Below are 57,671 nucleotides of genomic sequence, written 5' to 3'. Positions count from 1 at the left end.
CGTCTCAGCTTCAAACCCAACAAATTTAACAGTCGGCTGAGTATTTTTATTGCCGAAACCTGCTCTTTCTCCCCGACTAAATTAATACCAAGCGCTCTTTTAATATGTTTACTATGCTGAAAAGCAACATTTTTTAGCAATATCAAATCTGTATCGTTTTCATGAAATTCGCGTTTCTCTTCGAGAAATTGAAGCATTCCTAAAGCTCTCATAGCTTCAACTTTGAGCGTATAAGTTTTTAAATCTGGGAGAAAAACTTTCCCTTCACCCCAAGATAATTGTTGATGCCATTCTTGCTCATCTCTAACGTGAAAATACTCGCTTTCATGAGTTAAATAATAGTGGATTAACAACTGACGATAATATCCTTGTTCATCCTGTAATTTCAGCCAAGGACTAATTTCTACACCATATCTTTGTTTAAGAACATATTTATTAATTTGGTTGCGTTCTCCATCCGTTAGAGAATGCTTAACTAACAATTGCTCATACTCCACATAATCGATATCTTTAGCACTGGCAACAGCAGATGCTACTGATAGTTGATTTTGCTGCTTAATATCTTTAATTTTACGTTTAATTTCTTTAGCTTTTTGACGACTTTGTGCCCAATCTTTTTGAACTTTAACAATTTCTAAAATTAACCTTTTGCGGGTAGTTAAATCATCGGCATCAGTTGCCAAAAATGCCAGACGTAAATCTCGAATAATATTATTGTGAACCGCATTACTCCGCACCTGAATTTGATGCCCATCAGCAATTAAACCATCTTGCATCGATTGTCGGTAAAGGCGAATAGAAGCATTTACCCTTGCAGATAACTTCGCCCAAGTTCGCAAATGAATCGGGTCATAAACTAAGGGTAAATCTACATCTATTTTATGTAGGGGACTCAGCAAAGCTAAGTTTTCTTTTTGATTTTCCTGATACCAATCAGATAGCAAGCGATAATTTGTACTCCCACTACCAATTAGACCAATACCTCGTTTAGCACACCAGACAACACGCGGTACATCATCCCTGACTCTTGCTAACGCTTGTCTTGCTTCCGAGTCAGGAATTACCCCTTGAAAAATGCCATAAACCCGGTCAAAATGTTGGACATCAATACTAATTCCTGTACCAAGACTAGGGGTAACAAAAACTCCGTCATATTCAGATATTTTTTGATTAATCGCTGCAATAAAATCAACTGCTGCGTGACCAGGTGTATTTGTTGTGTGACTACTAACCACCAGCGTTTTAGGAAATTGTCGCCGTAATTTTTGTAGCCGTTCTTTTAAATAACGTTCAATTGTTTCACAACTATAACGCCCCGCGCGACTATCAGTAGTAACATAACATTTACGTCCAGCAAGTAAATCCAATTCTAGTTGGTGAATTAGCGGTGTTGGATTCGGTGAATCATAAAAAGTTACATCCCAACCTTGTTGAGGCTTCCACTGATTGAGAACTACCCAAGGTGTTAATTTAATTCCTGCTAATCCTTGTAAATATTCAAGTGAAACATCAGATAAATCAGCATCTTGAGCAATTACTAATCCTCCACTTGTTAAAACTGTCGCAATGAGTTGCTGGAATAACTTTAATATTTTTACCCGCTTATGTTTACAAGTATTACTATTTAATAGATGCCATAAAGATTGCTCTACTTCATCTAAAATTACTATTGCTCCCCGCCAATTTTCTGGGTTAAGTTTCCAAATTGAATCAACACACAACCCGAGGGATTGCTGAGGAAAGAGAGAGCGCAGTATGGGAGGAGCGGGGGTAAGTGTTTTATTAATCCTTTTTTCCCCATCGTCTTTATGTGTTCCCCATTGAATACCAATTTTTTCACACAAAAATCTTCCAAGTAGGATTCTGTGAGTAATTAACAAAACGGGTTGGTTTCGACTTTTTGCTTGTTGAACAACGCCTTGCAATGCCGTAGTTTTCCCCGTTCCTTTCGCTGATTTGACTCCTACTAATCCAGAGGTGGGAAAAGGTATTTCACCTATATAAGGACGGTTAAAGGTAAGTGCAGCAGGAATACTTAACTCGGTGTGGGGTTTGGTTTGAGCAAGATAAATTTCTAAATCAACACTTTGGCGATAAACTTTATCGAAACTACTTGCACCTTTAGCAACAATAAATTCATCAACCCCTTTTTCTATTCCTGGAAGTTCGATGACTTTAACAGGGCAATTTTTTTGCTGAAATAAACAACCAAGTTGAGAAATAGCATTATTTACAGCAGCAATTGTCTTAGGTTGAGTTTCAAAATCAAAACAAATATAAAAGCTGCGCTTTGTAATCGCAAACGCGGCTAAATCAGGAATTAGCTGACGACGGGTAACTTTGCCAAATTCATCTTTTACAACCCGATAACCACTGGTAATTCCGGGAATCGCAATAGCTACATATCCTTGCGTCAACAACGTGGCTGCTTTCTTTACACCCTCGCAGATGATGAGGGGAATATTCTGTTGCATCACCCATTGCCAAAAGCCTCCAGCCTCGCCATCAGGAGTAATGGTGATATTTTCAGGCATGACCAGATTGTAACGCCCAGCGACTTGCTGCCACACTTGCAACGTTACCCGCAAACAAAACACCCGCGTTGGTGTGCTGGGGGGATGCTCGTACTTGATAGATTTGCCATTGTGGTTTTGTCGGGGTTGGTTTGGCTTAAAGCATCCCCATTCCATCATTTGCCAATTATTCAAAGGGTCTAGTCCCGAACACCACCAACCCCCTTCTGTGATGTGAGCATAACGCTGTAACCATCCGGCTTTCACCATTCCGGTATTGGTGCGGGGGAGTAGCTCAGAAATCAACAGGTACTCATAAGCTGTTACACCTTGGAGCGACCTAAAATTGAGATGCACTAAGTGTAAGTCTATACCACTACTCTTGACTAATTCTTCAAGGTGTTGGGGGTGTAAATAGTGCAGATGCATAGGGAAAGGCGCGAAGGTAAGACAATGAGATTAAAACAGTAACATGCATCTGCTTTTTTTTAATACGCGAGATTGCGAGGCTTTGATGATGCTTTTTTTACTTCGTTGCCGGAGACACATCGGTTAGAACTGTAGTGGGTTATTCTGCCTATTAGATCCCCAAAGTAATAATTTTGTATTGTGATATTTGTTCGCTTTTAATTTTTATTTATCAGTAAATTTCTGCGTTAAGGAATGCGATCGCAGTATAACATCGCTATAAGGTAATATCTTCATATACTCCAGCAAAGGCTTTACACTGAGCATCCACTTTGTACCACGCCTGTAACCTCTCTGAATGAATAAAGACAAAAACGCTCACTGCTCCAAAGGTTTGAGATAGTCTTGAGTGTTAATTTTTCTTTGCGATCGCAGCTAATACAGATAACTTGACGTAAAACTTTTACCTCAGTAGCACGGTAACTTCTCAAGCTGATTGGAGGTAAAATAAACAACAACTTTTAAAATAAGTTCAATCTGCTTTATAAACCCTTTGCTTTTAGTTGCGAATGTAGGAAATATGGCTTTGTACTTTTTCATTTTTCCGTGTGTTTGTTTCATCACTGGCTATTTTTTATTCAAAAATAGAAATAATGAAATCTCACATTTAGTGACTGTATTTGCAGCTATCAGTCTGATTTTGGGTTTAATGTTAGCTCCTTGGCAGATTTTAGTTCTACTATTAACTCTTATTCTTATCAGTACGAGCTACGAGTATTATACAAGCAAAGTAGTCAACAGGGAAACACAATATACACAACAGCCAGTTCCCAAATCGGAACCAGATTATCACTTAATCTACCGTGGGGCTTGCTATCGTCATGACCTCAACCCCAAATTACATGGAGAAACTACACCATCAGTAACCCATAAGTTGAGCTTTCGGGGATGTACTTATTTTGTTGGTGCCGATCCTAATACCCAATCGACTGAAATCATTACACCACAAGCAACTCATAAGTTGAGCTTTCGGGGAAGCACCTATTCTATAAATAGAACTACACACAGATAAATTAAAGAGCAAGGCAGTTAGAAACTTGGTGCAAGTCTCTGAAAGTTTACATTTTATTAGCTCATACCTTCCAAATCCAAGAGGCGATGTCTACAATGGACTATGAGGTACTAGTGCTATTTATGCCAAATTCTGCTGTAGCACCTGCAATTTAATGTAATTATAGACTTGATGCCCAGCAATATGCGATACCAGTGTAGAGCCTAGCAGCGATCGCTATAAATCATAACCATTTTAAGAAATACCTAATATATCTACTTTAAGAAATGGTATTAATATATGGCTTTGTCAAGATTCCTAAACGCACAAATAATGTTAAAAAATAAGAACATATTCTGGAAACTACTGTTGACAAAGCTTATTTTTTATATGGGTGGAGTGGAACTTCCTTGGTAAAAGAGATATCTAGTTAGTTTGATTCTTAACTATTCACTCCTTGGGGAGGCGGTTAGTCTCCAGAAATAGACAACATATTTTTAACCTGTAAAATTATGTGGAAATCAAAGTTAATATTTAGACTTATACTGTCGGCTGCGGCGATCGCTACTAGCGTACAGCTAAGTTCAGCGAATGACTATGCTATTGCTCAAAGTGCATCTTCAAATCCAACTGTTGAATCTGGGCAACAAAATCAAGCTTTAGAAGATGGCAAGGTTGCTATGGCAGGAGTTGGCATAGGAGCGATTGCAGGCTTACTCATTTCTGGTTTATGGTATCAGAAACGTCGTTACCACAAAATCCAGTCACGTGCCAAAATAAACCGCTTTCGTGAAGAGTTTCTCTGCGGTTCTTTAGCAGATTATTACTTATCTAATTCCAAAGCAAATTCTTCACCTACAAATTCTCGGAAAACTTTACCAGCACCCACTAAAGAAGAATCCCCTACTTCTGAGGAAACTGTCGTAACGCCAACTAAAGAAGAAATATCCGATCCCTCTACTTCTGAAACAAATAATCTTGCAGCAGAATCTACGCCAGCTACAGCATCTAATTTCTTATCTGACTCCTACCACAAGTTAATCGAGGAAATTGTTAATACCGCTCTCAACGATAAAATCAGTTCTAAAGAGTATATATATCGCCAATTAGTAGAAAATGTGAGCAGTGGTGATAGTGAAATCTTTGAACGCTGTTTGAGCGATCGCTTGCATTCCACCCAATCTGAACTACATAAAGTAATAAATTCTCCGAGTTTATTTCAAAAAGAGACTCCTGAGTTAAAGAAAGCTCGTTTAAATAGCACCTTGAAGGCATTACAAAGTATTCAAGGGGAATGGGAACAAATCCAAAAACAAAAACTAAATTAAGCTTCAGTTAACCCAACTGTGCAACAAATTCTCACGGACTGAAAAGCAAGAAGCTTTTCAGTCTTGTTGCAAAACCGAACTAACATTATTAAATTTATTGGTGTGGATGGTTATGATTACTTGCCGCAATTACTAGAAAAATACAGGCGATCGCACTAAGCTTTTACAATAGATAGACATCAAATTTAGGTAGTTATTAACCAAATTCTGGATGAAATACAGCATCTCAAAGTTTATTTTTTCGGGTTAGGTTTCATCCTTCTTCGTCAATTCCCAACTCCTGACTTAGTTCGTTAATATTTTGAGGTTTTAAAGTTCTAGCTTTAGCTCTTTCCAAAGCAGTTAATAGACGAACTGCATTTTTAGGTGAACGAAGTAAATGAGATGTTTCTAGTAAACTCTCTAGTTCATCAACAGCAATTAGGGCGACGCTTTCGCCTTCTTGTCGGTTAATAATTACCACTCCTCTATCTGCAACCACTTGAGCGCAGAGTTCGGTTAGATTGTTACGAGCATCAGTCAAGTTTGTCTGATTAGACATGGTGGGAGATTTCCTAATGCTGTAGGCTTTACATAACATAATAGCTTGACTATTTGGAGGTGCGATCGTTCATTTACCAATGTAATAAAAGTAACTAAAATTAGAATCCCTGGCTTAAGTTCGCCATATATTGCTTTATTTAGAGCGGTTTATATGCTTCAGTTTGAATCAAGATTAGTTTATAATATCACATCTCAGAAATTTAATAAATTCTTCTAATCCTTTAAAAATATCAGGATAATTGCTTTCCACTTGTATTTCTTCTTCTAGCTCTGGAAAAGCATCTAATATGTCTTCATTTGCAATATTCAAATAAAATATAATGGGAAGAATGACTTTTTTAAAATCATCTATTGAAATAGAGTTTGAAGGTTGAGAAATGGAATAGGGACTTATATGGACAAAATTGGATAAATACTTATACAAAAACCTGTATCTTTTATTAATCTTTTCTTTATCTTGTTCACGTACAGAATTAAATTTTACTAATCTGCTTAAAAGCACATCATAATGTTCTACGAAGCATCCTTTAGTATGATAAACAGCATTCTCAAAATCCTTGGAAAATAAATTTTTACATTTACCATTCTTCTTAAGAAGATTTTTATATTTTTCGTTTTTTTTATTTTGTAATTCTATTTGTTTATAATATTCATTTTTATTAATTTGATTTTTTAATTCATCTAATTGTTCTCCTAGTTCTTTCAAATCTGTTTGTTCTCCTAGCTGTTCCAAGTCGAGCGCTTTTAATTGGCTAACCATTTTTTGCCTTTCCAAAATATCATATATTTCAAACATGAGGGATCTAAATTTAAACTCAGACTCATTAATGTCAGGATATGTTAAATAATAAAACGTTTTGTAAGATTCAATTATGCTTCTTGTTAAAATTGCTGCTGATGAAAAATCAACAAAATTTGGGTTGTCAAGATTTTGAGTTAAGATGTGAAAAATAGTTATGCTAGTAGACTTCATTCTATATAAAATATGATGCCTTAGTTTATTTTTATCATCTAATTTTTCATAAGTTGTATTCAAGAAATTAAAAACTTGATTAGTTAGAATGAGAGATGACTTAAAAATATCTAATAGTTCTGAGTAATTCATACTTATTGCTTTGGTAAATTTTCGTTAGTTCAATTGAAGCTTTCTCATATTTCATAATTAAAATAAAAAAGATGAGGGTAAAGAGCATACATGACTCCTTACCCCTAAATCTTCTCGATTAATCCCGAAACTACACCCCGACGGCTTCCTTGGCGGTCTATAGCACCTTACCATTGATTTCCTTTAACCGTGATCGCAATTAAATTTATTGGTGCTGTACTAAATTTATATTATGTTAGGTGAAATCATTGCTGAATAGCAGGTAAAACTTCTAATTCAGTAGGATAAATTAAAACCTTGCCTAATAGCTCACTAAAATAAACAACTTGATAATTAGGTGCAAGCTCTGTTTGCAATTGCTTCCACAGGATGATTCCTTCTTCCTCAAAAGCCGCTTCAGCTTCTTCACTTAGGAAACCTGATGAGTTAGCAGGATCTTCCCAGTTCAACTTTGCATTATAAATTTCTTCCCATTTTTCCAGACGTTTAATAGTTTCTAGACTTAATGGCAATGTCTCTGGGTCAATGTTGCCAATTTTATCAGAACTCACCCACCATAGAGGATAGCATCCATAGTCAGCCATGAGTTTGATTTTTTTCTGCTTTAAACTGTCTGTCTTGTATCATGTTCAATACTTCCCCAGGTTTCAGGTAGAGGATTGACCCAGGAAATAGGCACAGAAACAACATCTAGAGTTTCACGGTCTTTAAAGATTTCTAAAATATATCCTGGCTCTTGCTGAGTTTTAGTAGGACGCAGATGATCTAACACAACCCCTCTATCGCCAGCTTTTACAGGACTATTAGGAACATTGTGCTTCAGTTCTACCCACTGAAATAAACTAGCTATTGTCATCGTTTAAGTCTCCTGTGATTTATCAGGATATAGTGTTATAAATCTAACAAATTCTGTTTCTTCATCTTGTTGCCAGATAGTAATTACCTTAATTAATTGACCATTAGTCCCAGTCCACTCGCTTTTAACCTCAAACTGAGTCCCCCAATCACTAGGGGTAACTTTTGCAATTTCAGAACCTTCTACAGCATTTATTATATCGTTCTTAAGAAGTTCCCAGTTATCAAGATTATATCCTGCTAAAGCTAGATATCTTGATTTATCACTTTTAGGTTGATAAACAAGTAGGTATTTAGTTATTTTTTCATCTTGAATGATTAAACCCGATGGCATTTTCATTATGTTATTTATAATCAATACACCATAAAAACAGGGAGTCAAGATTGTTCTTAACTCCCCACTAATTTTTATTTGTCGGCTAAAAAACTAAGCCCCCACAGCTTCCTTGGCAGCGTACAACACCTCAGCGTTGATTTCTTTGAAACCGCGATCGCGCGCAAATTTCTCAGTATTACGCTTCACTTTGCCGCGAACAAATCCCGGAATCTTATTCAATTCTGCTTGTCCATCTTTTGTCCAATTCAAATCAGAATCAGCGGAAATTCCTCTAGTAATAACTTCTTTGGTATCATGACCGCCAAAGATTTCTAATAGGTGATCTTCCATTCCCAAAGTGAAGGAATTGTAGATCAAATCTGTAATCTGATTCGTGCCTTCGTAACCCATAAATGGTTTGTAACCAATGGGGAAGTTTTGGACGTGGATTGGTGCAGCAATTACGCCACAAGGAATATCTAAGCGCTTACCAACATGGCGTTCCATTTGGGTGCCGAAAATGGCAGAGGGTTCGACACGAGCGATCGCATCCCCAATTGCACCATGATCTTCGGAAATTAGCACTTCATCGCAATACTCGCTCACCTGTTCGCGGAACCAATCTGCATCATATTTACAGTAGGTTCCAGCCCAAACAACATGAATCCCCATTTCTCGCGCCAGAATCTTGGTAATGGCTGCGGCGTGGGTATTGTCACCAAAAACCACAGCTTTTTTGCCAGTCAAGTTTTGACAGTCAATCGAACGGGAGAACCAAGCAGCCTGAGAAACATGGAGGGTTTGCTCATTGATGAAGTTTTCATAGTCAACTTCTGCACCTTGAGCGTTAATTACCTGCTGAATCTTACGAATACAACGGGCAGTTTCCACTACACCCATTGGAGTAATGTCTATATAAGGTGTGCCAAATTGTTCTTCCAGGTAACGAGCTGTAGTCAAACCGAGTTCGCGGTAAGGCACCAAGTTAAACCAGGCTTGGGACATCTTTTTCAAGTCATTTACCGAAGCACCTTCAGGAATTAAGGTATTTACCTCAATTCCCAAATCAGCCATCAGCCGTTTTAGTTCGGTGCAATCGTGATTGTTGTGGAAACCGAGGGTAGTAGTACCTATAATGTTCACCGAGGGCTTTGCTGTTTTGCCCTCAGCCAATTCGCCCCGCTTCCGAGCTTTTTCAATGTAGTATTGGACAATTTGATCCAAAGTGCGATCGGCGGCTTGCAGTTCGTTGTAGCGGTAGTGGTTCACATCCGCCAGCATTACATCTCCTTTCGCTTCCAACTGCGCCCGTTCGACAAAGTTGTGCAGATCCTCTTGCAAAATGCTAGAGGTGCAGGTGGGAGTTAACACAATCAAATCTGGGTGTTCCTCGGCATCCTTGCGGACGATGTTATCTACTACCTTCTCTTGGGAGCCGCGTGCCAAAACGTTGCGATCGACGACACTGGTTGTCACCGGGGTAAAATCCCTCTCCCGCGATAGCATAGAGCGCATGACGTTAAAGTAGTCATCGCCAATGGGGGCGTGCATAATCGCATGAACATTTTTAAAAGAGCTAGCGATTCGCAGAGTGCCGATGTGGGCTGGGCCAGCATACATCCAGTAAGCCAATTTCATGTTTGTGTCTCCCTTTTAAACTCAAAATAACTAAGTAAGTGGGCGTAAAAAATATAAGATAGAGCTTACCACCAACCCCTTCGGTGCCTAGTTTACCGCCGTAGGCATCGCCCAGCGTGTCGTTGGTAGAGAAGGGGAGAGGTTTGGAGAGAGGTATTATCTTTAATTCATCCCATTTACTTATAAGTGCTTGATTATTAAATCGTTTCTGATTTTCTCAAACCTGCTGGCTGAAAAAAAATAAGGTTTGTTGCGGGTTTTAAGGGAGGCTATATGCCTGAAACCTATTTACTGCTTGGGATACAGCTATCAATTTCAACAACATTGCTGGTGATTTTGTAAAAAAATCTTAATGTTTAAACAGAATTCAGGAGTCAGGAGTCAGAATTCAGAATGAATCCTGTACTCTCTCCGCTATCGGTGGCAAGTCTGAATCCCCGCAAAGAGTGATTCTGATTCCTGAATTCTGACTTCTGAATTCTTCTTCAATAATCTCTCATTCCCTAGTCGGTTGCGTTTTTACCTAATTCGCTAAGATGTACACAAGCTCAGTTTCACAAAAATTATGGTGAAAACACCCTCCCAGCCTTGGACAATTCCTCCTTTGGAAAATGGCGACAAACTCACCCGCTACGAATTTGAGCGTCGCTATAATGCCACCCCTAACCTGAAAAAAGCTGAATTAACCGAAGGAATTGTCTATATTATGCCTGCTGCCCTGCGTTTCCGAAGTCACGGTCAACCGCATGGTTGGATTTTGACATGGCTTGGTACTTACGAAGCTGCGACTTCTGGTGTAGCGTTGGGAGTTGAACCTACTGTCCGCTTAGACTTAGATAACGAACCTCAACCCGATGCTGTTCTGTTGATTCTACCGGAAGCAGGTGGTCAAACGCGACTGAGTGAAGATGATTATATTGAAGGTGCGCCAGAGTTAGTTGTGGAAATTGCTGCTAGTAGTGCGGCTATCGATCTTCATGGCAAAAAACAGGCTTATCGTCGCAACGGTGTCAAAGAATATATTGTTTGGCAAGTTTTAGACCAAAAATTGACTTGGTTTTCTCTGGAACAGGGTGAATATCTGGAATTAGTACCTGACAATGAAGGCGTTTTGCGAAGTCGGGTATTTCCAGGGTTGTGGTTAGCGGCGACGGAGTTATTAGCAGGTAATATGCAGGGTGTGTTGAAGGTTTTACAAGCAGGTTTGCAGTCTGCTGAACATGGGGATTTTATCCAGAAATTGGGTAGTGATTAACCCCTTCTAAGAGTGTTCCAAAAAATAAATGATCCAAAACCCGTCATTGCGTTCGCCCTTGGCGTTCCCGAATGGTACGAAGCGAAGCAATCGCAAAGACTGGGATTGCTTCGCTTCGCTCGCAATGACAATTGGACATTTTTTTACTTGGAGTACTTTAAATACGGAAAATATCTTAACCAATTATGTTTGCACACCAAATTTTTCTACTTTAGTATGTATAGTTAATTCAGCAGATATTTTAGGATTTTTAGCAACCATCATAAATAATAATTAGTGGCTTTCGTTGCTACATCTAGTGTGATAGCAAGACTTCAGTCCTGATTTTGTTTGCGTAGCATCTCGTCAGAGAGGACTAAAGTCCTCACTAGAAACCATGAGGATTTTGACGGTAATTATATTATTTGAATCATCCACTTTTTCAAGAGAAAAAATGCTGCTTCACCACATCTAAGCGTGAACAGTTCCAATAATCGATATGGGAAATAATCAAACCATCAGAGTTCAGACCTAATTCACTCCAACCAGGAATAGAGATCCGTGGTTTCCAGGGTAGAGGAGTATTCCAACTGAGTGTCCACTCAGTTTTTATTGTGTCTCCTAAACGTTGAATATTATGTAAGTCCATCTTGGGATTTAAAAACCAAGTTTGGATAAAATTAATCATTTCTTTGTAACGTTTAACACCACGAAACTTATTCAGCGGGTCTTGAAAATAAACCTCTGGGGCATAAATGCTATAAGTTTGATTGACTGGGAATCTTTGATAGTCTTGTTTGAGGATTTCAATAATATCCATGATAGATAAATATATCTGTAATTTGGTTTAATATGAAAACTTAAAAATGGAAATTAACCCTCATTCCATAAACGTTCTAACTGACGCCGCCAAGCAGTGAGGACTTCTTCTCGCCCTTGTGAAGTTTGATTTATTTCGCCCATCATTCCTTCGGCGTAAAAGCGTTCTAAGGTTTGCATAGTAGCTTGCAGAGATTGTCCTTGCTGTTTTGCTGCCTGAATAATTTGCCGGATGCGGCTTTCAATTAGTCGATTAAAGACATTATCTAATCCAGCCTGATGGAGAGATGCAAGTCGGTTGATTGCATTGGATAAATCTGCACTTACTAAAGTATCAATGTTATGTTGAAATACCCCCCAAATCACCCCTTCATACAAAGCGTAACGTACTTCTTGAGTATCATCGAAGTTGGCTTCTAGGAACTGTTCTAAAAATGGTTGGGCTTGTTGTATAGGCAGAATAGGCAGTAAAACTCGCAGCCAAGTATTATCTTCGGAAAGCAGCACCAACAGCCGAAAAGTAGAAGTATCTATTTGCCACGATCCAGGAGCAATCGTAGCAACAGCCGATGTGCCAAATAATTCTGTTAGCGTACCCGCAATTTCTTCAGGTGTCATAACCTTATATTTAGATATAGCCTCTAGATTAGCGCAGAGGTGCATCAACTTATTCACTAGAATGCTTGCTTGTCCAGTCTGAAAACGCAGTGGGGGCGCACAGCTAGGTGTACGCCCCCACGAATGAATGTATTCCACTGAATTGAAATATCTGATTTAAATAAGCGAATTGCTCAAAAACACGATACCGATCGCACACAAGGCAAAACCAGCAAGGCTGATTTTCCAGGGTAAAATTCGGTTTATTTCTCCCATACTCATCCCAACACCAATTTCTCTAGCACTCATGGCAACGGCAAACAGAGTTAAGGCAATACCTAGTATATAGGCAACTACTGATATTGTTCCTGCACTAACAATAGATTCAGCATTAGCGTAACCTTGAAATAAACCAGCACTGATGCCCACTAGAGTAAGCACCAGAAAGTTTAGTTGATTTGGCATCATCAGCATAGTACCAAAAACAATGGTAGAAATGGCGATGGCTGCGCCCGCCGAAGGCATCGCTATTTCTGTGCCTGGTAAATCTAACTGAAATATATGAATTACAATGCCCAAAACTGTTGCGAAGACAAAACATCCAGCGATCGCAGCGCCACGAACAAACACAGATGAGAGTAAGCCAATTGCAACAATACCAACTAAACAATTTAAACTAATTACTGGATCTGCTAATCCCCAGACAAAGGCTTCCCAGGCGTTAGAGATGGTATGTTCAAATGGTGTTCCACTCAATGAACTCAGTAAGCTAATTAAAATTAAAGCTGCGATCGCCCCAATATGGCGATCCATGAACTTTGAGGGATTAAGTTCCCCCGAAGTACGGGATTCTGATAATTTAGTCTTGAACATCGCTATATACCAAATTAGTTTTTAGGTAATTTATACTACCCACCTACCCCAAAAAACTAACGTGGTAATTACGCTAAATCTTACTAACTTCATAAAGTTATGTAAAGCCGCAGTGGTAGAAAAAGTTCTCTCATAAGCAAGTAGGATCGGGTTATTGAGATTGAAGATGCGATCGCTAATCAAGAATCAGCCCAAAACTGCTGACAATACAATTAAATTATAAAAATGAATCTAAAGTACCGTCAATTCCATATATTGGAGCGATAACTAGAAGCTCTTCCACCTATGCATAAAGTGGCGTTTGCAGCAAATTGTTGAATCATTTGGGCATCTGTTTCACTTAAACTTTCCAACTCAATTCTGTTGTTTTCTTGTGGCGTACTAGTATTACTACTATATATACGACGACTCAAGCCTACAGGACTATTCTCATAAAATGTTGTATAGAATACACACGCTGCTACATACGAGCCAATCGGACTAGGGTGGCTTCGATCCGAATTGTAAAGGTTTAATTTTAGATTCGCTTCCTGAATTTTTTGCCAAGCAGTTCCCACAGGTGCAACTTTAGCTTTTAGTTCTTGAGCAATGCTCATGTAAGCATCAGTCAATATCTGTTGCGTTTCTGGTTGATTTTGCTTTGCCCAAGTTAAGTAAAACACTGTTTGGGAATTCACTCGCTTAATCTCGGCATCAAACAGAGTAGCGTACTTGTACATTTCCTGGGGATTGGTAATTGGTAAAGTACTTTGCTCTTGCAGTACTACATAATCCCAGCGTTTCGCTTTCAAAAGTCTGAGTGCTTTACCACGTTTCCAGTGGTTTTGAAGTGTAGCTCCACCAACCACAACCATTTCAGTTTCTAACTTTTTAGGTTCTTTCGCTGAAGCAGCCAACTGTTGTGTCAACCAAGGAAGATCGTTGAAATATGTATAGCTGTTACCAATAAATAAAACTCTGATTACCTGTTGTTCAGCTACGGGGAAATAATTTCTCTGAATCTGCCTTGCTAGCATATTAAACAAGACAATTATCAGAAAGAGGAATAAACATACATATACTATCTTGGTATTGCTCATCTTCCCTGAAATCTTTGAAGTATAACTTATTCTTGGACAGGATTTTTTTGGAAATGGTTAAAGGCTCCTACTTTCACGACTTTTCAGTATATTGGCGCAGCGATAGACGAGATGAGTTCACCTACAGATGAGCAAATAGCACTGATTCGACTAACGCTCGAAGATAGGAAAATGAGTTACCCCGATAGATTTGAACAAGAAAAGCTGTTGAATTTGTACAAAGCTAAGATGCTTGTTGAGCCAGTAAACAGCCTCGATCGCAATTTTTAGGTAATTAAACCATAATGCAGGGTAGCACAACTGTGCTGCCCTACGGGGGATTGAAACAAAATCCCTCAATACTTTAGAGTTAATAATAAACTCAACTCCAAAGCGCGATCGCAATGACTGATAAAGAACTCAAACATCTAATTGAGAGTAATGCTAAAACAGTCCAAGCTATGTTAGATGAAATGGCGGAAGCACGTCAGGAACGCCAAGAACTCCGAGAAGGAATGCTCCAAATCCAGAATGCGGTAGCACAATTAACGAATATACAAGAGAGAATAACCAATCTACTAATTTCTATTGATGGCGATCGCCCCACAATTCTTAAAAAACTTTCAGCCCTGGAAACTAAGCTTGACCAGTTATTGCAGCAAAACCCAACGGATGAGTTAGGGTAAATACTCATAATAATGCCTAGACGTGTTGAAACAACATTTATTTTCGTCAAACAGTCGATAATGTAAATAAATGTAAAAAAATCTCAGGCAGGATAAAAGCATCTATGCGTGTAATTTTAATGACTGGTAAAGGCGGCGTGGGCAAAACTTCTGTCGCTGCTGCAACTGGGCTGCGTTGTGCGGAACTAGGCTATCAGACGTTGGTTTTAAGTACAGATCCCGCCCACTCCCTCGCAGACAGTTTTGATATGGAACTGGGACACGCACCCCAAAAAATTCGCCCAAATCTCTGGGGTGCTGAACTGGATGCGTTGCAAGAACTGGAGGGAAACTGGGGTGCTGTGAAACGTTATATTACCCAAGTTTTACAGGCAAGGGGTTTAGACGGCATACAGGCAGAAGAATTGGCAATTTTACCAGGGATGGATGAGATTTTTGGCTTGGTAAGGATGAAACGCCATTACGATGAAGGTGAGTTTGATGTCTTAATTATCGACTCAGCCCCCACCGGCACCGCACTGCGCTTGCTGAGTTTACCTGAAGTCGGTGGCTGGTATATGCGCCGTTTTTACAAACCATTTCAAAACATCTCGGTGGCGCTTAGACCCTTGGTTGAACCTTTTTTTAGACCAATTGCTGGTTTTTCGCTACCCGATAAAGAAGTGATGGATGCACCTTATGAGTTTTATGAACAAATTGAAGCTCTGGAAAAAGTATTAACAGATAATACTCAAACCTCAGTGCGTCTAGTCACAAATCCCGAAAAAATGGTGATTAAAGAGTCTCTCCGTGCCCATGCTTATCTGAGTTTGTATAATGTTGCAACAGATTTAGTAGTGGCTAATCGGATTATACCAAGTGAAGTCCAAGACCCATTTTTCCAACGTTGGAAGGAAAGTCAGGAGCAATATCGCCGGGAAATTCATGATAATTTTCACCCTCTGCCTGTGAAAGAAGTTCCTCTATTTTCTGAGGAAATGTGTGGATTGGCTTCATTAGAACGCCTGAAAGAAACTCTTTATAAAGATGAAGATCCTACTCAGGTTTATTACAAAGAAACAACTCTTAGAGTAGTGCAAGAGGAAAACCAATACAGCTTAGAACTTTACTTACCGGGTATTCCTAAAGACCAAGTTCAACTCAGTAAAACTGGAGACGAATTAAACATTACTATTGGCAACCATCGTCGTAACTTAGTTTTGCCACAAGCCTTAGCAGCACTACAACCAGCCGGAGCAAAGATGGAAAATGACTATCTAAAAATCCGCTTTGCTGACAACACAAAAGTTTAATTTTGTTGAACATTAGTCTGTCAACAAAAAGTTAAAACTAAAAAGCAAGAAATTTCTCTTGTAGCTAGTACAGACGCAATCTTTTTAGCGTCTGTTTTTATGATGTTTTGGTGAATTTTAATAAAAGCCAAAAAAATATTTTTATTAATGATTTGACCGTAGTTTTACTGAAGACAAAATGATGAAATAAATTTGAGAATGTCTTTAGATTTAATTATGTCAGTTTTCAAATTATTAATTTATTTTGCTATAACAATGACCTCTAATCCCGAACAAGATTTTCCCTTATGTCGCGATGAAGAAAGTTTTCTACGCCGCATTACAAACCGTATCCGACGCAGCTTAGAGTTAGAAGAAATTATCACAGTGACAACGGCAGAGGTGCGATCGCTATTAAAAACCGATCGAGTGATGATTTACAAATTTCATCCCGATGGTAGTGGTCAAGTGATTGCTGAATCGATTAATAAAAATTGTTTGCCGTCGCTACTGGGGTTAAATTTTCCCTACGATGACATCCCATCCTATGCCCGTGAACTATTTATCAAATCACGGGTGCGTTCTGTTGTGAATGTTGATACTAAAGAGATTGGTCAAATTCACCTGCGTGACTTGGATAATGGAGAAACTATCTCAGAGGAGATCCGTTACCGCCCTGTAGACCCCTGCCATATTGAATATTTGACGGCAATGGGGGTAAAATCTTCTGTAGTAGCGCCTATTCTCTATCAAGATCGACTTTGGGGGCTGCTGGTTTCTCATAATTCTGAAGCGCGTTTGATTTCAGAATATGAGCTAGAAGCAATACAAATGGTAGTCGAGCAACTTTCAGTGGCGATCGCTCAAAGTACCCTTCACACTCAAGTTCGCAAAACAGCCGAACGAGAAGCGATCGTTAACCGCATTGCTACCCTCCTACATTCCCTGCCGACGATTGTCTTACAGCCAGCCCTAGAAGCGGCTGTTGCTGCCTTTAATGGCGTTGGTGGCAGGCTTTGCATTAGAAATGAAGCTTTTGATTTCCACAATGGCAACGTCACCAGCTTAACAGAATGCTTAATACCAGGAAATACTTGTATCAAGCTTTATATCTGTGGACAGCAGCCTGTAATGCCAGAACAAACTATATATCCACTAATCGAGCAATATAGTATCTGGCACGAACACTACAAGTCCACTAACTACGATGTTTGGGCGATTTCAGATATATATAACACTCCTGGCTTGCGAAGTTTGCAAGTTGCTTTTCAACCAACTAAAATTCGCAGCATATTGATGATCCCACTCCAGTATCGTCAGCAGTTGCTGGGCTACTTAAGTATTTTCCGCAATGAAGTAGATACAGAAACTTTATGGGCGGGGCAGCATGATGGCGATCAAAGGCAGCAGTACCCCCGGCGATCCTTTGAGGTTTGGCGCGAATCTAAAACAGCACAAGCTCAAAAATGGACAATTGAAGAGATTGAACTGGCTAGAAACCTCAGTAAACACTTTGCTTCCGCAGTTCAGCAGTATGAACTACACCAACAACTACAAGTCTTCAATGAAAATTTAGAAAAACAAGTTAGAAGACGCACCGTTGAGTTACAACGCACAGCTGAACAAGAACAAGCTGTGTTTAAAGTTATTGCTGAGATTCGAGAATCTTTGGACACAAATACGATTTTTCAGACGACAACTAAAGAAGTTTGTCAATTAATTAAAGCCGATCGCGTTTCTGTTTATCGTTTTGATTCTAGTTGGGGTGGTGAATTTGTCGGGGATTTCGAGGCTGCTAGTCCATACTGGTCGAATGAGTCAGAACTAGGTATTAATACAATTTGGAATGACACCTACTTACAAGACACACAAGGAGGACGCTACCGCCACAATGAAACATTTGCAGTCGATGACATTTACAAGATGGCGTTTACTCAGTGTCATATCGACAATCTAGAGCAGTTTCAAATTCATGCTTTTGTGCTTGCGCCGATTTTTGTTGGACAAAAACTTTGGGGTTTGTTGGCAACTTATCAACATACTGGCCCTCGGCAATGGAAAACTTCTGAAGTTAACTTCCTCAGTCAGATTGCCGCCCAAATGGGCGTAGCACTCCAGCAAGCTGATTTACTCTCTCAGACACAACAACAGACATTAGATTTGCAACAAGCAGCAGAACAACAACGGGTATTGTTTGAAGTTGTGGCCAAAGTTAGAGAATCTCTCGATCTAGATGCGATTTTTCAGACAACTACCCAAGAAATCTGTAAATCACTACAAGCAGATCGAGTTGCAGTCTACCGCTTCCAGGCTGATTGGAGTGGTGAATATATCGCCGAGTTTGTGGGTGATAACTGGGTAAAGTTAGTCGGTTCAGATACCAAGACAGTTTGGCAAGATAGCTATTTACAGGAAACCCAAGGTGGGCGATATCGTCACAATGAAAGCTTTGCAGTTGATGATATCTATGAAGTTGGCCACTCTCAATGCCACGTTGCAGTTTTAGAGCAAATTCAAGCAAGAGCTTATGCGATCGCACCTATATTTATTGGACAACAGCTATGGGGCCTATTAGCAGCTTACCAGAATTCTGCACCCCGGCATTGGGAAGCTTCAGAAATTAAGTTTATTACTCAAATTGCCAATCAACTTGGGGTTGCACTCCAACAAGCCCAATTACATAATCAAACCAAAGAGCAGACTCAAAAGCTGGCTCAAGCTTTGCATGATTTACAGCAAACTCAAACCCAACTGATCCAAACTGAGAAAATGTCCTCACTAGGTCAATTGGTAGCTGGTGTGGCTCACGAAATTAATAACCCCGTGAACTTCATTTATGGCAACATCAATCATGTCAACGATTACACTAAAGATTTACTTGGTATATTAGACCTCTATTTGCAAAATGCTCCCAATCCTAATCCAGAAATTCGCGATCGCGCCCTCGATATCGACTTAGAATTTATCATTGAGGATTTGCCCAAAACTCTATCTTCCATGAAAATTGGGGTCGATCGCATCCGGCAGATTGTCTTGGGTTTACGGAATTTCTCTCGCCTTGACGAAGCAGAAAAAAAACCAGTTGATATTCATGAGGGCATTGATAGCACCTTGCTAATTTTGCAGCATCGCTTGAAAGCAAAACCAGAAAGTCCAGCGATTCAATTAGTCAAAGAATATACTAACCTTCCTTTAGTGGAGTGCTATGCCGGGCCACTAAATCAGGTATTTATGAATGTTTTAAGCAATGCGATTGATGCTTTAGAAGATTACACCCAATCTAAATCAAAATCTCATAGCAGTCAAATTACTATCTATACTGCTCTTGGAGAACTTGAAGGCAATATCAAGAGTGTAGTAATTCGCATTGCAGACAATGGGCCAGGAATACCCGAAGCTATGAAGGCAAGAATTTGCGATCCATTTTTCACAACTAAGCCAGTGGGAAAAGGCACTGGTTTAGGTTTATCAATTAGTTACCAGATTATTGTAGAAAAACATGGTGGTGTGTTTAGATGTGATTCTCAGCCGGGCTTAGGTACAGAATTTTGGATTGAAATTCCGATTAAACAAATTCGTCATTAGTCATTAGTCATTGGTCATTTGTCATTGGCAAAGACTTTTACCTTTAGCTAAACCGTATTGCTCGATCTCTGACTTTTTGAAAAAGTTGGGGATCTAAATCAGACTTAAAAGACATTTCATTCTACAGTAATATCATGTCCGCATAATTAGTTATGCTAACCACAGTCATTGCACCCCACACGCCAGCCGCTCATGGATTGCCCTTGGCGTCTCGTAGAAAAGACCGCGCTAGCTCCCCTTAATCCCCTCCCGAAGAGCGGGGCTACGGTGTACACACATCTCTAAAAACCCTACCCACACAATATTTCTGTTCAAGTGAAAATCGCACACTGAGCAAATATCACGCCCGAAACTTTAGTTCCGGGCTGATAGCTAAAGTCCACTAAGCGTGGACTGAACTAAATTTCTTGTTTAGTCCTCCAAAAGATGACTTTCGCTATGAGACTCGGAATTTATTCCGAGGCTAAATTTCCGGGCTGATAGCTAAAGTCCACGCTTAGTGGACTGAACTAAATTTCTTGTTTAGTCATCTTTTAGATGACTTTCGCTATGAGATTCGGAATTTATTCCGAGGCGTGATAGATACACTGCACTAACACTTGTGTGTACACCGTAGGCAAGCGGGGAGGGGAGACAAAGCGTAGCTTTGGCGGGGGTGGGGTTCTTCGGGTTTGATAAGCAATCAAGCGGACATGATACAATTAGATTTTTACTTGATAAATAACTTCTAACTTCTAAGTTGCACAGGCATAGCTAAATAGGTCATTTTTAAACCACCCAATGGTGTAAAAATCACTGGAGTTAGGCTTTGATTTAAATGCATTTGAATTTCAGAAGATGGTAACTCTTTCAAGCCTTCCATCAAATATTTAATGTTAAAGGCAATCTCAATATTTTCCCCAGAAATTTGTGCTGGCATTGACTCTCTACCACTGCCCACATCTTGAGCTTCACAAGATAAGGTAATTTCTTGGGCTTCGCTGTCAATACTGACTTTGACAATATTATTTTTCTGATCGGCTAACACAGCAATCCGTTCCAATGTGCTGACGAATTGTCGCCGTTCAATTGTCACTTGTCGCTCAAATTGGCGCGGAATTAATTGTCGATAAGCAGGATATTGCCCTTCTAATGTGCGACTAGTCAAGCGTTGATTTTGCCATGCAAACACAACTTGACCTTGATCGAAATATAAAGCTACGGGTTCATCTGATGAAGCGCTATGAGCTAACATTCGTTGAAGTTCGCGTAATGCCCTAGCTGGTACTGTTACTTCTAGTTGAGTCGTTCCACCTAGAGGACGCTCGTTGCTAGTTTCTACGACTGCTAGGCGATGTCCGTCGGTAGCTGCAAATTCTAGGGTGTCTTGTTTAACTGTTAAATGCACACCAGTGAGTACTTGCTTGGTTTCATCAGCACTGGTAGCAAACAATGAACCGCGTAATCCTTCAATTAATGCAGTGGTGGTGAGATGGATTACTTCTGTATTTTCAATTACAGGAAGTTCGGGAAATTCTTCCGGCCCCATTGCTCGGACTTGGTAATGTCCGCTCTTGGGTGTGAGTGTGACAATTAAACCTTCTCCACCGGATGTTGCACCTGTCAAGGCTGATTCATCATCGAGAGTGATTTCGCCTTCTGGAAGACGAGAGGTGATGTCTACAAGTAACTTAGCAGGAAGTGCGATCGCACCACTTTGCCATACCTCTGCGTTAAAACTGGTGCGGATTCCTAAGCTGAGATCGAAGGCTGTTAAGCTTACTTGGTTAGTTTCAGCATCCGCTTGTAACAGCACATTGGCAAGTACCGGATGAGTTGGCCGTGAAGGTACTGCACGACTAACAAGTGAGAGGTTTGTACTGAGATCGCTTTGGGAGCAAACTAATTTCATAAGTCAGATGCAGCTAGTGAAAGATATCCTAACATCCTTATGTTTATAGGCGATCGCTATTTGTTTGATTAGCGTGTAGGCGTAGTTCGCCACAAGCATCGCTTCTACGCTTCAGGCTGTAATAATTTAAACGTTTGCAACAAATGCTCTTCCATATATAAGAAAGGCTTAAGCATTTCCAAGAAATGTATAAGTAGTTGCTGCAAAGGCTTAATACTTTGCAACACACGCTCTTCCATATATAAGAAAGGCTTAAGTATTTCCAAGAAATGTATAAGTAGTTGCTGCAAACGTTTAATACTTTGCAACACACGCTCTTCCATATATAAGAAACGTTTAAATCATTGCAGCATTTGTTGTAATGAGCCTATGAATTAATTTACTACCTGAAATCTAAAAATAATTTAAGTGAAATTAACTAAGGTTTTGGAGATGTGATGTCTGTTATTAGCTATGCCTACACAACTTATTTGTAGTATTTCCCCATGACATTAAATATATTTTTGTATAAAACAGTACTATCAACCTAGTAGCAGAGATGCATTATGGCACGTCGTAAAAGAAATTCCAGCGTTTTAGAACGAGCCGATCGCCGAATTGAAAGTTTACAATCTATCAGCGTTCAACTTGACTTTGGGGAAGGACTGACTATACAAGCTTATAATACGACAATTAACGATCTCCGGTCTAAGCTTGCTGCCTACAACACTGCGCTATCTACCATTGACAAACTCACAGATGATGTGAAGAACGCAGAACAGACTGTTATAACAATGTCAGAAAAAATGTTACTAGGAGTTGCCAGCCGTTACGGTAAAATCAGCCAGGAATACGAGATGGCGGGTGGTGCTAGACGAGGTAATACTAAGAAGAAACGAAGCGTACTAGGTAATTCCAAAGTCACCAATCCTTTAGCAACCGATTCTGTTCAGCCTTCTTCTGTAAATGGCTCTATGAATGGGGCTTCGGCTGCGATCGTCAGTTAGCTAAAATCCAATAGGGAACGGTACTAAGTTAAGCTGAACCAACACAAAATAACTGGTTCCCAGCCTGGAGGCTGGGAACCCATTCTGGGAGGCTCCGCCTCCAGTAGGCTTGACGAGAGGTAGAACCTCTCGGAATACATTCCCAGCCTCTAGGCTGGGAACGAGACAACGAGACAAATAAAGTTGCTGGGACTGTTGATACTCCCCGTTTTAAGAAATATTAGGCTGCTTAGTTTTGGCTGCGGGTGCTATTTTGGTGCTTTACGCCAACCATTGGCGATCGCTTCTGATTCGGTGCAAAACCATCTTTCTCCACGCGCTGGATCAATTACTGTTGATTCATAATCCTCGGCTCCTGGAACATGGTAAACCTTAGCTCCCCTATCAATAGAGATGTTACCTTTAATTTCACATCCTGGTTTAGTGACAAGTTTAATTAGAGAAGGAGAGCGACTACGACTAAATTCTTGTGAAAGAATCGCAATCATAACCATAATCCCAATGCCGATAAATTTTGGCAGTAATCTGCGTTTATTGATATTTGGTTTCTTTGGCAAAATTTTAGCTAAAACCCCTTCAATTGAAGCATTAGAAGCGCTAAGTTTTCCATTTGCTTGAGTTGTTAGCTGGTAAAGAATCGTATCTCCCACTTTTGGACGGCGAGATGCTCCCTTCAATGCACTGATATGAAGAAAAATTTCTTTACTTCCCTGAGCAGGTTTTATGAAGCCAAAACCCCTATCATCCTTCCATGTTGTTAATTGACCTTTTTGGAAAACAGGTTTCATGAACAACTCTCCTTCTATCTGCCTCTTTTGTAGTGTTCCCATACAAAGGCTAGATGAATCAAAATAAACTGTTTCAGCAAACCCGCCTGCGTTTAGCGCTGTGGTATGCACTCGTCATGGCTTTGATTTTAAGCCTGTGCGGATTCGGCATTTACAGAGCAATTTCTCATGCTCATTGGATGACATTAGACCGTGAACTAAAACTACTTTACATCTGTGGAAAACTTGTGGAAAAACTATCCTACTTTTCCACAAGGTAATTATACTCAATTAAATTTTCCCTGTAGAATATCAAGTTTTCCCTAGTTTTTTGCACAATCTAAGTTAAATTTAATCAATTTTTATACATTACTTAATATTCTCGACTAATTCTTCAACCGTCACAGCTCATAATTCAGACAGCTGCTTGTGGAAAACTTAAAATAAATCTTCAAGATGGTTTTTGAGAACGGCTAGTCATATTGATGCGATCGCTCAGTTGGCGGATTGTTTGTGCTAAAGTGCGATCGCTCTCTTGAAGTTGGGTAATTTTATCGCAACTATAGATTACCGTTGTATGGTCTTTACCACCAAACTCCTCGCCAATTCTCGGCAAACTCAAAGCCGTGTGTTGGCGCATCAGATACATCCCTAATTGACGCGCCCAGCTAATCTCTCTTCGTCGTGAGTTACTTTTAAGGTCATCTATTGAAACATCAAAATTATCCGCCACAACCTTTAAAATTGCTTCTGGGGTAGCTGCCATTTTTTCATTAGGCGGTTCTAACACTGGTGTGATATTTTCCACCGTCATCGGTAAACCCCAAATAGAAATATAAGCCACCGCCCGAATTAAAGCTCCTTCTAATTCTCGAATATTAGAAGTATAGTTAGAAGCAATATACTCAATCACGTCGCGGGGAAGACTAATATTTTCATCTTCGGCCTTTTTCTGCAAAATTGCCATTCTCGTTTCTAAATCCGGCTTTTGGATATCGGCAATTAAGCCCATAGAAAACCGAGAACAAAGACGTTCTTGCAAACTAGGAATCTGGTTAGGTGGGCGGTCGGAAGCAATGACAACTTGTTTACCAGCTTCATGTAGAGTATTAAAAGTATAAAAGAATTCTTCTTGGGTATATTCCTTCCCTTCAAGAAACTGAATATCATCAACTAATAAAACATCAGCCGCCCGGTAATGCTCTCGAAAACTTTGCATACTATCCTTACGGATAGCTGTAATTAAATCATTAGTAAACTGCTCAGTAGAAACATAAAATATTTTACAATTAGGAAAAATTGCATAGCGATAATGACCAATAGCTTGCATCAGATGAGTTTTACCCAAGCCGACACCACCGCATAAAAACAAAGGATTAAACTCTTTACCTGGAGATTCTGCAACTGCCAAAGAAGCAGCATGAGCCATGCGATTGTTAGCACCAACTACAAATCGCGAAAAGACATATTTAGAGTTTAAGTCAGTAGTTTTATGATTGTGATTAGCAACAGGTTCAGAAATACTGCTGGAATTTGGTGATTCCCAAGCAACCTCTCGTTCACTAAAATGAGAAACTTCATCACCTTGAGCAACAGTAATGTAAATTCCCACGGGATGACCGAGAATATCTTGGACTACATGAGCAATGGTATTGATGTAATACTTCTGTAACCAATTACGAGCAAATGGATTAGGAGTGCGGATAACCAAACAATTATTTTCTAATCGCTCTGCACTAGCAGTTTTTATCCAAGTTTCAAAGGTAGGTCGGGATAGTTCAAGCTTTAGGCGCTCTAGTACCTGACTCCACAGACTTTCTATGGGAATTTCCATTATCCACCACCTTTGCTGCTAATCGTCACAATAGAAGAGAAAGCACTAATTTAGCATTGAGACACGCTAGACCTAAAATAAGCTTTTAAGTTGTAACCATTTTGGGACATACCCAGTAGGCAAGATCCTAACACCCACTGACCAAATTGAGTGCTGAGTGCTGAGTACTGAGTGCTGAGTAAAGCAAAAATTTATCAGAGCTTTAGTACTCAGTATATGCCTCGTCCCTTATTATGAGCGGTCTTTTAACTCAGCACTCGGCACTTTTAACTCAGCACTCTCATTGACACGGAGAAGCAACGACACATGAAGATAACAAACCATCACTCAGCGCCCAAAAAAATTAAAACTAGGGGCTTACCCCATCGGTTGTGGATGCTCTCATACGGGGTAGCAGTGATGTTCCTGGGGAGCTGCTCTCTTGTACCTGCTAGGACTGTTGATAATCAGCAAAGCGATACTCTAGCCCAAAACACAACAGTACCTAATCCGGTAATTGTCCCCCCGCCGATTTTCTCTTCGTCTGGAGATCCTAATTTTGTAGTGAAAGTAGTGCAACAGGTGGGGCCTGCGGTAGTTCGTATTGATTCTTCCCGAACAATCACTTCTCGCGTACCAGACGAATTTAACAACGATCCATTTTTCCGGCGGTTTTTTGGAGAGGGAAGCCCACAGCCGAGACAACGGGTAGAGCGCGGTAGTGGCTCTGGATTTATTATTAATTCTTCTGGTCAAATCGTTACCAACGCCCATGTGGTAGATGGTGCTGATAGAGTGACTGTTATACTCAAAGATGGCCGGACTTTTGATGGGAAAGTTTTGGGTGAAGACCCGGTAACAGATGTGGCAACGATTAAAATTAATGCGAATAATCTGCCAACTCTAGCTGTGGGTAACTCCGATGCCTTGCAACCAGGAGAGGCTGTGATTGCCATTGGTAATCCCTTAGGCTTGAATAATACCGTTACTTCTGGAATTATTAGTGCTACAGGTCGTTCTAGTAGCGATATCGGTGCAAGTGACAAGCGGGTTGATTACATCCAAACGGATGCTGCAATTAACCCTGGTAATTCCGGTGGCCCATTGCTTAATGCTCGTGGTCAAGTAATTGCAATGAATACAGCGATTATCCGAGGCGCGCAAGGCTTGGGATTTGCTATACCCATTAACACCGTCCAAAGGATTGCCCAAGAATTAATCGCTAAAGGCAAGGTGGATCATCCTTATTTGGGTGTGCAGATGGTGACATTGACACCAGAAAATAAAGAAAGAATCAAAAATGTCGCAGGCGATCGCTTAAATCTTACAGCAGATGAAGGCGTTTTGTTGGTTGAGATTGTGCCGCGATCGCCTGCATCTGTAGCTGGACTACGAGTCGGTGATGTGATTAAAACCATTAACAGCCAGCCTGTTACTAAAATTGAAGAAGTACAAAAGCTAGTAGAAAAGAGCAAAATCGGTACTAAATTACCCATAGAAGTGGAACGCAATGGGCAAATCGTCCAAGTAGGAGTTCAACCTGCTCCTTTGCCTGTTAGACGTGAAGGATAATACTTGTCATTTGTCATTTGTCATTTGTCATTTGTCATTTGTAAATAGTTCTTCTTCCCCTGCTCCCCTGCTCCCCTGCTCCCCTGCTTCCCTGCTTCCCACTCCCTACTCTCCATTACTTAAAGGAGTTTTATCATGACTGAATTAACGCCAATAATTCAATTAGGCAATCCAACATTGCGCCAAAAAGCTGCTTGGGTTGAGAATATTCAAGATGAACAGATCCAAAAATTAATTGAGGACTTAATCGCCACTGTTGCTAAGGCTAACGGCGTGGGAATTGCTGCGCCTCAAGTAGCACAATCCTATCGTTTATTTATTGTGGCTTCCCGTCCTAATGCCAGGTATCCCAACGCCCCGGAAATGGAACCTACTGCTATGATTAATCCTAAAATCATTGCTCATTCAACTGAAGTTGTCAAAGATTGGGAAGGTTGTTTAAGTGTTCCTGGAATTAGGGGGTTAGTTCCTCGCTATAAATCTATTGAAGTCGAATACACTGACTTTGAAGGCAACTTACAAAAGCAAGAATTAACCGATTTTATCGCTCGGATTTTTCAACACGAGTACGATCATCTCGACGGGATCGTATTTGTCGATCGTCTAGAGAACACTCTCGATATGATTACTGAGCAAGAATATCAACAACGAGTAGTTAACAAATAAATGGGAGTGGGAACAATACGGTTCAGTTAAGGTTTTTTGATAAAAATTTTAGATCGCTAAAGATACGATAAATCATCACAAAGACGCGATAAATCGCCGTCTCTACAAAAGACTGGTTATTGTAGAGACGGCGATTCATCGCGTCTCTTGCATGAACCGAACAGTATTGGGAATGGGGAGTGGGAAGTAGTATATTAATTACGAATTATTTAAGCGTGTGATTCGCAAACTTGCTCGCCCCGCCATAATTGATATAGCCGCGTCGCTGGCATAGTCATATATAAAACATCACCAGCACTGAGGTTGGTTTCTAGTAAATCCCAACCATGAAGAGTTTGGTGATTTGTTTCTACGTATAAAGGTACACAATCAGCAGACATCGCTACATCTTTCACCCACTGACCGCAAAAGACGTGTGAAGCTGTAATCACAGTCGCAAAAGCTACCCAAAGACTATCGGCTGTGATGCCATTACCCAGGATACGTCCCCCTAGTGCAGCGGCGGCAAAAGCTGGGGCTGCCAGTTCAGCCGGACTCAGTACAGCCTCGAAGCCAAATAGCTGTTGCGCTATCCCAGCAAAATCAGGATCGGCATAATGAACAATCACCGGAATGCTGGGTGTTAAACCTTTGGCTTTGAGGGCAATTTCCAAATTGGTAGCATCATTGCTAGTCACAGCCAGCACTGCGGCGGCAGACTCTATATTGCTGGCTTTGAGTATTGTGCGGAAGCTGGCATCGCCCTGAATGACGGGGATACCCAGTTCGCGGGCGGTGTTGATATATTTACTGTTGGAGTCGGGTTCAACTACTACAACTTCATGTCCGCTGGCGTGGAGTTGCTGGACAATTCTCACCCCAATCCCACTCAAGCCACAGACAATGTAGTGCGATCGCTGGGGAATTCGGGCTGCATCCCAAAATTGCTTAAAGCGGCTTCCTAAGACAAAATCGGTGAGCATGGCATACCAAATACCAATTACCACTGCTCCAACCAGCATCATGACAACAGTAAATAATTTAATACTGTTAGGAGCATTTTCTACTACTTTGTCATTTCCACCCGCTCCCGTAATCATGCCGACAGAAAAATATAGAGCATCGACAGGAGACAAACTCAACTCAGCTGACATATAGGTGAATGTAGCGATCGCAATAACCGTCAATAGTGCAATAGCACCCAATACTACCGATCGCCCGTGTTCCTGAAACTGCCTAAAATTAGTCATAACTTTCAGCAGTTTTCTAATCAACGATCTCCGAGGAGAACGGATGCGGGGTTGAGTGCCAACAATTAAGCGATCGCCTACTTGGATTTCTTGGCCAGATATGACAGCTGATACCAAATCCATCTCACCTTTGACTGGCAAGTAATAAATTAGCATCCGCGATCGGTCTTCCCACAATTCACTCAGCTTTCGACCTTTCCAGAAGTGGTTTTCATGAATGTATTCTTCATGGATTGGCCAAGTTTGCTGAAATAATTTGATTTGTCCGATCGCTCGGTTTCCCAGCGCTGCAAAGGTAAATACGGGTGCTGCTAATCCGACAACACTCATACTCAAATGGTCTGGCAAACTTTGATCTAGGCGCTCACCCAAATTTGTATTATAAAAACGGTTGATAATCCGAATCTGGGGATTCAGCACCCGCGCTTGCATCATAATAGACAAATTCAGAGCATCTTTAGATCCAGCGATGACTATAGTGTGTGCCTGTTGAATTCCTGCTGCTGTTAGGGTAGAAGCTGCTTGTAAATCTCCAACAATCACATCTCCTGCGGTTTCGCCAGGGATAGATTGGTGGTGAATGCCAACAACGAAGGCTCCCTGATGTCTCAGCAGACGAAAGGTTTTATATCCGGTACGTCCTAAGCCACAAACAATAATTCTGGGTTTCATGAAACGGCAGCATCTTTTACAGGTAGGGCTGCATTTCTAGTTAGTTATTAATATTGTTGCCCATTCTCCTGAAATATAACTGTAGCTGACAACACGATTGTTTTAATTGGGAGCAGGGAGCGGGGAGGGGAGCAGGGGAGCAGGGGAGCAAGGGAGCAAGGGAGAAGTTGCAGTAAGTTTTTGCCCTCTGCCCCTCAAGCTTGTTAGAAATGGGGGTAGGGTTTGAACGGGCAATAAAATAATATAGAAAAATATGGCAATTTTTGTAGGTTGTGATACGCTATCTGCTTGAGAAGTGTGGAGGAGCCGAAAATGACTAAGCTACGGGTGGGGTTACTGTTTGGCGGTCGTTCGGGAGAACATGAAGTTTCGATCAAATCAGCAGGGGCGATCGCTAACGCCTTGAGTGCCGGGGAAAATGCTAGTAAGTACGAAATATTGCCTTTTTACATCCAAAAAGATGGCCGCTGGCTGGCAGGAGAAGCACCCGAAAAGGTCTTAGCAAGCGGCAGTCCGCTACTGGAATCGGCAGAATCAACATCTGTTGGAAATCTGACATCCAACCCTCAAGCCCAAACCCTGAGCAAGTGGCAATCTCCCTCTCAAGTTGCCCAAGTAGATGTTTGGTTTCCCATCCTCCACGGCCCCAACGGTGAAGATGGGACAATTCAAGGATTACTCACCTTGATGCAAGTCCCCTTTGTTGGGTCTGGGGTGTTAGGTTCGGCAATGGGGATGGATAAAATTGCCATGAAAATTGCCTTTGAGCAAGCGGGATTACCACAGGTAAAATATAAAGCGGTAACTAGAGCGCAGGTTTGGTCTAATCCGTGCGTATTTCCGAAACTGTGTGATGAAATTGAGGCAACATTAGGTTATCCAGCTTTTGTCAAGCCAGCTAATTTAGGTTCATCGGTGGGTATTGCCAAAGTGCGATCGCGCCAAGAATTAGAAGCTGCTTTAGATAATGCTGCCAGTTACGATCGCCGACTAGTTGTAGAAGCTGGTGTCGTCGCTAGAGAAGTTGAGTGTGCCGTATTAGGTAACGATCAACCCCAAGCCTCTGTCATTGGAGAGATTACTTATGACAGCGATTTTTATGATTATGAAACTAAATATACTGAGGGTCGGGCAGATTTACTGATCCCCGCACAGCTTCCAGATGCGATCGCTCGTCAAATTCAGGACATGGCTTTGCAAGCTTTTGCCGCTGTTGACGCTGCTGGGTTAGCAAGGGTAGATTTTTTCTATGTGGAAGCAACACAAGAAGTATTTATTAACGAAATCAATACGTTACCAGGCTTTACTGCGACAAGTATGTATCCCCAACTGTGGGCACATAGTGGAGTCTCCTTTCCAGAATTAGTCGATCGGTTAATTCAACTTGCTCTTGAAAGGCATTCTCCTAACTGACAGAATAAATCAGCAAACTGATTTCAGATTATTACGGCAAAAAGTCACAATAAATACAGAACTTTGGCAAAATTTAGCCAGATTTTGTATCTTATGTTTTACAAAAAAGCTACTAAAATCTAAACTTTGTTACGGATACCTGATGCTTGACTCCTCCAGTACAATTTATTGACTAGAGGGGTACAAATCTGAAAGTAATCATGGAAAAAAGTCAGAGTGTACAGCGCGAGCGAACCCAATTAAAAAGGGCTACTCCAGAGCTGACAAACAGGAAATCGAGACTAAGAAACAGCTCGAATGTTCTGATATATCTGGTTGCACATCATCCTTGGCTATTGTTGACTGGGTGTTTAGCCATGTTTCTGGGAGGTGGCACCTTTGCTTTATATAGCTTAGGTAATGCTGGCCCCGTGCCACAAGAAGAACCAGAAAAAATCCCAGTTATAGTTGAAGAACCAATCAGTCCGCCCTCTGAGAATAGCAATCCTACACCTTTATGGATGATTGCTGCGATCGTTCTCAGCTGTGGTGGTGGTTCTTTGCTGATTTTCCGAGTGCTTAACCGCACCAAGCAACCGCAAAAAGTTCAAAAGCAGGTTAATCGCCATCAAGTACGCTTGGCACAGAAGCATTACCAAAAATTGGAACCAAATCTTCCCAAGAGTCAGCCAATTTTTGTGCCACAGCCACAACTAATGCCCCTTATGCAGATGCAACCTAAAACAAAGCATCTGGTAACTGTTTTGCCAGCAGAACACAAGCACCACCTGGATACGCGCACAGAACCTTTAGCAGACTTGATGGATCTTCGTAAAAATAGTTCATTGTCTGCCATTTTACGCCAGTATTAATACTACGGTAAAGTAAAACCCCGTTAAATTAACACTTTTTGCCAATTAGCTTGGCTTAGATTCCCGACTTTCTCTAAGAAGTCGGGAATCTTGTTATAGGGTTTTCCATTCAGATGTGGTACGACGTTATATCGCAAGGTGTAGGGGCACACTATGCCAAAAATCTCGTTTCCAGTCTCCGACAACGTGCCCCTACTTAAACGAGAACCGCTATATGTACGAATAATTTATTTGCTATAGGACTCATATTTGATTTTTGAACAAAACTCAGTACACCTTTATTCCTTCTTCCCAGTCCCCAGTCCCCAGTCCCTTACCTCTACGAGTGATTCATAAATCAAAGACGCTCGATAGCGCAGCGTTAGCGACGCAGGAGCGTCTGACTCGCTACCGCTTCGCTATCGGATTGCTATATATAGCGGTTTAACTGCTTTTAAAAAGTTAGATATGAGCAATTAGGAAATTTAAAAACTTGCCAAAATGGCAACAAGCTTTTGATGATTCAAGTTAAATTGTATGAAGATAAACGACTTCAAGGGTTTGATTATCAGGGACTACCACCTCAGCAAATTCCTTTTGTAAAACACTATTTACTAAGTGATTTACAAAAACAAAAAGCTATCTCTAACAATTATTTGCCGAGTATTTATCTCAGTAAATAAATTCAATAATCAGGTTTGGCATTTGCTGCAACAGGAATATTCAATGCGTGCAGGCGTTGTTGTTAAACTACGCATTAGCCCCCAAGTAACGGGTAACGTCTGTATACATTCCTGCTCACTTCAGCAGCAAATGGTAGAGTGGGAGTTTGAAAGCTAACTGATATGCTTCCTCCCACTCTCTTTTTATCTAAACAGAATTCAGGAGTCAGAATGGGCTTACGCCCCGCTGCGCTAACAGGAGTCAGAATTCAGGAGTCAGAATGAATTTTGTGCAACTGGTATATAGCGCAACAGTAGCACTCCTGCATAGAAGCAAGCTACGCGCATCGTCTGTCTGCGACACGCTGCGCGAACGTAGAGAGGATCTGAATCACTGGATTTCAAACCCCTACTAAAATATTACTGAATTCTGAATTCTGGCTTCTGAATTCTTCTTTAAAAGTTAGTATCTCGTAAAAACTCAAGAATCGTTTTATTCAACACCTCAGAAGCCCCAGTTGAGGCATCATGACAGCAGTTAGATAAAATCTGTAATTTGGAATTGGGGATATGTTGATGTAATTTTTTACCATGACTAGCAGGAAACCAACTATCTTGCTCACCCCACAAAACTAGTGTAGGACACTTAATGGCACTCAGGTTATTTTGAATTTTGGTGAGCATATTGGGCTTATTTGCTTGCCAATTCTCGATTTCTCGCGCGGCTATTTGTAACTCTTCGGCAACTTTTGCGATCGTACCAGGCAATTCAGTAAACGGGTAAGTTATCCAATAGATATCTTCCTGCGTCAAAATTGAGGGATCGAATAATACCCTACGTCTTTCTATTGCCATAACTTCTCTAAATAGAGGTGCAAACAAATATGTCAGACGTAAGGAGTCGATTGTTTGCATTATTTCTAAGGGCGTTTGGGCAAGCAACCACATAGACCAATGAGGTAGCTGTTCGGCAAAAACAGGTACGTTTACTACTATAAGCCGTCCGATTAACTCTGGGTTTTCTTGAGCAAGAGCAAGGGCAACTAATCCCCCCAGAGATTCTGCCACAATCACTGCGGGTTCATCACATAATGCCTGAATAATTCTTTTAAACTCAATAACTTGATGACCGTTGTGTTCTTTACGAGACAATGGTTTTTCGGAAAAACCAAAACCTTTAGCATCAAAACAAATTACTCGGTAATATTTAGATAATGCTGCTACGCTGTGGCGCCAATTGTAGCTCCAACTCCCCATACCATGTAACAAAATTAGCGGTTTACCTCTACCTCTTTCGCCATAAGCAATTTGTACAGGATACCCTTTAGCATCACTAATAATTAGACTTTGCCGCCCTTTAGGAAAAGTAGCTTGCCACCAATCTTTCATTCTTTTATCAATAAACAATTTAACCGCCTGTAAAGACGCTCCACAAAATTCTAATTAGGATCACGGGCAATGCTACTAAGACAATGGAGATTAACAACAGTCCAACCAAAACGGCAAAGATAAACCACCTGTCTGCACTCTTTTGCTCGCTGGGAAACTTTAAGTATTCTTCCAAGAGCTTGATATTATTAGTGTTAGCTCTCCAGGCAAAATCAAAAAAGTCTCCCAAAACTGGGACAGCGCCTACCAAACCATCAATGATTACGTTCAAAACCATTTTACCTAGAGTGGCTCTAGATACGCCTAGCCGTGCTGCTTCTAGAATGATGTAGCTAGAAAACATTATTCCCAAAAAATCACCACCAATCGGTATGAGTCCTAAAATTGGATCTAAACCAAAACCAATCTTTGTGCCAGGAATAGTAATAACATTATCCAGTAGCCGACTTAACTGACGCAGGCGCTTCAACGTGGGTGCTTTGGCATCAGGTTCAATCATCGGAAATCGAGGAGGAGAATCAGACATGGAGGCGATCGCTAACTTTGTATTGAATCGTTAGATATTTTACTCCCCTACTGAGCTTTTGCAATCATTTTCTCAGGGATTTACGAATTAATATTTGACTTGCGATTGCGACTGGGCTTTTAAGCGCATATCTTCGCCGACAGTCACGTTCAACTGATCGCCGATTAACAGAACAGCAGCGCTCATTGACAGCCAGAGCATTAAAACTATCACAGCTCCTACAGCACCATATACTTTATTATAATTGCCAAAATTCGCCACATACAGCCGAAATAGAGCAGACAACATTGCCCAAAAAACAGCTGCTAAAATTGCTCCAGGCATCATTGGCGTGCCTGAGTTCCACTTGCTTGGCCCATAGCGATAGACAAAGCCAAAGGCGACAGCAACAATGCTTAAAGATAAAGGCCAGCGTAACAGTAGCCAAAGATGCAACAAAAAGATCAAAGAACTATTTTCGCGCACTACTATTCCCAAAAGCCAGTCGCTAGTAAATACTGAGAAAGAAGCCAATACTAAAAGCAACATAGTACCGACTGTTAATCCCAGAGAAACAAGTTTGGCTTTCCAAAAGGGGCGGATGTTTTCTGAGGGAATTTGATGGATTTGATCGAGGGCTGTCATTGCGGTACTCACCGCCCCCGAAGCAGTCCAAATTGCTAATACAAAGCTTAGAGAAAACAAACCCCTGTTTTTGGAGTTGGTAATTTCTGTGGTGGCAAAATCACGAATCAGATCCAGGGCTTGTTCGGGTAGGACTTGACTTAGTTGTATCGCCAGTTGTTTAAAGGTATTTTGTAAAGATTCTGCCAATAAGCCAATGGCTGTGATGATAGCAAGAATTGCTGGAAACAGCGATAGCATGGCATTAAAGGCGATTTCCGAGGCGAGTCCCAAAAGTCGCCTTTCAATTGTTCTGGAAAAAGTTTTTTTAATCGTGCGCCAATTGAGGTGGCGAAAGAAGCGAAAAAAACGAGGCTTTGGCATAATTTAGAGTTAAAACTGGTTGGGTTTATTAACTACTGTGCTAAATTTTGCGTAGCGATCGCATCTATCTTTCTACCGCAAGAATACTGAGTGGAAAGTTCCTAACTAATGACCATTGACTAATGACTAATGACTATTAATCTATGAATCAAGATTTAACACAACAGTGGTTGACAGAAATCCAGGTAATTAAAGAGCAGATGGCACAGCTGCAACACGAGCGCGATACGGCTTGGGAAAGTGCCCAAAAATGGCGTCAGCTTTACAACACAGAAGCAGAACAACGCCGCACAGATACCCAACTTTCTCAACAGACGATCGCCTCTCTCAAGGCAGAACTGCATAAACTCCAAGGTCTTGAAGTAGACACACTGGCTGCTGCGACACCAGTAGCGATTCAACAAGAAATAGAACAGCTAAAATCTGTGGAAGACTTGCAAGCTAAACTTATCGCCGCGATTAAAGAACGCGATCGCCTCTTGCAAGCTTTGAAAACTGAGCAGGATAATCACGCCCAAAGCCGCAATAACCTGACTACTGCCTTGGGTGATGCTATTGATAGCTTGGCACACGAACGAGCAGGGGCAGGGGGCAGGGGAGCAGGGGAGCAGGGGAGCAGGGGAGCAGGGGAGCAGGGGAGCAGGGGAGCAGGGGAGCAGGGGAGCAGGGGAGCAGGGGAGCAGGGGAGAAATTGCAGTAAGTTTTTCTCCTCTGCCCCTCTGCCCCTCTGCCCCTCTGCCTCTTTCCATGCCCAATGCCCTAAAATCCCATTGCCTTGGCTACTGCGCCTAGTTCTGCCGCGATACCTTGTTGAAATTGACTGTGATTGTGTTTAATGGCTGTATCTGGGTCTTTTAGACCATTGCCTGTGAGAACACAAACGACTGTCGCCCCTGTGGGAACTTGGTCTTTCACCTGCAACAACCCGGCTACAGAAGCGGCGCTAGCAGGTTCGCAGAAGATACCTTCTGATGCTGCCAAAAGTCGATAAGCATCGAGAATTTCGGCATCGGTAACAGCGTGGAAATTTCCTTGACTTGCGGTTTGGGCTGCGATCGCTAAATCCCAACTTGCAGGGTTGCCAATACGAATTGCTGTCGCCAGGGTTTCGGGATGCGCCACTGGCTGACCGTGTACTAAGGGGGCTGCTCCTGCGGCTTGGAATCCCATCATCTTGGGTAGGCGATCGCACTTTCTGGCTTGATGATATTGACAAAATCCCATCCAATATGCTGTGATATTTCCGGCATTTCCCACGGGAATACACAGCCAGTCTGGTGCATCACCCAATGCATCAACAATTTCAAAGGCTCCTGTTTTCTGTCCTTCTAGGCGGTAGGGATTGACTGAATTCACCAAAGTGATCGGATAGCTTTCGGACATCTCGCGGACAATTTCTAGAGCTTGGTCAAAATTACCCTTAATTGCCAATACTTCTGCGCCGTATAGTAATGCTTGAGCTAACTTGCCCAGCGCCACATAGCCATCGGGAATCAATACAAAGGCATTCATGCCTCCCCGTCTGGCATAAGCGGCGGCGGCGGCTGAGGTGTTGCCCGTACTGGCACAAATGACTGCTTTTGCCCCTGCTTCCTTGGCCTTGGAAATTGCCATAGTCATACCCCGGTCTTTGAAGCTGCCGGTAGGATTCAGACCGTCGTATTTTACAAAAACTCGTACTTGTCTGCCAATGCGTTCTGCGATCGCTGGCGCTGGTATTAGAGGTGTGTTGCCCTCCAATAGAGTCACAATCGGTGTTTTTTCGCTGACAGGCAAGTATTCGCGATAGGCTTCTATCAGTCCGGGCCAGGGTTGGCGATGAGATGTAGCAACAGACAGGCTCAAAGTCACGGGATTTAAAATTTCTTAATGTAAGGATTGGATATTTAGAAAGGGGGGGATAGGGAACCGCAAAATGGAAAGAGGAAGAAAGTAGATTTTTCGTTACCAGTTGCCCGTTCAGAGTTCCCTAATCGAAAAGAATCTTGTTAAGAATATTATTTTTTGTGGTGCAGGCGTTTCACTTGCTATTTTATTTAGAACGTTAATTTATCATAAACCGCCACGGCGACCTTCGCTTCAACAAATTACCTTAGAGGATACTGACGAGGTGAAAAATCATCTGCAAATCTATAGAATTCTTCTTTGACTTGCAAGTGCTTCAGCCTACGTTTTTTCATTATTTAGCGTAATTCTTGATATAGTCTACATAAATTTCTTGCGTAAATTCCTCAAAAACGGCGATAATTATTTGTACAACCATAATTGACAGAGTATAAATTAACTATTCCATAAGTACCTTCCAGTGGAAGGATACTTTACACACTTGGGTCAGTGTTTTTTTGGAACACAGCCATTCTAATCACCGTCTTTTATGATTGAACCCAAAATCCATTAGAGTAATTGATTGAAAATATACAATTATTTAATAAAGCTTAAAAGAGCATTATTATAATATTTCTAATGGTGTGAGTTAAATAGTGGATTTAATTAGCGATGCCTACTTATTTATCTAGTGTTTCCGATTGCGAGTCCCAGACTGCCTGGGTCAGTAAGTTAACCAAGTCTTATTATCAAGATGACCAGCAAGCTAAATTGATGCATTTACAAGCAGAGGTAGACTCTCTGTTGCAGCAATTGGAAAACTTGAAGCACCAACGTTTAGCCGAAACCAACCAAAAAGAAGAATAAGTCAGCCTTGTAGATAGCGATGTCTACGACGGTCACTGAGCGCAACCGAAGTACGGGCTACGCCTATGCTTTTCCCCTCTTTAATTTAAATTTGATTGAGTAAAGGGGAAATTTGAGTCAGGGGTGCGTTATTCAAAGCGCTGATTTTTCTCTGACCAGCGCCTCAAACTGTAGTTATGAGCATTTTCTACCAGTAAAGCTAAGGATTGCACCCCTGAAAGCTTGGCGATCGCAGAGAGTCTTTGTAAGTAATTTCCTGTAAAATCAGTGTAAATGATTTTATTTCCATCAGAGAAAATTATAGTCCGGTCACGGCGTTGCTCTGGTTTTTCTCCCTGAATTTCAGGTGGCGTCTGATTCAAGGATGCTATTGCTTCTGGTGAGATAGTCAGTATTATTTCTGATTTAGCGTTATTTGTTAAATCAATCACTTGAACGGGCCAATCACCCAATTTTTCCTGCATCTGTTCAAAGCTAGGAATGTTACCAGTCGGAAGTTCACCGGATTTTTGTAAAGATTGCCACAGACTTGATAGCATTACCTTCACCCCTTGGGGATTTTGTTGATGCAGCTCTCGTAGAGTAATAGGAGATGGTTGCACCCATTCCAGTGCTGCATTGGTCAAAGCTAAAGACTTGGGTTGGAGAACATCGTTTTGATTATCTGGAATTTTTGGGCCAGCAGCTAATAGGCGCAAAACTTTACCCCGTAGTTGCACCGCTTTGATAGCGGCGATAGTAATTTTTTGTTCTCCATTTGGCAACCAGACTATAATCTGGATTTCCGGGTCAGAAGTGATTCCCAAAGTTTTCCAGAAAAATTTGGCCGCGTCAGTTTTCGGGGGGTTTAAATTCTCAAAGGGGAAATTTAGCCAGCGTTTTCCGTCATTAAATGCACTCACCTCCACCTGATACCAAACTTGGTTATCCGTAAGTTTCAAATCTGCTAGGGAATTTGGTTGCAGCCATTCGGTGTTGGTAACTTGAGTAATTGGTTGCACCGTACCAACAATCTGACTAGGGTGAGTAGAGGATATTTGCGATGTCCCCTCACCATTGAGTCTTGCCAACAAACTTTGAATATAGTCAAGATTCTCTTTTGTAATTTTTGGTTGCGCCTTTAACCAAGAATTAGCGTGTTTTTCTCCCCGCTGCACTGCTAAAATCAACGCGAACCAAGCTTGCACCTCTCGTCTATTTGGGTTCACCTGCAACGCCGCCACTGTGCGATTCCACAACCGTTTTTCATCAGCTTTGAGTAGAGTAGCAATTTCTTGGGCATTATGTGGCGACGCTTCAAATACCTGTAAAGCTTTCTCCCAGCGACCATCAATCAAATCTGCTAGCACTTCTTGACTAGGACTTGCCCAAATCTTCTGGGCTTGGGTTTTAGTAAGTTGAGAATGCAAGCGAATCAAATCCATTTGCGCTTGCGCTACTTCTGGTAAAACTCCTTTGCGCTGTTTCTTGACAAATTTTAACCATTCAAAGGCTGGTGTCCACAATCCACTACGAGCAATTGACAGGGCACTTTGGTATCCAAAATCCTTGAGGGCTGACGATTTGAGGCTAATCGCTTCCAATTGAATTGGTTTGAGGAATAACTTCAAAGGTTTGACTTGGTAAACCTGTAAGTGCGGTTCTAAACCTACTGTTTGATCGACAACTAACTCTTTTGTACCATCACCAGTTACCTGCTGCCATTTGGGCAATTGTCCATTAGGACTAATCCAAGACAACATTTGTAGTAAATTCGTGCGTTCTGGATTGTAGTATACGACGTAACCGTAGCGGATAGTACCAGTTCCTTGTTGGCGTTTACCGCGCAAGTCAAACCAAACGCCTGATGATGGTGTCTTACCTTCAAAGCGTTGCACTTCAGTTAAAGGTAGGGGAATACTGATATCCTGGGGTTCTGATGTTCCATCAAGCAAAGAAGAAATCAAAAAGGATTCATCTGGGCCAGTTATAGGTAATTGAGTTGCTAAATAGTAGTAATTTTCTGACTGAGATTTAAACTCTAACTCTTCTGAGCGCTCGTAAACCCTGAGTTCCACCAGTTCTTCACAATCATATTGACAATTAGCGCGTTGTTGAAAAACTGGTAGTAAAAATGAGGTTTTCACATCCTGATGTAAAGGTAGAGTTTCCCCAAATATTTGGTTTTTTTTACTCAAATCGAGTTGAATTTGTTTGAGAGTTTGGGGGCGTTCGTGCTTACCAAGGGGGATTTGTGCCCATGCAGGTAAAATTTTATTTAGCCAGCTTACCTCGTCTGGATTGAAGATGAAGAGAACACTAATCCAGGCAAAAGCCATAACTAGACTAGCACTACTTAAGATAATTGCGTAGGCGCAGCCCGTCGTAGACATCGCTAGTATTGACGACAACCAACTTCCTCGTTTTAGCTTTTTCTGGGGTTTTTTAACGACGCGTTTCATCGCACCAGCAGGAGGTTGATTTGGTTTAGAGGCTTTTGGCTTCAGCTTGCGTGAACGATTTGCCATAGATTCGGGATTAGAGAATTGAGGATTAGGGAGTGAGAAACTCTTTCCTAGTCCCCAGTCCCCATTCCCCAATACCCTGTTATACTCGCCCTTGCAAAAGTTGCCCAGAAGCATTAAGTCTAATTTGGAACAAAATCCGTAAATGTCCCCATGTGAACCCTAGACAATCGGGAATACACTCTTCACTTAAGTATGTGAGCAGAGTGTAAAAAATTGAAAGGTAGACTTATTAGCCGCAGTCATTGCCAAACCTGGATGCTCGCATGGTTACTAATTGCGGGAATAAATGGAGTTGCACAAAAAGCATTAGCACAAGAGTACATCAATCCAGAAACTACTCAGGAGATAGGAGTTAAGGGCGATAATATTATTCCCTCATCCCCTTCCCTCTCCCCAGAAGAACCGATGAACCAAGTTACATCGGTATCTCAACTCAAGGATGTACAACCCAACGATTGGGCATTCCAAGCCTTGCAGTCTTTGGTAGAACGTTATGGTTGTATAGCAGGCTATCCAGATAGCAACTATCGCGGTAATCGCGCCTTAACTCGATATGAATTTGCTGCGGGTATAAACGCTTGTTTAGATAGAGTCAACGAATTAATCGCTACAGCCACCAGCGATTTAGTCACTCGCGAAGATTTAGCAATATTACAAAAATTACAGTCAGAATTTGCTCCTGAATTAGTAACTTTGCGGGGTCGTGTCGATAATTTAGAAGCCAAAACTGCTGAAATTGAAGCCAACAAATTCTCAACAACAACTAAACTCAGTGGATTACTGATAGTTGGCATTCAAGGACGAACTAACAATCGTGGTGATGTTAATCCTAGAGATGGACAAAAAGATACAGATGATGCAGGGACAAATATTAATCTTATGTCTCTGGCGCAGTTGTATTTAACTAGTCAAATCACTCCCAGTAGTTACTTGTTTACAGGTCTTTTAGATGGTAAAGGAAAAACTACACCTAGATTTACCAATAGTGTTTCCCGGAATGATGTTTTACTTGGCTACGAATTTCCTACAGATAGCTTGATTGTAAGTGACCTAAATTTTCATTGGCTGGTGACAAATAAATTAGCAGTAATGGTAGGAACAGAAGGCGTAAGTATGCCAGCCGCTTTCCGAGGCCCCAATCGGGTAGAAAGTGCTGCAACAGGGCCATTATCTTATTTTGCCCAAAGAAACCCAATTTTAAATATGGGATATGGTCACGGTGGTATAGCTATTGATTGGCAATTTGCTAAACGCGCTAGTTTGCAGGCAATTTATACTAGTTATCAACCAGGGAATCCTGGTAAAGGTAGCGGTTTATTTGATGGAACCACCACTACAGGCGTGCAATTACTGCTGACACCAACCGATACTCTAGATTTAAGTTTATATTACGTTAATAATTACGCTTCAGATGGTTGTTTGCTAACTTTTGTTGGTGATGAATGCTTAACTACAGTTAATACCACTACCGGAAAATCAGCACCGCTACAAACTAACGCCGTGGGTGCAACTCTCACTTGGCAAATTTCTCCCCGTATTAGTGCAGGTGCGTGGGGTGGTTATACTAAATCTTATATTCCTGGGCAATCAGGAAGTGTAGAAACGACAAATTATATGGTATTTCTGAATTTCCCTGATTTACTTGCTAAAGGAAATTTAGGAGGAATTTATGTCGGTCAACCTCCTAAAATTACTAGTAGTGACTTACCTGTAGGAAATAATGTCCCTGACTTTATCAATACAGGTTTAGGACGTGCAGGTGGACAACCAGGTACAACCACTCAAATTGAGGCATTTTATCGTTTTCAGCTAACAGATAATATCAGTATTACACCAGGGATAATTCATCTTATCCAGCCTGGTAACACACAAGATAGTGACTCAGTTACTATCGGCATTCTGCGTAGTACTTTTAGTTTTTAGTTTTAGTTTTACATAGTAAAAAGATTCTGCGGCTTCCCACGGGATGCGTTGCAAGATAGCGCTCAGAACTTTGGGAGATGCAGAGATTGAACTGAGAATTCAACCCAATTTCACTTTTTTGTGTTGCTCCCATCTCATACCCATAACTCTTCTATTTAATGCACCATCTTCTATTTTGGCCCATTTTCATACAGAATTGGTATAAGTGGCATGAACGTTCTGTGAAACATGAGAGTTAAAATTTAAAAACGCAGAGGGGCGCTGAGGGAAGCGCAAAGGTTCGCAGAGAATTAACTCCTCTGCGTTCCTTTGCGTAAACCTTCTCTGCGAGACGCTTCTCTTTCAAAGACGCTAAAGCGAACGCGAATGCGTTCCTTTGCGTTAAAAAAAAAGGATATATTATGACGACAAAATTAGATGCTCTGATTAATTCTCTAGAAGGCATAGAAACTATTACCGACTCTACCCAAGTCGCAAAATTATCCCAGGATTATCACACTTTTAGCCCCGTGTTAGTGTCGAAACTAGAGGGAAAAGTTGGGGATATCGTAGTGCGTCCCGCAAATGAAGCAGAGGTTTTAAAAGTTGCAGCTGCCTGTGCAAAACATCGTATACCTGTAACTGTGCGAGGCGCGGGAACTGGGAATTATGGGCAATGTGTACCGTTGCACGGTGGCGTAATTTTAGATATGACGCGCTTGCAAGAGATTCTTTGGGTGAAACCGGGGGTGGCGCGGGTAGAAGCTGGGGTGAAGTTGGCAGCTTTGGATAAAAAAACACGAGAAATCGGCTGGGAAATTCGTATGGCACCCTCTACGTACCGCACAGCCACAATTGGGGGATTTATTGCTGGGGGAAGTGGGGGTATTGGCTCGATTCAATATGGGTTACTAGGCGATCGCGGTAATATCTTAGCATTGCGAGTGATCACTGTAGAAGATGAACCCCGTGCGATCGCATTACGCGGCGATGATGTCCAAAAGGTAAATCATGCTTGGGGAATTAATGGGATTATCACTGAAGTCGAAATTCCTTTAGGGCCAGCTTATCCTTGGGCAGAAGTCATTGTCACCTTTGACAACTTTATGGCAGCAGCAAAGTTTGGTCAGGCTCTTGGCAATGCTGATGGCATGATTAAGAAGTTGATTTCTGTCTTTGCATCCCCAATTTCCCAATATTTTCACGCAGTACAAGAGTATATTCCTGAAGGAACTCACTCAGTATTTTTGATAATTTCTGAACCGAGTTTGGAATTCTTACCGGCTTTGGTGCAGCAATACGGCGGCCAGATTACATATAAAAAATCAGCGGAGGAAGCAGCCAAAGGTACGCATTTAGCAGAATTTAGCTGGAACCACACTACCTTACTTGCCCGGAGTGTAGATAGTGGTATTACATACTTACAAAGTCTCTTTCCTAGCGATGCCTCCGGCGGGCTGCGCTTACGCAGTTTGCAACTAGTAGAGCAGATGTATAATTATTTCGGCGATGAGGTAATGATGCATTTAGAATTTTTTCGGGTGAATGGTGTCGTAGTTCCTGGTGCATTGCAACTTGTGCGCTACACCACAGAAGAACGCCTCAATGAAATTATCCGCTATCACGAAGAACAGGGTGTGAGTATTGCCAATCCTCATACATATATTATTGAGGACGGCGGCAGAAAAGTTATCGCTCCTGAACAGTTAAAATTTAAAGAAATAGTCGATCCTTATGGGTTGATGAACCCCGGTAAAAGCAAAGTTCTTCAATTCCAAATTCAAAATTAGCAAACTACAGAAACACGTATCAGAAATTTCTCTGTATATTTGTGTAACCTACCTCCAAAAAGCTAGTTGCTGGGCGTTTATAATTTGTGGTTTGATTTTAACAGCCGTGGGGATAACCCAAAATCCAACATTCCAATAATCGCCCATGATTGAAATTGACGGTTCCTACGGAGAGGGAGGCGGACAAGTTCTTCGCACTTCCTTAAGCCTAGCCGCCATTACCGGCGAACCCATACGAATTACAGGCATTCGCGCTGGACGCAAAAAGCCAGGATTAGCAGCACAACATTTAACAGCAGTTCGGGCGGCGGCGAGAATTTGTAATGCCCAACTACGGGGTGATGCTTTGGGTTCAATGCTGCTCGAATTCATCCCAGGTAGTGCTGTGCAAGCGGGAATTTACACCTTTGATGTTAGTAAAGCACAACAAGGTGGTTCTGCGGGTGCGATCGCTCTAGTTTTACAGACAATTCTCTTACCTTTGGCACTAGCATCTGGCAATTCTTTGGTGACACTAAAGGGTGGAACTCATGTAAACTTTAGCCCCACAGCGACGTACATTGAGCAAGTTTATCTGCCTATACTGCAACGCATGGGTGTAGAAGCCCAAGTCAAGTTAGGCGCTTGGGGATGGTATCCCCAAGGTGGGGGAGAGGTAGAGTTACAGGTAGATGGCGGTGGTAAACTCGGTGGGATCGACTTGTTGGAACGGGGTGATTTACAACAGGTGCGGGGACTAGCAGTGGTGACAGAATTGCCTTCCCATATTCCGCAACGGATGGCAAATCGTGCGGAGAATTTGTTACGGGAGGCTCATTTAAAGGTTACTGTACAGACCTTACGAGAAAGAGGTGTAGCACCTGGGGCGGGTATTTTCCTCACTGCTGAGTATCAGAATAGCTTAACAGGATTTGGTGGATTTGGGCGTTTGCGGTTGTCGGCGGAAACAGTTGCAGAGATTGCTTGTCAGCAACTGCTTGAGTTTCATTACACCGGCGCACCTGTGGATGAACATTTAGCAGATCAGTTATTATTGCCAGCCGCTTTAGCTTCACAAGAAAGTCAGTATCGAGTGGCTGAAGTGAGTAGGCATTTGACGACGAATGCAGCAGTTATTGAACAGTTTGGGTTGGCACAAATAACAGTAGATGAAGCTGAGAAAATAGTGTCAGTAAAGAGTTTGACTAGATAAAATAAGTGTTTATTAGTGCTTTCTGATCGAGTATCATTGCGATCGCATTTGCGGATTATCGAGTATGCCAAATGTGCCACCATTGCCTTTTCGGTAACAACAGATAGGGCGATCATCCACGGCGTTATGGTGGCAGGATTACGATTCCATCATGCAGGAAGAACTATGATCGAGCTACTTTGTTTGTTAGAGAGAGCGATCGCGCCTCGGTTAAAATGGCTTTGATGAGAGATGTGCGTATGCAATAGTTTTGTGTGTTAGAGCGATCGCAGTTGTTGGGTGAAGAAGTTGCGATAGCCGAACGCGAACAGCGTCTCGCAGAGAAGGCTTAAGCTTTGCTTATCGCTCTCTGGTTTACAGCATCATAGACATTTCACCGATAATTGAAAAGGTGCGTTAGCCGACAATACGAGGCGATCGCTATAAAGTTGTTATTTCCCTAATTGCCGTAGATTTCCTAACTTTTATGTGCTTCAACTAGCAGCAAACTCAGTAAATTTTCGTTTGTATGGGGCTTTAAAAGCCAAAACTATATCTTGTTTAGGAACTCCAGCTTCTACTAATTCATTAGCCACTCCAATTTCCGTTCCATCGCGTTCGATCCAAATTTTGCCATCTTTAATTTCTACATAAATAATACAACCAAATATTCGCGTTAGCTCTTGCCAACCAATGTTCATAACTTGATAGCGATCGCGTTCAGTATCAAATAACAATTTGACTTCTGTCTGACTATTTGAGCGATTTTTGGCATGACTTTCCAAAATTTTTTGGACTATTTCTTGATAATTTAGTCTCTCCATATAACAATCTCCTCTTGCTCTGGATTAAAAATTAGTAATTTTAGTTGATATTCAGCAATTATTCTTTGAATAAACTTCCGACTAAAAAACTCATTATAAACATCTACCGGAACAGCTAAATACAAAATCCGATCAGGTTCAGTCAACCTCAATGCTGAACGGTAGTTGAGACATTGACCAAGAGCTAGGTGAAATTCAGTTACGTCTGAGGCTCCTAAAAAGGATTTTATCTCTACTGCTATTTTTTTACCAGTTTTTTCAGCAGCTAAAATTCTCTCTGCTGTTAAGTCTATGTAAAAATCAATATCCTCAACTTGAATAAATAGATGCTCGTCAGTAATTGTCCATTTATCTTTTTCGAGGGCTGTTTTAACTATATTATGAAATATATCTTTAGCTGGCATACATATATTAAATTTATTTAACCACTACTCATACCATAAAGCGATCGCCTTCCACAAATCAGAAAAGCGATCGCTGAGGAATATTTAGGACTTGGTTTTATCCAAGTCTAGTTTTGAAATGCTTATTTTATGAACAGAGTTTTTGTATTTGCGTACTCAAATAAATTTAGTAACTATTTTATCTTTTTCGGTCTGATTTTATACTTAATTATTTACCTACCTAAATTTGAAATGATGATGTATCAAAAAAATGTCTTACATCAGGTCATGTAAATTGATTTTTACTGCTTGTGAGAAATGCGGGTGGCTAACCTAAGCGTTTTTTTCTCACTTGTGAGAAATTCGGGAAGTGAGGTGAAAGATTAGGGAAGTGGTAGGCAGGGGAGCATTTGCAATTAAAGTCGTAAAGCTGCATTGATGCAACAATAAGCAACTGACAAATTTACAAGGCGACTGCAAGTAAGGTTGAGACTAAGTTCAGACGTTCCTAATACTTAATACTTACTTAATATAATTAGACAGCATTGCAGTAGCTGTTAGAAAACATGGTAATAAATTTATTAGGGACAGATATAGAATTGGAACAAAACCATGATTGATGAACAAGAAATAGAAAAATTGTGGCAAGCTTTCAAAGTATTAGACGTAGACGGCAACGGAGCGATCTCAACCGAGGAACTAGGGGAGGTAATGCGATCGCTAGGGCAAAATCCCACGGAAGCGGGGCTGCGTGACTTGATTAAGGAGATTGATGTTGACTTGTCAGGCACTATTGACTTTGAAGAATTTAAAACATTGATGATCGCGAAAGTAGGCGATCGCCAAAGTCGCCTTAAGTTAGCCTTCAGTGCCTTTGATGAGGACGGTAGCGGTGAAATTACTACCGTTGAACTGCGGACAGTGATGACTCAGTTTGGGCTGACAGACGCTGAATTGAAAGAGATGTTGCAGGAAGTAGATCATGATGGCGATGGCTCAATTGACTTTGAAGAATTCTGTCAGCTAGTACCGGAGGAGTCAGAGAGCAAAACTGGTTATCAAGACTCACCGATTTCCCTTAACAGTTCGCTCAAAACAGTTGCTACTTCCAATGAGGCCGCAGCAGCTAGCACCCAATCGACGCCAGAAGCAACGACTCCAGAGTTGGCACAGTTAAGAGAACAGTTAGCACAACACCCAAACTCACCGAATCAGAAAAAAAGCGGTACGTCTCCCTTACAAATGCAGATTGGTTTGTTTCGTTTGATTCAAGGAGCAGCCTACCGCAGTTTCCGTGAGAGTTTCTCTGCAAATCACGAAACTCACTTGCGGGTGAAAAACTTGCCATACAGAATTACTGATTTTGTGGAGTTTGTCAAACAAGCGATCGCACTTTACAAAGCATTAGGTATAGTATCCGAGGATTGCTACCCCGTCCTGGATGCAGTGGTTGAATCAATTGCCGATGAATATGCCCGATTGCAGGAGCGGATCAAAAACTGGCAAACAGTAGCAAAGACACCAGAAATGTTGGCAGAACAGCAAGCGATTTTAGAGGCGCGGAGTAAATTTGCCAATGTCAAAGAAAAGTTTGCAGCTGGAGTCGAGTTTGCAATTACGATTAAAAAGAAAAGTCTCAGCTTGGGTGACATCGTAGAAGGTGTGCTGGCGATTAACGAACTCAATCGTCTCCGGGGAATAGAACTGAACGAAGAAATGGCTCCACCCCCAACTAAATCTCAGGCAAATCCAAAAGACTATTTGCATAAGTGGAACCGCGTCATTCTCTCTCAGGCAACTGAGGAAATAGATGGTGCAATCATGCCAGTAGCATACTGGTATGAAGACTTCATGCCGAAGTTGTTGGCGGCATTTAGTGTTTCTACCACAGCAGATATCCAAAACAACACTGTACCCAATGAGGCGGCTTTGGATGAGTGGTATCAGTGTACAAAAAACTCAGGAGAATTTAACCGCTACGGGGCGGATGTTGCAGAAAATTTTCCCCGTTGCACTCCCAAACAGAAATTGATCCTCAAACAAGCATGGCGGTTAACGCATCACTACCTAAATGGAGTGCAGAAACGCCGCGAACGCCTAGAATTTGGACGAGAATCAGGTGCGTTATCGCAGTATGTAGCATTCATTGATGTCTATCTAGATCGGACTGAGGTGAAGGATTCCCAAATGCGAGTCAGCTTCCCCTACTACATTGGCCCGGCAGTGTGGCGCTTTTTCCATACCACAGCTGAGATTGTGTCTACCAAGACACCAGAACAGCAAAAAGCCGCAGTCGCAATCTTCAAAGATTTCTTCCAACTGTTTGCCACAATGTACCCCTGTCCTTACTGCCGACACCACCTGAATATGTACGTTGTCCAAAATAAGGAAGTGGATATGTATCCTGTAGAATACCTGGTGCTTGGGCGCGATCCTAACCTGACTGACTTTGAGGTGTCACTAGAGGCAAAATTATCCACCGTTGTAGATGGTTCCTCCCTGCGGTTATTCTTCTGGAAACTGCATAACACCGTTTCTTCTTCCATTGCGCGATCGGAAGAATGGTATCACAAGGATGAGAAAGCGTTCTACACTACCCGTTTTTGGCCCAGCCTTGACTCTGAATTAGCAAGAGCCAATGCACTCAAATACACCAGCATAGAAACTGCTCGTATCTACAACATCTACGGAATTCTCAAACCATTGGCACGGCTGACAGGGGTAAAAGCAGAATTACCAAAGCTGCTGGAGAAGGGCGATGCGAATAATCTTAAAGAAGCGTGTATAGTTGCACAGAACCACATCAAGGATTTAGAGGAAGCTGTCATTATCGGGCAGTTTCTCCAAGAGACATACTACTTTGAGCCTAGCCTTGTGGATAAACCTCCACTCTTCACCCCTGAAGAAGAAGAGTTTGCCCGAACTGGTATGTTTACAGAAACGATTTAAATACTTATAGGACTTACGCACTGTATAAATTAATCATGGTAGGTATTCACGAAAATAGATCGTTTTTGTCAACTTAACGCTAAACCCGCTTGGTGACAACGTTTTGCCCTCACCCCCAGCCCCTCTCCCTTGGGAGAGGGGAGCTAGACATTCAATTCCCCTTCTCCCTTGGGAGAAGGGGTTAGGGGATGCTTTCAAGGGTAGGTTTTTCAGAATCTCAAAAATAGTTGAGAAAATTCTCAATTGTTTAACGTGGTTTAGTCGTTTCAGGATTTAAGTATCGGCTGAAATGGTCAAAAAATGACCAAATACAAAATACCTACCTTTGAAAGGTTAGGGGATGAGGGCGTGAGGGATTTGCAAAATGCCTGTCCGATATAGTTTTCGGCTTAAGTTGACACCAATGAGCATTGCTGTGCCCTTACGACAGATGTGGTTTTTCAAGCCCTTCATACTTTGTATTTTGCGTCAATGCGTAAGTCCTAACTTAGGAATGCTTTAATTCCCCTCCTTCAAAGTTTCGTCGGCAGGGGAATTTTAGCGCAACCCATTAAAACCCGTTTGCTTGAGCTACATCGCCGTTGCAACATTAAATGAGAATCGCCCTTGGTAGCTTGAAATATCGATGATATAAAGGAGACAATAAAAATAGCCAAAGTAGAAACTTGCCCCAAAAAGGCAATTTCAATGCTTTGAAAAGTCACAGCATTGGCATCTCACGCTGTATGTACCTTTAAATATCCTCTAAAATGACTGTTTAAAAGCGTCAAGGTCTAGTTTATAGAGGATTTTTTCTAAAAGACAACCACCGATGTAACCTGTAACCGACACATGACCAATCGAGAGGAATTAATGAAGAACGAGTCAACGTTAGCAAGCAACGCCGACGTAAATTTCCTTATCGGTGGGGGTGAAATGGGTGCTAGGATGCGAGAACAGGATTGGGCAAAAACGTCCCTTGGCCCAACACAGCACTGGCCACAGAGTTTGAAGACTGCCGTGCGAATTATGCTAACTTCCCGTCAACCCATGTTTGTTTGGTGGGGCGAGGAACTGATTAACCTTTACAATGACGCTTATAAAACTATTATTGGCGGCAAACATCCAGAAGCATTTGGACAGCCAGCTTCATACGTGTGGCGGGAAATATGGGATCAGGTTGGGCCTCGCGCCGAATCAGCGATGCTAAAGAATGAGGGTACTTACGACGAAGCGCTGCTGCTAATTATGGAGCGCAATGGCTACCCAGAAGAAACCTATTATACTTTTTCATATAGCCCGGTTCCTAATGACCAAGGCGACACAGGCGGGATCATCTGCGCTAACACAGAGGACACGCAGCGGATTATTAGTGAGCGTCAGTTGGCACTTTTGCGCGAACTAGCGGCGAGGACGGCAGACGCGCGGACATTCGATGAAGCCTGTACATTGAGTGTGAGTTGTCTGGAGAGCAACCCTTACGATCTCCCTTTTGCAATGATTTATTTGGTCGATCCCGATAAGCAGGAAGTTTTTCTGGCTGGAACTTGCCGCATTGGGCAAAACCACGTAGCAGTTCCAGAAACAGTGGCTCTCGATGCTGATGGGGTTTGGCCCTTTGCAGAAGTGATTAAAACGCATCAGGCAAAATTAATTTCTGATTTGGAAGTGTCTTTTAGTAGTCTACCCTGTGGTGTTTGGCAGCGATCGCCCCACCAAGCGATCGCAGTACCTATTGCCGCATCTGGTCAAACTGGAAAAGCTGGTATATTAATCGCTGGTTTGAACCCCTTCAGGCTATTCGACGACAATTATAAAGGATTCATTGATTTAGTTGCGGCTCAAATTGCAGCCAGCATTGCTAACGCCCAGGCTTACGAGGAAGAACGCAAACGTGCTGAAGCCTTGACAGAAATCGATCGCGCCAAAACCGTTTTTTTCAGCAACGTCAGCCACGAGTTCCGTACCCCACTTACCCTAATGTTGGGGCCATTAGAGGACACCTTAACCACTTGTGCTACTCTGCTTCCAGCCAAAGAGCGAGAGCAGCTAGAAATGGTGCAACGCAACGGACTTCGACTGCTGAAACTGGTCAACAGCTTGCTAGACTTTTCACGCATTGAAGCCGGAAGGGTTCAAGCTTCTTATGAACCCACCAACCTTGCCACCTTCACCGCAGAACTAGCTAGTGTATTTCGTTCCGCAGTAGAACGGGCAGGGATGCAGTTATCAGTTAATTGTCCTTCCCTGCCAGCACCAGTGTATGTAGATCGGGAGATGTGGGAAAAAATTGTTCTTAACCTGCTCTCGAATGCCTTCAAGTTCACGATGGCTGGAGAAATTGCGGTCAGTTTGCAGTGGTCAAATGACCATATTGAGTTTGCAGTCAAAGACACAGGAATCGGTATTCCAAGCGCAGAAATCCCCCACCTTTTTGAACGATTCCACCGCGTCAAAGGGGCGCAAGGACGAACTTTTGAAGGGTCAGGAATTGGATTATCACTGGTGCAAGAATTGGTGCAAATGCATGGTGGAACAGTTGATGTTACCAGTCTTCTCGGAGTAGGCAGTTGCTTTACTGTGTCAATTCCCACAGGATATGCTCATTTGCCTCCAGACCGGATTAGTGCCCCGCGAACTTTAGCTTCAACCGCATTAGGTGCAACACCTTATTTAGAAGAAGCCCTGCGGTGGCTACCGGAAGAAGAGAGCAGGGGAAGCAGGGGGAGAAGAGAAGCAGGGGGAGAAAAAATAGTTCAAGAAGACTACACATCATATATAGATTCTTCCCCTGCCTCCCCTGCCCCCCTGCCCCTCCGCTCCTCTGCTCTCTCTGCCCGAATTCTCCTCGCTGACGACAACGCAGATATGCGTGATTATGTCAATCGGCTATTAAGTCAGCAATATGAAGTGGAAGCAGTGCCAGACGGTTTAACTGCTTTGGAGTCTGCTCGTGGACGTGTCCCTGATTTGGTACTGACAGATGTGATGATGCCTGGATTAGATGGCTTTGGACTGCTGCAAGCATTACGAGCCGATCCGCTGACGCAAAAAGTTCCCATCATTCTGTTGTCGGCACGGGCGGGAGAAGAGGCACGGGTGGAAGGGTTAGAGGCGGGAGCCGATGATTATCTGATTAAACCCTTCTCTGCCCGTGAATTGTTGGCGCGGGTAGAAGCAGCCCTAAAAATGGCTCGTCTCCGCCAAGAGGCAATGGAACGCGAACAAGGGCTGCGAATTGAAGCTGAGGTGGCGAAAGAACACTTAGAGACTGTCCTAGCTGGCATTCAAGACCAGTTCTTTGTATTGGATCGAGAGTGGCGTTATACCTTTGTTAATGAACAGGTAGCAAATGTTGTTGGCATCCCAAAAGAAGAGTTGCTAGGTAAGATCGTTTGGGAAGTTTTTCCCGATATGGTTCAAAGCGAGTTTGATACCGAGGTTCATCGAGCGATCGCCCAAAACACTGTTGTTCAGTTTGAATACTTTTATGCGCCTTGGCAGCGCTGGTTTGAGAACCGCGTCTACCCCTTTGCAGAGGGAGTCAGCATTTTTGTTACAGAAATTAGCGATCGCAAACAAGCAGAAAAAGCACTTCGGGAAAGCGAAGAAAAGTTCCGCAACATGGCTGATAATGCCCCCTTCATGGTTTGGGTGACAGATACCAATAGCTACTGCACCTATCTCAGTCAAAGCTGGTACGATTTTACAGGTCAGACCGAGGAAATGGGTCTGGGATTTGGCTGGTTAAATGCTGTGCATCCAGAAGACTATAATGACGCCAGGAATGTTTTTCTGGAAGCTACTAGCAGTTACTCGGCTTTTCGTATGGAGTACCGCTTGCAGCGTAAAGACGGCAAATATCGCTCTTGCATTGATGCCGCTAATCCGTGGTTTGGAGTGGACGGTCAGTTTAAAGGTTACATCGGCTCAGTCATTGACATTACCGAACGTAAAGTTGCAGAAGCCGAACGCGATCGCCTCCTAGAACTTGAGCAAGCTGCCAGAACTGAAGCCGAAAGAGCCAACCGGATTAAAGATGAGTTTCTGGCGGTACTTTCCCATGAATTGCGATCGCCTCTGAATCCGATTCTTGGTTGGGCGAGACTCTTGCAGACTCGTGAGTTTGACGCAGCAGGATTGAAGAAAGCGATCGCAACTATCGAGCGGAATGCTCAATTACAAGCTCAATTAATTGAAGATTTGCTCGATGTCTCTCGAATCTTACAAGGCAAGCTCAACCTGAAGATGTTACCTGTCAACCTAGTATTTGTGATTGAGGCGGGATTGGAAACAGTCCGTTTGGCAGCAGAAGCTAAAAATATTCAAATTCAGACGATGCTAGATGCTTCTTTTGGGCAAGTTTTGGGTGATTCTAGTCGTTTACAACAAGTTATTTGGAATCTCTTATCGAATGCCGTTAAATTCACTCCTGAAGGAGGAAAAATTGATATTCAACTAGAGTGCGTTGACGCTCAAGCTCAAATTACCGTCAGCGACACAGGTAAGGGAATCAGCCCTGACTTTCTACCTTATGTGTTTGAATATTTTCGTCAGGCTGATGGCACGACAACCCGAAAATTTGGTGGATTGGGGTTAGGGTTAGCAATTGTGCGTCATTTGATCGAATTACATGGCGGTACGATTCAGGCAGAAAGTTTAGGTGAAGGGCAAGGAGCTATTTTTCGAGTTAGGCTACCACTAATTAAAAAAGATTTAACCCCAAAACAAGATATAAATGTTGCTACATTAAATCCTTCTCCTTTTCCTGAAATCCTGGCAGGCATCCAAATCTTAGTTGTAGATGATGACAATGATACCCGTGACTTCCACACATTTGTACTAGAACAGGCTGGAGCAATGGTGACAGCAGTGACATCAGCAAAAGAAGCATTACAAATTTTGGCAAAGTCAGAACCAGATATGCTACTCAGTGATATTGGGATGCCAGAGATGGATGGCTATATGCTAATGCGCCAAGTTAAAGCATTGCAGGCAAACCAAGCCAAACGAATTCCGGCGATCGCTTTAACTGCTTATGCCGGAGAAATCAATCAGCAACAAGCACTTGAAGCAGGGTTTCAAAAGCATCTGTCCAAACCCGTCGAACCAGATGAGTTAGTCAAGGCAATTGCAACTCTAATTGGTAGAAGTGGGCACGTCTAAGTACAGGGAGCCAATTTCAAAGTCCCTCTTCCAACATTGCTACCATCTATACACAAGTCTGAAATAGCTGAAAAACCCAAGGTTTTACCCCACCCTAACCCTCCCCTTATAAAGGGGAGGGAACTAGATTTCTTGTTTCCCTCCTTTATAAGGGGGGATTAAGGGGGGTAATTCGACTTGTGTGTACACTGTAGTTCCCAACATTGGGAGAGGGATTTAGAGTGAAAGCTCATTTATTCATGGCTAAACTTATTAAATTGTTTCAAATATTTTGTTATTTATTGAGCTAGATTCATTCTTCAAAAAGATATATTTACTCTGAATTAATCTAGCTAAAAGCTGTTACTAATCTGGCTAATTTTATACTAATTCAATTAATAATTGCAACACATCCTTGGCTAAAGACGCGATGAATCGCGTCTCTACAAATGGTCTATTTGTCGCATTCTTTTTTCAAATTTGTATTCCCTTTATTTTGTAACTTAAATTGTTAATATAACTCTTAACTTTTTTGCTTGATTACACAATATACATCGGAAATTACTTGGGCTTTTAGTATAAATTTTGGTATGTGTTTCTGAGTCACTTACTCAGCTAAATTATTTAGTTTACTTAACTCATCAAATCTTCATGTATTTGAAGTATATTTTATCTTTTACACTAAAAATAGTGGGAATAATAGAATAAATCGGATTGAGCAAATTCAAACTATTTAGCTATGAGCCAAATATGTCCTATCTCCAAAACCTGTGCTTGTCGCAATGTCGCACGCTGCCGGAATAAGGAGGCAGGTAGGCTCTTTCTCTGGTTTCCCGTTTCACATACCCTGATAAAAGTCACCTCCTACCTACAGCAGTTTTCCCTTAAGTATGAACTGATGCACGAGCGACCAGGTTTAAGTTTAGACTGTAAACCCGGACAGTCCCTAGAAATTGCTCGTAACCTAGCCAAACTACTTGCACCAAGAGAATTAAAAGAGACGCAAGTCCTTTTCATGCAAGGTACTTTCCAACCTCAACTCCATGATTTTAGTGACATAGCCTCATTACAACGCTTCATTAAGTTGAACCAATCCGACTGGCTGGTTGATATGCTGGCAACGGAACGATTCACTAGTTACTTTCAACCAATTGTCTCAATTAACGATACATCACAGATTTTTGGATATGAATCGCTCTTGCGGGGACTGGATGAAGAAGGCAATTTAGTGCTACCAACACCAATTTTGGAGTTAGCAACCGAAGCCGGACTTCTACCACAACTAGACCAAGTTGCTCGACTCAGCGCAATCACTCAATTCAGCCGCTATCAAGTAAGTGGGCACATCTTCATCAATTTTGCACCAACATCACTTTATGACCCAGCTTTTTGCCTACGTAGTACAGTAGAGGCAATTGATACTGCTGGAATTTCTCACGATCGCGTTGTTTTTGAAGTTGTAGAGTCAGACAATCCTCAAGATTTAGCCCACCTTAAGGCAGTGCTGCAATACTACCGAGATGCCGGGTTTTTAGTCGCTCTTGATGACCTTGGTTCTGGCTATTCCAGCCTAAACTTGCTGCATCAGTTACGTCCAGACTTGATCAAGCTGGATATGGAGTTAATTCGAAATGTACATCAAGACCTTTACAAAGCTTCGATTACCGAGAAGCTTCTAGAGATTACTCAAAAGTTAAACATTCAAACCGTTGCTGAAGGAATTGAGTGCATTGAGGAATTGAACTGGCTGCGAGAACGAGGTGCAAATTTTGCTCAAGGCTATTTGATTGCTAAACCCAGTGCAGCGCCTGTCACTACAACCCCTTACTTTGAGCAAATCTTGTTAACTATAGCATCAGCAAATTCTCAGGTAGTTGAGCAGGTTCAACACCAAAGCGAGTCTGAGCGAATTGTTGCGGCTGTAACGCAGCGCATTCGCCAATCGTTGGAGTTAGACGAAATTTTGCAAACCACAGCAGCCGAAGTGCGACAACTCTTTGAGGTAGACCGAGTGCTGATTTACCAGTTTGAGCCAGACTGGAGTGGGTTAGTCGCTGTAGAATCCTTAGCAGAAGGGTGTATGTCGATTTTGGGATTTCACGTCATGGATACGTGCTTTAAATCCACGCGTGCAGCTTACTTCCAAGAAGGTAACACCAGAGCGATCGCAGACATTGAAACTGCGAGACTATCGCAGTGTCATATTGACCTCCTTAGAAGTCTGCAAATCCGGGCAAACCTTGTCGTACCAATTTTGCAGCAAGGGTGTTTGTGGGGATTATTGATTGCTCACCAATGCCGTCAGCCCAGACAATGGCAGCAATCAGAGATTAACTTGTTTAACCAGTTAGCAGGTCAAGCTGCGATCGCTATTCAGCAATCAGAACTTTACCATCAATTACAACAAGCAAACCAGGAATTACAACGCCTTGCCTGTTCCGATGGTCTAACCCAAGTGGGAAATCGACGCTGCTTTGATGACACGTTAAACACGCAGTGGCAATGGTTGGCACGAGAGCAAAGTTCGCTATCTTTGATTTTGTGTGATGTCGATTACTTTAAGCTTTACAACGATACGCATGGACATCTGGCAGGAGATGATGCACTCAGACAGGTTGCTAAGGCAATCTCTCAGACAGTTAAACACCCCGCTGATTTAGTGGCTCGTTATGGTGGAGAAGAGTTTGCAGTCATTTTGCCGAATACTGATATCGAAGGGGCTATTGCAGTTGCAAAAGATATTCAGACCAATGTTAGTGCATTACAAATGCCTCATCCCCATTCTCAGATCAGTAAATTCATTACCCTAAGTCTTGGTGTGGCAACCATCACTCCTGATAGCCAACTATCTCCTGCAACCTTAATTGCTGCTGCTGACCAAGGACTCTACCAGGCAAAAGCACAAGGGAGAAATTGTGTGGTGCAGATGGATTGTGAGAATGCTGATGCTAAATAACTGGACTTTAGACTAAAAAGCAGAAAATGACTCAGGGAAGCTGAGTTGAAAACAAGCAAAGCCAAAAAATTCAAAAATCAGAAATCAAGCA

43 protein-coding genes and 2 pseudogenes (1 of these 45 running past the window's edge) are annotated in these 57,671 nt (G+C 41.9%); 22 read left to right on the top strand and 23 right to left on the bottom strand.

Annotated features, from left to right (window positions below):
- Positions 1-2,942, bottom strand: partial view of a plasmid replication protein, CyRepA1 family gene (locus tag V7K61_RS04780; RefSeq protein WP_335051413.1) — the 5' portion only. 226 nt of this gene lie to the left of the window's left edge; the window shows 2,942 of its 3,168 coding nt (coding positions 1-2,942); the start codon lies at positions 2,940-2,942; its stop codon lies off the left edge, out of view.
- A gap of 649 nt (positions 2,943-3,591) precedes the next feature.
- Between V7K61_RS04780 and V7K61_RS04775 the strand changes: the two genes are divergently transcribed.
- Positions 3,592-3,993: a hypothetical protein gene (locus V7K61_RS04775; protein WP_335051411.1), complete on the top strand. Its 402-nt coding sequence runs from the start codon at positions 3,592-3,594 to the stop codon at positions 3,991-3,993.
- Between the two features lie 491 nt (positions 3,994-4,484).
- Positions 4,485-5,300 carry a hypothetical protein gene (locus tag V7K61_RS04770; RefSeq protein ID WP_335051409.1) on the top strand — a complete coding sequence of 272 codons (816 nt, stop codon included), beginning with the start codon at positions 4,485-4,487 and terminating at the stop codon, positions 5,298-5,300.
- Positions 5,301-5,553: 253 nt separating this feature from the next.
- Here V7K61_RS04770 and V7K61_RS04765 read toward each other — a convergent pair whose 3' ends face one another.
- From V7K61_RS04765 to bchB, 6 genes are all read right to left on the bottom strand, one after another.
- Positions 5,554-5,841, bottom strand: a complete 288-nt coding sequence (locus V7K61_RS04765) for a type II toxin-antitoxin system Phd/YefM family antitoxin (protein ID WP_335051407.1) — start codon at positions 5,839-5,841, stop codon at positions 5,554-5,556.
- Between the two features lie 174 nt (positions 5,842-6,015).
- The gene (locus V7K61_RS04760) at positions 6,016-6,948 is read right to left on the bottom strand and encodes a DUF5677 domain-containing protein (protein ID WP_335051405.1); all 933 of its coding nucleotides are present in this window, start codon (positions 6,946-6,948) and stop codon (positions 6,016-6,018) included.
- A 245-nt stretch (positions 6,949-7,193) separates the two neighbouring features.
- Positions 7,194-7,532, bottom strand: coding sequence for a hypothetical protein (locus V7K61_RS04755; RefSeq protein ID WP_335051403.1), 339 nt, complete (start codon positions 7,530-7,532; stop codon positions 7,194-7,196).
- Between the two features lie 20 nt (positions 7,533-7,552).
- Positions 7,553-7,804 carry a hypothetical protein gene (locus V7K61_RS04750; protein WP_335051401.1) on the bottom strand — a complete coding sequence of 84 codons (252 nt, stop codon included), beginning with the start codon at positions 7,802-7,804 and terminating at the stop codon, positions 7,553-7,555.
- Between the two features lie 3 nt (positions 7,805-7,807).
- The gene (locus tag V7K61_RS04745) at positions 7,808-8,143 is read right to left on the bottom strand and encodes a DUF6883 domain-containing protein (protein WP_335051398.1); all 336 of its coding nucleotides are present in this window, start codon (positions 8,141-8,143) and stop codon (positions 7,808-7,810) included.
- A gap of 87 nt (positions 8,144-8,230) precedes the next feature.
- Positions 8,231-9,757 (bottom strand): ferredoxin:protochlorophyllide reductase (ATP-dependent) subunit B, encoded by a 1,527-nt coding sequence (bchB, locus tag V7K61_RS04740; protein WP_292718743.1) that lies wholly within the window; start codon positions 9,755-9,757, stop codon positions 8,231-8,233.
- A gap of 565 nt (positions 9,758-10,322) precedes the next feature.
- Here bchB and V7K61_RS04735 point away from each other — a divergent pair.
- A complete protein-coding gene (locus V7K61_RS04735; protein WP_335051396.1) occupies positions 10,323-11,012 on the top strand; it encodes a Uma2 family endonuclease in 690 nt (229 codons plus the stop codon).
- A gap of 421 nt (positions 11,013-11,433) precedes the next feature.
- On the opposite strand, the gene V7K61_RS04730 is transcribed toward V7K61_RS04735, so the two are convergent.
- The 4 genes from V7K61_RS04730 to V7K61_RS04715 form a co-directional block, all read right to left on the bottom strand.
- The gene (locus V7K61_RS04730) at positions 11,434-11,811 is read right to left on the bottom strand and encodes a DUF2358 domain-containing protein (RefSeq protein WP_335051394.1); all 378 of its coding nucleotides are present in this window, start codon (positions 11,809-11,811) and stop codon (positions 11,434-11,436) included.
- Between the two features lie 53 nt (positions 11,812-11,864).
- On the bottom strand, positions 11,865-12,428 hold the full coding sequence (locus V7K61_RS04725; RefSeq protein ID WP_335051392.1) for a leucine zipper domain-containing protein: 564 nt from the start codon (positions 12,426-12,428) through the stop codon (positions 11,865-11,867).
- A 156-nt stretch (positions 12,429-12,584) separates the two neighbouring features.
- Positions 12,585-13,280 (bottom strand): HupE/UreJ family protein, encoded by a 696-nt coding sequence (locus V7K61_RS04720; RefSeq protein ID WP_335051390.1) that lies wholly within the window; start codon positions 13,278-13,280, stop codon positions 12,585-12,587.
- Positions 13,281-13,522: 242 nt separating this feature from the next.
- On the bottom strand, positions 13,523-14,296 hold the full coding sequence (locus tag V7K61_RS04715; protein ID WP_335051388.1) for an SGNH/GDSL hydrolase family protein: 774 nt from the start codon (positions 14,294-14,296) through the stop codon (positions 13,523-13,525).
- A gap of 174 nt (positions 14,297-14,470) precedes the next feature.
- On the opposite strand from V7K61_RS04715, the gene V7K61_RS04710 reads away from it, so the two are divergent.
- The 4 genes from V7K61_RS04710 to V7K61_RS04695 all read left to right on the top strand — a co-directional run bounded on the left by V7K61_RS04710 (position 14,471) and on the right by V7K61_RS04695 (position 19,880).
- Positions 14,471-14,629 (top strand): hypothetical protein, encoded by a 159-nt coding sequence (locus V7K61_RS04710; RefSeq protein WP_335051386.1) that lies wholly within the window; start codon positions 14,471-14,473, stop codon positions 14,627-14,629.
- A gap of 113 nt (positions 14,630-14,742) precedes the next feature.
- Positions 14,743-15,024: a hypothetical protein gene (locus V7K61_RS04705; RefSeq protein ID WP_094350381.1), complete on the top strand. Its 282-nt coding sequence runs from the start codon at positions 14,743-14,745 to the stop codon at positions 15,022-15,024.
- Positions 15,025-15,128: 104 nt separating this feature from the next.
- The gene (locus V7K61_RS04700) at positions 15,129-16,316 is read left to right on the top strand and encodes a TRC40/GET3/ArsA family transport-energizing ATPase (protein ID WP_099101231.1); all 1,188 of its coding nucleotides are present in this window, start codon (positions 15,129-15,131) and stop codon (positions 16,314-16,316) included.
- A 255-nt stretch (positions 16,317-16,571) separates the two neighbouring features.
- On the top strand, positions 16,572-19,880 hold the full coding sequence (locus V7K61_RS04695; RefSeq protein ID WP_335051511.1) for a GAF domain-containing protein: 3,309 nt from the start codon (positions 16,572-16,574) through the stop codon (positions 19,878-19,880).
- A gap of 727 nt (positions 19,881-20,607) precedes the next feature.
- On the opposite strand, the gene dnaN is transcribed toward V7K61_RS04695, so the two are convergent.
- Positions 20,608-21,771, bottom strand: coding sequence for a DNA polymerase III subunit beta (gene dnaN, locus V7K61_RS04690; RefSeq protein WP_335051384.1), 1,164 nt, complete (start codon positions 21,769-21,771; stop codon positions 20,608-20,610).
- Between the two features lie 104 nt (positions 21,772-21,875).
- Positions 21,876-22,094: a hypothetical protein gene (locus V7K61_RS04685; protein ID WP_335051382.1), complete on the bottom strand. Its 219-nt coding sequence runs from the start codon at positions 22,092-22,094 to the stop codon at positions 21,876-21,878.
- Positions 22,095-22,316: 222 nt separating this feature from the next.
- Between V7K61_RS04685 and V7K61_RS04680 the strand changes: the two genes are divergently transcribed.
- On the top strand, positions 22,317-22,757 hold the full coding sequence (locus tag V7K61_RS04680; protein ID WP_335051380.1) for a hypothetical protein: 441 nt from the start codon (positions 22,317-22,319) through the stop codon (positions 22,755-22,757).
- Positions 22,758-23,005: 248 nt separating this feature from the next.
- Here the strand turns inward: V7K61_RS04680 and V7K61_RS04675 are convergent, their stop codons facing one another.
- Positions 23,006-23,545 carry a cold shock domain-containing protein gene (locus V7K61_RS04675; protein WP_335051378.1) on the bottom strand — a complete coding sequence of 180 codons (540 nt, stop codon included), beginning with the start codon at positions 23,543-23,545 and terminating at the stop codon, positions 23,006-23,008.
- Between the two features lie 53 nt (positions 23,546-23,598).
- Here V7K61_RS04675 and V7K61_RS04670 point away from each other — a divergent pair.
- A pseudogene (locus V7K61_RS04670) lies at positions 23,599-23,748 on the top strand (two-component system sensor histidine kinase RppB); the annotation flags it as partial.
- A 227-nt stretch (positions 23,749-23,975) separates the two neighbouring features.
- Here V7K61_RS04670 and dnaA read toward each other — a convergent pair.
- Positions 23,976-25,358, bottom strand: coding sequence for a chromosomal replication initiator protein DnaA (dnaA, locus tag V7K61_RS04665; protein ID WP_292737170.1), 1,383 nt, complete (start codon positions 25,356-25,358; stop codon positions 23,976-23,978).
- Positions 25,359-25,664: 306 nt separating this feature from the next.
- On the opposite strand from dnaA, the gene V7K61_RS04660 reads away from it, so the two are divergent.
- Both V7K61_RS04660 and def read left to right on the top strand, forming a co-directional pair.
- The gene (locus V7K61_RS04660) at positions 25,665-26,909 is read left to right on the top strand and encodes an HhoA/HhoB/HtrA family serine endopeptidase (protein ID WP_335051375.1); all 1,245 of its coding nucleotides are present in this window, start codon (positions 25,665-25,667) and stop codon (positions 26,907-26,909) included.
- Positions 26,910-27,044: 135 nt separating this feature from the next.
- Positions 27,045-27,575 carry a peptide deformylase gene (gene def, locus V7K61_RS04655; RefSeq protein ID WP_335051373.1) on the top strand — a complete coding sequence of 177 codons (531 nt, stop codon included), beginning with the start codon at positions 27,045-27,047 and terminating at the stop codon, positions 27,573-27,575.
- A 209-nt stretch (positions 27,576-27,784) separates the two neighbouring features.
- Here def and V7K61_RS04650 read toward each other — a convergent pair whose 3' ends face one another.
- Positions 27,785-29,476, bottom strand: coding sequence for an NAD-binding protein (locus V7K61_RS04650; protein ID WP_335051371.1), 1,692 nt, complete (start codon positions 29,474-29,476; stop codon positions 27,785-27,787).
- Between the two features lie 312 nt (positions 29,477-29,788).
- Between V7K61_RS04650 and V7K61_RS04645 the strand changes: the two genes are divergently transcribed.
- Together V7K61_RS04645 and V7K61_RS04640 are read left to right on the top strand one after the other, a co-directional pair.
- A complete protein-coding gene (locus tag V7K61_RS04645; protein ID WP_335051368.1) occupies positions 29,789-30,889 on the top strand; it encodes a D-alanine--D-alanine ligase family protein in 1,101 nt (366 codons plus the stop codon).
- A gap of 356 nt (positions 30,890-31,245) precedes the next feature.
- Entirely contained in the window at positions 31,246-31,740 is a 495-nt protein-coding gene (locus tag V7K61_RS04640; protein ID WP_335051366.1) for a hypothetical protein, read from the top strand.
- A 1,097-nt stretch (positions 31,741-32,837) separates the two neighbouring features.
- On the opposite strand, the gene V7K61_RS04635 is transcribed toward V7K61_RS04640, so the two are convergent.
- From V7K61_RS04635 to V7K61_RS04625, 3 genes are all read right to left on the bottom strand, one after another.
- On the bottom strand, positions 32,838-33,770 hold the full coding sequence (locus V7K61_RS04635; RefSeq protein ID WP_335051364.1) for an alpha/beta fold hydrolase: 933 nt from the start codon (positions 33,768-33,770) through the stop codon (positions 32,838-32,840).
- 19 nt (positions 33,771-33,789) lie between these two features.
- Positions 33,790-34,296: a DUF4112 domain-containing protein gene (locus V7K61_RS04630; RefSeq protein WP_335051362.1), complete on the bottom strand. Its 507-nt coding sequence runs from the start codon at positions 34,294-34,296 to the stop codon at positions 33,790-33,792.
- Positions 34,297-34,383: 87 nt separating this feature from the next.
- Positions 34,384-35,283: a YihY/virulence factor BrkB family protein gene (locus V7K61_RS04625; RefSeq protein ID WP_335051360.1), complete on the bottom strand. Its 900-nt coding sequence runs from the start codon at positions 35,281-35,283 to the stop codon at positions 34,384-34,386.
- Between the two features lie 143 nt (positions 35,284-35,426).
- Between V7K61_RS04625 and V7K61_RS04620 the strand changes: the two are divergent.
- A pseudogene (locus V7K61_RS04620) lies at positions 35,427-35,873 on the top strand (hypothetical protein); the annotation flags it as partial.
- 169 nt (positions 35,874-36,042) lie between these two features.
- Here the strand turns inward: V7K61_RS04620 and thrC are convergent.
- Complete coding sequence (gene thrC, locus V7K61_RS04615; RefSeq protein ID WP_335051358.1) at positions 36,043-37,134, bottom strand: threonine synthase; 1,092 nt, start codon at positions 37,132-37,134, stop codon at positions 36,043-36,045.
- A gap of 645 nt (positions 37,135-37,779) precedes the next feature.
- On the opposite strand from thrC, the gene V7K61_RS04610 reads away from it, so the two are divergent.
- Positions 37,780-37,974: a hypothetical protein gene (locus tag V7K61_RS04610; RefSeq protein ID WP_094350358.1), complete on the top strand. Its 195-nt coding sequence runs from the start codon at positions 37,780-37,782 to the stop codon at positions 37,972-37,974.
- Positions 37,975-38,102: 128 nt separating this feature from the next.
- On the opposite strand, the gene V7K61_RS04605 is transcribed toward V7K61_RS04610, so the two are convergent.
- Positions 38,103-40,481: a hypothetical protein gene (locus tag V7K61_RS04605; RefSeq protein ID WP_335051355.1), complete on the bottom strand. Its 2,379-nt coding sequence runs from the start codon at positions 40,479-40,481 to the stop codon at positions 38,103-38,105.
- Between the two features lie 255 nt (positions 40,482-40,736).
- On the opposite strand from V7K61_RS04605, the gene V7K61_RS04600 reads away from it, so the two are divergent.
- The 4 genes from V7K61_RS04600 to V7K61_RS04585 all read left to right on the top strand — a co-directional run bounded on the left by V7K61_RS04600 (position 40,737) and on the right by V7K61_RS04585 (position 45,590).
- Positions 40,737-42,404: an iron uptake porin gene (locus tag V7K61_RS04600; protein WP_335051509.1), complete on the top strand. Its 1,668-nt coding sequence runs from the start codon at positions 40,737-40,739 to the stop codon at positions 42,402-42,404.
- A 401-nt stretch (positions 42,405-42,805) separates the two neighbouring features.
- Positions 42,806-44,173, top strand: a complete 1,368-nt coding sequence (locus V7K61_RS04595; protein ID WP_335051353.1) for an FAD-binding oxidoreductase — start codon at positions 42,806-42,808, stop codon at positions 44,171-44,173.
- 145 nt (positions 44,174-44,318) lie between these two features.
- Positions 44,319-45,365 carry an RNA 3'-terminal phosphate cyclase gene (gene rtcA / locus V7K61_RS04590; RefSeq protein ID WP_335051351.1) on the top strand — a complete coding sequence of 349 codons (1,047 nt, stop codon included), beginning with the start codon at positions 44,319-44,321 and terminating at the stop codon, positions 45,363-45,365.
- 15 nt (positions 45,366-45,380) lie between these two features.
- Complete coding sequence (locus tag V7K61_RS04585; protein ID WP_335051349.1) at positions 45,381-45,590, top strand: hypothetical protein; 210 nt, start codon at positions 45,381-45,383, stop codon at positions 45,588-45,590.
- A gap of 248 nt (positions 45,591-45,838) precedes the next feature.
- Here the strand turns inward: V7K61_RS04585 and V7K61_RS04580 are convergent, their stop codons facing one another.
- On the bottom strand, positions 45,839-46,168 hold the full coding sequence (locus V7K61_RS04580) for a XisI protein (RefSeq protein ID WP_096727587.1): 330 nt from the start codon (positions 46,166-46,168) through the stop codon (positions 45,839-45,841).
- Complete coding sequence (locus V7K61_RS04575; protein ID WP_334881379.1) at positions 46,156-46,572, bottom strand: XisH family protein; 417 nt, start codon at positions 46,570-46,572, stop codon at positions 46,156-46,158. Before V7K61_RS04575 ends, V7K61_RS04580 begins: the two co-directional genes overlap by 13 nt.
- A 591-nt stretch (positions 46,573-47,163) precedes the next feature.
- Between V7K61_RS04575 and V7K61_RS04570 the strand changes: the two genes are divergently transcribed.
- From V7K61_RS04570 to V7K61_RS04560, 3 genes are all read left to right on the top strand, one after another.
- Positions 47,164-49,500 carry an EF-hand domain-containing protein gene (locus V7K61_RS04570; RefSeq protein WP_335051347.1) on the top strand — a complete coding sequence of 779 codons (2,337 nt, stop codon included), beginning with the start codon at positions 47,164-47,166 and terminating at the stop codon, positions 49,498-49,500.
- Between the two features lie 852 nt (positions 49,501-50,352).
- A complete protein-coding gene (locus V7K61_RS04565; protein WP_335051345.1) occupies positions 50,353-54,645 on the top strand; it encodes an ATP-binding protein in 4,293 nt (1,430 codons plus the stop codon).
- Positions 54,646-55,363: 718 nt separating this feature from the next.
- A complete protein-coding gene (locus V7K61_RS04560; RefSeq protein ID WP_335051343.1) occupies positions 55,364-57,580 on the top strand; it encodes an EAL domain-containing protein in 2,217 nt (738 codons plus the stop codon).
- The last annotated feature ends 91 nt before the right edge of the window (positions 57,581-57,671 follow it).

Source organism: Nostoc sp. (assembly GCF_036918015.1).
In the GTDB taxonomy this organism is placed as follows: domain Bacteria; phylum Cyanobacteriota; class Cyanobacteriia; order Cyanobacteriales; family Nostocaceae; genus Nostoc.
Note: the sequence above shows the minus strand (reverse complement) of the source record. Positions and strands in the feature narration are given on the sequence as shown.

Coding starts and splice junctions, on each gene's coding strand:
- V7K61_RS04770 (WP_335051409.1), top strand. CDS start 4,485: ATGTGGAAATCAAAGTTAATATTTAGACTTATACTGTCGGCTGCGGCG.
- V7K61_RS04765 (WP_335051407.1), bottom strand. CDS start 5,841: ATGTCTAATCAGACAAACTTGACTGATGCTCGTAACAATCTAACCGAA.
- V7K61_RS04760 (WP_335051405.1), bottom strand. CDS start 6,948: ATGAATTACTCAGAACTATTAGATATTTTTAAGTCATCTCTCATTCTA.
- V7K61_RS04755 (WP_335051403.1), bottom strand. CDS start 7,532: ATGGCTGACTATGGATGCTATCCTCTATGGTGGGTGAGTTCTGATAAA.
- V7K61_RS04750 (WP_335051401.1), bottom strand. CDS start 7,804: ATGACAATAGCTAGTTTATTTCAGTGGGTAGAACTGAAGCACAATGTT.
- V7K61_RS04745 (WP_335051398.1), bottom strand. CDS start 8,143: ATGAAAATGCCATCGGGTTTAATCATTCAAGATGAAAAAATAACTAAA.
- bchB (WP_292718743.1), bottom strand. CDS start 9,757: ATGAAATTGGCTTACTGGATGTATGCTGGCCCAGCCCACATCGGCACT.
- V7K61_RS04735 (WP_335051396.1), top strand. CDS start 10,323: ATGGTGAAAACACCCTCCCAGCCTTGGACAATTCCTCCTTTGGAAAAT.
- V7K61_RS04730 (WP_335051394.1), bottom strand. CDS start 11,811: ATGGATATTATTGAAATCCTCAAACAAGACTATCAAAGATTCCCAGTC.
- V7K61_RS04725 (WP_335051392.1), bottom strand. CDS start 12,428: ATGACACCTGAAGAAATTGCGGGTACGCTAACAGAATTATTTGGCACA.
- V7K61_RS04720 (WP_335051390.1), bottom strand. CDS start 13,280: ATGTTCAAGACTAAATTATCAGAATCCCGTACTTCGGGGGAACTTAAT.
- V7K61_RS04715 (WP_335051388.1), bottom strand. CDS start 14,296: ATGCTAGCAAGGCAGATTCAGAGAAATTATTTCCCCGTAGCTGAACAA.
- V7K61_RS04710 (WP_335051386.1), top strand. CDS start 14,471: ATGAGTTCACCTACAGATGAGCAAATAGCACTGATTCGACTAACGCTC.
- V7K61_RS04705 (WP_094350381.1), top strand. CDS start 14,743: ATGACTGATAAAGAACTCAAACATCTAATTGAGAGTAATGCTAAAACA.
- V7K61_RS04700 (WP_099101231.1), top strand. CDS start 15,129: ATGCGTGTAATTTTAATGACTGGTAAAGGCGGCGTGGGCAAAACTTCT.
- V7K61_RS04695 (WP_335051511.1), top strand. CDS start 16,572: ATGACCTCTAATCCCGAACAAGATTTTCCCTTATGTCGCGATGAAGAA.
- dnaN (WP_335051384.1), bottom strand. CDS start 21,771: ATGAAATTAGTTTGCTCCCAAAGCGATCTCAGTACAAACCTCTCACTT.
- V7K61_RS04685 (WP_335051382.1), bottom strand. CDS start 22,094: ATGGAAGAGCGTGTGTTGCAAAGTATTAAACGTTTGCAGCAACTACTT.
- V7K61_RS04680 (WP_335051380.1), top strand. CDS start 22,317: ATGGCACGTCGTAAAAGAAATTCCAGCGTTTTAGAACGAGCCGATCGC.
- V7K61_RS04675 (WP_335051378.1), bottom strand. CDS start 23,545: ATGAAACCTGTTTTCCAAAAAGGTCAATTAACAACATGGAAGGATGAT.
- dnaA (WP_292737170.1), bottom strand. CDS start 25,358: ATGGAAATTCCCATAGAAAGTCTGTGGAGTCAGGTACTAGAGCGCCTA.
- V7K61_RS04660 (WP_335051375.1), top strand. CDS start 25,665: ATGAAGATAACAAACCATCACTCAGCGCCCAAAAAAATTAAAACTAGG.
- def (WP_335051373.1), top strand. CDS start 27,045: ATGACTGAATTAACGCCAATAATTCAATTAGGCAATCCAACATTGCGC.
- V7K61_RS04650 (WP_335051371.1), bottom strand. CDS start 29,476: ATGAAACCCAGAATTATTGTTTGTGGCTTAGGACGTACCGGATATAAA.
- V7K61_RS04645 (WP_335051368.1), top strand. CDS start 29,789: ATGACTAAGCTACGGGTGGGGTTACTGTTTGGCGGTCGTTCGGGAGAA.
- V7K61_RS04640 (WP_335051366.1), top strand. CDS start 31,246: ATGTTTCTGGGAGGTGGCACCTTTGCTTTATATAGCTTAGGTAATGCT.
- V7K61_RS04635 (WP_335051364.1), bottom strand. CDS start 33,770: ATGAAAGATTGGTGGCAAGCTACTTTTCCTAAAGGGCGGCAAAGTCTA.
- V7K61_RS04630 (WP_335051362.1), bottom strand. CDS start 34,296: ATGTCTGATTCTCCTCCTCGATTTCCGATGATTGAACCTGATGCCAAA.
- V7K61_RS04625 (WP_335051360.1), bottom strand. CDS start 35,283: ATGCCAAAGCCTCGTTTTTTTCGCTTCTTTCGCCACCTCAATTGGCGC.
- V7K61_RS04610 (WP_094350358.1), top strand. CDS start 37,780: ATGCCTACTTATTTATCTAGTGTTTCCGATTGCGAGTCCCAGACTGCC.
- V7K61_RS04605 (WP_335051355.1), bottom strand. CDS start 40,481: ATGGCAAATCGTTCACGCAAGCTGAAGCCAAAAGCCTCTAAACCAAAT.
- V7K61_RS04600 (WP_335051509.1), top strand. CDS start 40,737: ATGCTCGCATGGTTACTAATTGCGGGAATAAATGGAGTTGCACAAAAA.
- V7K61_RS04595 (WP_335051353.1), top strand. CDS start 42,806: ATGACGACAAAATTAGATGCTCTGATTAATTCTCTAGAAGGCATAGAA.
- rtcA (WP_335051351.1), top strand. CDS start 44,319: ATGATTGAAATTGACGGTTCCTACGGAGAGGGAGGCGGACAAGTTCTT.
- V7K61_RS04580 (WP_096727587.1), bottom strand. CDS start 46,168: ATGGAGAGACTAAATTATCAAGAAATAGTCCAAAAAATTTTGGAAAGT.
- V7K61_RS04575 (WP_334881379.1), bottom strand. CDS start 46,572: ATGCCAGCTAAAGATATATTTCATAATATAGTTAAAACAGCCCTCGAA.
- V7K61_RS04570 (WP_335051347.1), top strand. CDS start 47,164: ATGATTGATGAACAAGAAATAGAAAAATTGTGGCAAGCTTTCAAAGTA.
- V7K61_RS04565 (WP_335051345.1), top strand. CDS start 50,353: ATGAAGAACGAGTCAACGTTAGCAAGCAACGCCGACGTAAATTTCCTT.
- V7K61_RS04560 (WP_335051343.1), top strand. CDS start 55,364: ATGAGCCAAATATGTCCTATCTCCAAAACCTGTGCTTGTCGCAATGTC.